The sequence below is a fragment of the Pseudomonas sp. IT-P12 genome (assembly GCF_949767465.1).
GTDB lineage: Bacteria > Pseudomonadota > Gammaproteobacteria > Pseudomonadales > Pseudomonadaceae > Aquipseudomonas.
On the sequence record NZ_CATKPY010000025.1, the window covers coordinates 335,146 to 383,948 of the forward strand.

Genomic DNA, 48,803 nt, shown 5'->3' on the forward strand with positions numbered 1-48,803 from the left:
CCAGTTGGGCGGCGGTCGCGGCAAACTGCACGAGTTGCCGAACCAGAGCGCGCTGTGCGCCGGTGTCGCCGCCTTCTCCCATACCCTGATGTCCGCGTCCGAGCTGCCGGGCGTTCTGGCCCGGGCCTTCGCCCTGTTCCAGGCCGGTCGTCCGCGCCCGGTGCACATCGAAATTCCATTGGACGTGCTGGTCGAGGAGGCCGACGAGCTGCTCGCCTGCGTGCCGGTCAATATCGACCGTGCCGGCGCTTCGCCGAGTGCGATCAGCCGCATGACCGAGTTGCTCGCCAGCGCCAGGCGTCCGTTGATTCTTGCCGGGGGCGGTGCCATCGACGCCGCGGGCGAGTTGACCGCGCTGGCCGAACTGCTGGACGCGCCGGTCGCGCTGACCATCAACGCCAAGGGCATGCTCGAATCGGCTCACCCATTGCTGATCGGCTCGACCCAGAGCCTGGTGGCGACCCGGGCACTGGTGGCCGAGGCCGATGTCGTGCTGGCCATCGGCACCGAACTGGCGGAAACCGACTACGACATCACCTTCGCGGGTGGTTTCGAGATTCCCGGCAAGCTGCTGCGTGTCGACATCGACCCGGACCAGACCGTGCGCAATTATCCGCCACACCTCGCCCTGGTTGCCGATTCGCGCAACGCCGCGCAGGCCTTGCTCAGTGCCCTGTCGCACAAGTCCCTGCCCGAGCGCCGCAACGACTGGGGTCAGGTACGCGCCGCCCGTCTGCGCGAAGAACTGGCCGCCAACTGGGATGCGCCGACCCTGGCTCAGACCCGTTTCCTGGAAACCGTGCTGCACGAATTGCCGGACGCGGTGTTCGTCGGCGATTCGACGCAACCGGTGTACACCGGCAACCTGACGTTCAACCCGGAACGCCCACGTCGCTGGTTCAACTCTTCTACCGGCTACGGCACCCTCGGTTATGCGTTGCCGGCGGCCATCGGTGCCTGGCTCGGCGGCAGTTCAACCAACGGCACCCGCCCCCCGGTGGTGTGCCTGATCGGCGACGGCGGCCTGCAATTCACCCTGCCGGAACTGGCCAGTGCCGTGGAAGCGCGCACCCCGGTGATCGTGCTGCTGTGGAATAACCAGGGCTACGAAGAGATCAAGAAATACATGGTCAACCGTGCCATCGAACCGGTGGGCGTCGACATCTATACCCCGGATTTCATCGGTGTGGCCAAGGCCCTGGGCTGCGCCGCCGAAGCGGTCAGCGACGTCGAGAAACTGCGCAGCGCCCTGCGTGCAGCCACCGATCGCCAGGGCCCGACCCTGATTGAGATCGACCAGACCCTGTGGACCCGGGCGGTGTCGAAATGAGCTTCCCGACGACACTGGATGGGCTGTACATCGACGGTAAATGGTCCGCCGGCAGCGAGCATCTGCGGGTGATCAATCCGGCCACCGAAGCCTTGCTGACCACCGTCGTCGGTGGTGATGAGCAGGCGGTGGATCAAGCGGTCAGCGCTGCCACGCGCGCCTTCGCCGACTGGTCGAAGACCACCGGCGTCGAGCGCGGCGCGATCCTGCGCAAGATCGCCGCCGGCGTGCAGGCCGGTCGCGAGCAGTTGATGCAGTTACAGTCGAGCAACAACGGCAAGCCCTTGTTCGAAGCGGCCATCGACGTCGATGACGTGATCGCCACCTTCGAGTACTACGCCGGTCTGGCCGAAGGCCTGGATACGAAGCAGGACAGCAACGTCGAGTTGCCCACCGACGATTTCAACGCACGCCTGCGCCGAGAACCCTGCGGCGTGGTCGGCCTGATCGTGCCGTGGAATTTCCCGATGGTCACCACCGCCTGGAAACTCGCCCCGGCCCTGGCCGCCGGTTGCTGCGTGGTGCTCAAGCCTTCCGAAGTCACGCCACTGCCGGAGCTGGAACTGGCGGCGATCATCGCTGAAGCCGGGTTGCCGGCGGGGGTGTTCAACCTGGTCTGTGGCACGGGCCTGGCCGTGGGAGCGCCGTTGTCGGCGGACCCGCGCGTGGCGAAAATTTCCTTCACCGGCAGCAATGCGGTCGGCGTGCAGGTGATGCAACGCGCTGCCGAAACCGTGAAGGGCGTCAGCCTGGAGCTGGGGGGTAAATCCTCGCTGTTGGTACTGGCCGATGCCGACCTTGACCTGGCGGTGGACGTGGCGTGTGGCGGCGGTTTCTTCAACGCCGGGCAGATGTGCTCCGCCACCAGCCGCGTGCTGGTCGCCGATGTGCTGTTCGATGACTTCCTCGCTCGTCTGAAGGCCCGCGCCGAAGCCATTCGCGTGGCCGACCCGTTCGATCCGAACGTGGAAATGGGCGCGCTGGTCAATCAGGCGCAATACCAGCGCGTGCTCGGTCACCTCGATCGTGGCCTGAGCGCCGGGGCCAAGCTGATTTGCGGCGGCAACCGTCCTGCTGATCTGCCGCGCGGCTATTTTTTGCAGCCGACGGTATTCACCGACGTGCCCCTGGACAGTGCACTGTGGTGTGAAGAGATTTTCGGCCCGGTGATTTGCGTGCGCCGTTTCACCACCGAAGCCGAGGCGATTGCCTTGGCCAACGACAGTCAGTTTGGCCTGGTGGCCAGCGTGGTGACGCGCAATGCCGACGCCGCCGACCGCGTCGCCAACGCCTTGCAGGCGGGGCTGGTGTGGATCAACGCGCCGCAGGTGATCTTCCCACAGACCGCCTGGGGTGGTTACAAGCAGAGCAGTATCGGCCGCGAATTGGGGCCGTGGGGCTTGCAGGCTTTCCAGGAAATCAAACACGTGATTCGGGCCGTCTGACGGCTCGAAAATGGTGAGCGCATGCCTCCTGAAGAGGCATGCGTGGGCGTCATGGCTTCGATGAGTTTTTATCGATAGTCAGGGGTTTTGCACCACCTCAGGATGAACTCGCTGGCTCAGCCAAACCCCCGAAGATACGGGGGCGAAAGGCTGAATCCGCCGCGCGGATGCAACAGTTTCGACCTGCCTTATACCTACAAAAACAAAGGGAGTCCGTCATGGGCGAACATGATCTGAACAGGCGTCAATTCATCAAGACCGTGGGTGTTGCCTCGGTGGCTGCGGCGGCCATGAGCATGCCGTTCATCAAGGCCAGCGCCAGCGACACGCGCTTTCAGGGCAAGACCCTGCGCCTGCTGACCTGGTCCGATGACACGGGCCTGGCCGCACTGCGCAACATCGCCGCGACGTTCGAGGACAAGTACGGTGTCAAGGTCATCGCCGACCGCACCGGCAGCACCTCGGAAATGGTCGCCAAACTCAAGGCCGGCGGTGACCGTGCGCAGTACGACATCATCACCCTGGCCGGGGTCGGCGCCGAAGGCCTGGCCGCCGCCGACCTGCTGGAAAAACCCGACCTCAACCGCATTCCCAACCTGGTCGACGTCCCGGAGAAATACCGCACCGGCGCCAATGGCCACGGCATCGGTTATCTGCTGTGGTGCAACAGCCTGGTCTACAGCACGCGGACCATCAAGCAGGCACCGGACAGTTATGCCGCCCTGTGGGACGCCGAGCTGTCGCCGAACATCTTCCTGCCGCCGCCGAACTGGACCGAGGCCATGGACCTGATCATCATCGCCGCCAAGCTGGCCGGTGGTGACGAGCACAACATCGAGCCGGGCTTCAAGAAGCTCGCCGAGCTCAAGGACCGCGTGGTGACCCTGGGCGAAAACCCCAACCAGATCGCCGAGCTGTTCCGCACCGGCTCCCTGGACATGGGCGGCCTGTACGCGCCGGCCTTTTTCCCCAAGCAGATCCGTGATCCGAACTACGGGTTGGGCGCCACCTTCGGCATGAAGGAAGGTTTCTACACGGACCTCATGCTCTCGGTGATGCCGAAGAACCGTCCGGGCGATACCGACCTGGCCTACGCCTTCATCAACCACTCCCTGGACCCGCTGGTGCAGGGCAAGATGGCCGAAGACATCTACAACGGCCCGGTCAACGCCAAGGCGATCATCTCTGCCGAAGCCCGCAAGAGCCCGTACATCCTCACGCCGGAGCAGATCTCCGAGAAGGCGATCATGCACGACAACGCCTTCCTGGCCACCGTACATGACCAATGGATTCGTCGTTACACGGAAATCTTTTCTTCCTGATCGAGTGGCGAATACAGGCTCTTCTGAACACCGCAAAACCCATGTGGGAGCGGGCTTGCTCGCGAATGCGCCGACACATCCAGCATCGATGTGACTGACACACCGCTTTCGCGAGCAAGCCCGCTCCCACAGGGGATACGGTGACTTGAGGATTGTGTTCGTCAGCTGCTTTCCATTGACGAGACCCTTGCTATGGAACATCAACCTCTGACCCACCCGGTGAGTGTCGCCCCCGTGCGCGCCCGTCGCGGTGTTTCGCCGACGGCCCGCGCCTGGTTTTTCCTCTCGCCGTCGATGCTGTTTCTCGGCGTGCTGATCGCCGCGAGCCTGCTGGTGCTGCGCATGAGCGTGGGCACCAAGGGGGCGGAGTGGTCCGGCTTCAGCCTGGCCAGCTATGCCCAGTTGCTCGAACCCTACTATCTCAAATCCTTGCTGCTGACCCTGCGCCTGGCATTGATCAGCGCCGTGATCGCCGTGGTGCTGGCGATCCCGGTGGCCTACACCATGTCGCGGCTGACGTCGCCGTTCGTACGGCGGATTTTCCTTGCGGCGGTGCTGTTGCCGTTGCTGGTCAACCTGCTGCTGCAAAGCTATGGCTGGCTGGTGATCCTGGGGCCGGGTGGCATGCTCAACCAGACCCTGATGGGCCTGGGCCTGATCAAGCGTCCGATCATGCTGCTGTACAACCAGAACGGCGTATTGATGGGCCTGGTGCAGACCGCCTTCCCGCTGGCGGTGTTGCCGATTGCCAGCGCCATGCGCGGCGTCGCCCGCAGTTATGAGGAAGCCGCGGCCACCCTCGGCGCCAGTCGCCTGCAGGTGTTCCGCCAGGTGGTACTGCCGATGAGCCTGCCGGGGATCATCACCGGCGCGACCCTGGTGTTCGCCTACAACGCCAGCAGCTTCGTGGTCCCGCTGCTGCTGGGTGGCCGGCGCGTGCCGATGCTGGCGGTGATGGTGCATGACCAGATCGCCCCGCTGATGAACTGGCCCGCCGCATCCGCCGCCGGCGTGGTGTTGATCGTCACCACTCTGGCGATCATGACCCTGTCCGAATACATCACTGGCCGTCGTCGGCGCCTGCTGGAGGCTTCGCAATGAGTGCCCTGACCAAGAAGCGTCATTCACTGCTGCCGGGTGATACCGGCAAGTTCGCCGGGATCCTCTCGGGCTTTATCCTGCTGCTGGCGGTGTTGCCGATCCTGACCATGATCGTCATGTCCTTCAGTGGCGCGTCGAACCTCGACTTCCCGCCCGAGAGCTACAGCTTGCAGTGGTACAAGGCGGCCTGGCACACCTTTGTCTCGCCGGACGCCAGCGATGTGCTGAGCCTCGGCCAGGCCATGGCCACCAGCCTGTTGGTGGCGTGCCTGACCATGGTCTTCGCGACGCTGATTGCGGTGCCGGCGGCCTACGCACTGACCCGGTGCGAGTTCCGTGGCAAGGCCGTGGCGCTGCAATTGATGTCGTTGCCGCTGGTGTTTCCGATGGTGGTGCTCGGGCTGGCGTTGCTGCTGGTGTTCGACAGCCTGCCGTTCCACATGACCACCTCGCGACTGGTGATCGCCCATGTGATCCTCGCCTTGCCGTTCGTGGTGAAGAACTGCACCGCCGCCATGCTTTCCATTGGCAGCGAAGTGGAGGAAGCCGCGCAAATGCTGGGGGCTTCGCCGTTGCGGGCGATTGTCGACGTGGTGGTGCCGTTGATGAAGTCGGGAATTCTGGCGGGCATGCTGCTGGCGTTCATCGTCTCGTTCAACGAGTTCACCGTGACCTATTTCCTCTACACCATCGATGTCATGACCGTGCCGATCTGGATGTACAGCCGCACCGTGTCCTCGCTCGATCCCACCGTTTTCTCGTTTGCCGTGCTGATTGTGTTGATCGACTTCGTCCTGATCTGGGCGCTCGAAAAACTCGTCGGTGAAGGTGGCGTTTCGTTCTGATTGCCTGAGGTGCTTGTTATGTCTGGTCTGATTCTGGAAAACGTCGAGAAACACTACGGCTCGGCCTGCGCGGTCACCGATGTCAACCTGCATTTGCCCGAAGGCAAACTGGTGTGCTTCCTCGGGCCTTCAGGGTGTGGCAAAACCACGTTGTTGCGCATGATCGCCGGCCTCGAAACCCTGACCGGCGGCGAGATCCGCCTGGACGGTGAAGACATCGGCCACACCCCGGCGCACCTGCGCAATTTCGGCATGGTCTTTCAATCCCTGGCGCTGTTTCCGCACATGACGGTCGGGGAGAACATCGCCTACCCGCTGAAACTGCGCGGGGTTGGCAAGGCCGAGCAACAGGCGCGAGTGGTGGAGTTGCTGGAGCTGATCCAGCTGCAACCGATGATCGATCGCCCGGTGGCCAAGCTCTCCGGCGGGCAGCGACAGCGCGTGGCGATTGCGCGGGCAATCGCTTCGCACCCGAAAATCCTGTTGCTCGATGAACCGCTGTCGGCGCTGGACGCCAAGTTGCGTGAGTCGATGCAGGTGGAGATCCGTCAGCTGCAACAACGCCTGAACATCACCACCATCCTGGTCACCCACGATCAGCGTGAGGCCATGACCATGGCCGATATCGTCGTGGTATTGGGCGAACATCGGGTGCAGCAGGTCGGCACCCCGATCGAGATCTATCGGCATCCGGCCAACGAGTTTGTCGCCGACTTCATCGGTTCGGGCAACATCTTCCCGGCCACGGCGCTGGGCAATGGCCAAGTCAGCTTGCCGGGTGGCGACGCGCTGCAGGTGCCGATCTGCAGCAGCATCGGGGCCGGTGAGAAGGTCAAGATGTTGATCCGTCCCGAGGACCTGCAGCTGTCCGCCCCGCAGGCGACGGCGGGTAACCGCTTGCTGGGCAAGGTGACGTTCGTGCGCGACATCGGCGCGACCATCGAGACCACCGTGGAGTGTTCCGGGGTGTCGTTTACCGCGTTGAGCACGCCGTGCCAGGGGATGGGGCTGAGCATCGGCCACCCCGTTTCAGTGACGCTGCCGGCCGAGGCCTGTCGCGTACTCGGCTGAAGCCGGGCTGACTGTGCCGGTCTCTTCGCGGGCTCGCCCGCGAAGGGCCCTCAGGCAAACCGCCGAGGCTGGATCAAACCGACAGCCGCAACCGCGCCAGATCCCGGAGCGGTGGCGCGCCGAACAATCGGCTGTACTCGCGGCTGAACTGCGAAGGGCTTTCATACCCGACGCGATAGCCCGCCGCCGACGCCTCCAGTCCTTCGGCCAGCATCAGCCGCCGGGCCTCCTGCAAGCGCAGTTGTTTCTGATACTGCAGCGGACTCATCGCCGTCATGGCCTTGAACCGGTGATGCAGGGTCGACACGCTCAGGTTCACTTCCCGGGCCAGGTCATCAATGCGCAAGGGCTGCTCGAAATTGCCGTTGAGCCACTTGATGGCCTGGCTGATGCGGTGGCTCTGGCTGTTGGCGATGGCGATTTCGTACAGCCGATGGCCCTGCGGGCTGCGCAGCAGCCGATAGAAAATTTCCCGGCGGATCAGCGGCGCGAGCATGGCGATGTCTTTCGGCGTATCGAGCAACCGGGCCAGGCGCAGCACGGCGTCGAGCATGGCCGCGTCGATCCGCTCGACATACAGGCCGCGTCCGGTCGGGCGGGTCGGTACGCCCAGGGGGCCGGCGTCGGCGATCAGCGCATTGATTTCGCTGGGGTCGATGTCCAGGCGTATGGCAAGGATCGGTTCCTGCGACGTGACGTTCACCACCCGACCGCTCAGTGGCATCGAGACCGACACCACCAGGTAATTCAACGGGTCGTAATTGAAGTACTCATCGGACAGCCTGACCTCTTTGCGCCCCTGCGCCATGATGCACAGGGCCGGTTGCGCCAGCACCGGGGCAAAGTCATGGGACTTGCTGTACCTGGACATGAACAGCGAATCGACGGCAGTCGCATAATTGCCATCGTCCATCGTATAGCGACTGATGATGGCCGCCAGTTCCGTGCGCTGTTTCTCCATCTCGGTATCCAGCGGGGCTTGAAAGTGATCGAGCGACGACATGCGAGGCATCCTCGGAGCAGCGGTGGGAATGAGCTGAGCTTAAGTTTGTGCAAGACGCAGCGGTAGACACATCCTGCGAAAAGCTTGCCTGATTCTGCACGGCGTGCAAGGGAACAGCGCTTTTGACCACCCTGCACCTGGAATACTTGCTTGAAAGTCGTGTTTCAGCCCTGTGACACGTTTTACACATTGTTACAGGTGGCCAAGACAGCTTCGCAGGAATGTGCAACAAGCCGGCAGGAATCGACTAACGGAACGGCGCCCGGGCGCTTAACCTTTGATCCTGTCGCAGCCCGTCCCATGGCTGCCACCCGAGTACCTGGGAGGGTTGAACATGTCTACGCAGATCCCCGTCAGTCACATGGCTTTTGTCCGCGCTCGCGCCGGACGCTCCACGGAACTGGGGGCGCGCCTCAGTGCCCTGATCGAACCGACGCGCATCGCCCCTGGCTGCCTGAGTTTTTCCCTGCAACATTCGCAATGCGATCCGCAGCTGTGGCTGGTGTCCGGTTTCTGGACGCATCAGCAGGCCATGACCGCGTACTTCAGCACGCCGGCCATGCAGATTTTTGCCGAGCTGGTGCAGGAGCTGGTGGTCGATAGCCTGGATTTTCATACCTTTAAAGAAGTGTCCGCCGCCCAGGCATTGGGCCAGACCCAGTCCTGGGTACACAAAATGGCGGGTTGAGGGTTTAATGACTCGACTTTTCCTCAGCCAGGATCCGCGACATGGCACGCAAAGCCTTTGACCACTTCGAAGCCGTCTCCGCCGTCGTTCCCCGTGAGGGCGGCTACTACGCGGCGATCGCCACCAAACAGATCGGTGGCGCGGGCGCGCCGCGCTTCAACAAATTGCTGGAAGACCAGACCTTCAAGACCGCCATGGAAGCGGACGCCGCCGCTGCCGTGGAGCTGACCCGCCTCAAGGGCGTCGGTGAAGAAGGCGAGCTGATCTGGTAGCTCGAAGGGTCGCTACCTGACCGCCCCCGGGCGGACCATCTTGAACAAGGCCTCAGGCCCCAGCTGGAAGTAATCGGCCGGACCGCCCCCGCGCAGGATCGGTTCTGCCGCGGCGGTGTCGTACACCCCGTCCTTGAGCAGCCACCTGGCGATGTGCACGGCCACCACCTCACCGAGGATCAGCCAGCTCGGCACCACGTTGCCGTCGGCCCGCTGCAGCTGGATGATCTGTGTGACCTTGCACTCGAAGGACACCGGGCTTTCGGCCACACGCGGCACCTGGATGATTTTCGAGGCCACGGGCGTCAGCCCGGACAATGCGAACTCATCGACCTCGGGGCCAACCATTGCACAGCTCTGGTTCATCTGCTCGGCCAGCGGCCGGGTCGCCAGGTTCCAGGCGAACTCGCCGGTCTGTTCGATGTTGTTCAGGCTGTCTTTGCGCCCGACGCTGGAGAAGCCGATGATCGGCGGAATGTAGTTGAAGGCGTTGAAGAAACTGTAGGGCGCCAGGTTCAGGCGACCACTGCCATCCCGGGAAGAAATCCAGCCGATGGGGCGCGGGCCGACGATGGCGTTGAACGGATCGTGCGGCAGGCCGTGGCCGTTGGCGGGTTCGTAATAGTGGATGTCATCGGACATGGAGGGATTTCCAGGCTGGGTTCGGGACGTCCATAGTGCAAGGACGATCCCCTGATTTCCAGCCCGCGTTCAACGGCGGGAGCGTGCCAATGAAAAAGGGGCAGCCCCGTCAAGGTCTGCCCCTTTTTTGTCGCGTGTTGCCGCTTAGTCGGTGACGATCCGCGAATGTTTGCGGGTGTCTTTCATGGTGATGTACACCAGCAGCGATACGGCAATGCACGCGGTGACGTACCAGTAGTAGCCGGTTTCCATGCCGATGCTCTTGAACCACAGCGCGACGTATTCGGCGGTGCCGCCGAAGATCGATACGGTCAGTGCGTACGGCAGGCCGACGCCCAGGGCGCGGATTTCGGTTGGAAACAGCTCAGCCTTCACTACGGCGTTGATTGAGGTATAGCCGCTGACGATGATCAGCGCCGCCATGATCAGGAAGAATGCGCCCCACCAGGTCTGGATGGTGTGCAGGGTCATCAGGATCGGCACGGTGAAAATCGTCCCGAGCACGCCGAAGGCGATCAGGATCGGACGTCGGCCGATCTTGTCCGACAGGCCGCCGATGACCGGTTGCAGGCACATGAACAGGAACAGTGTGGCGGCGGAAATGGTGGTGGAGTCGGAGATGCTCATGCCGACGGTGTTCACCAGGTATTTCTGCATGTAGGTGGTGTAAGTGTAGAACGCCAGGGTGCCGCCCATGGTCAGGCCGACCACGGTCAGCAGTTCCTTCGGATGGCGCAGCAAGGTGCGCATCGCGCTTTCCTTGCTCTTCTCTTTCTTGGTGAACGATTCGGTCTCTTCCATGCCGCGACGCAGGTACAGCGCGACGACGGCACACAGGGCACCGATGGCGAACGGAATGCGCCAGCCCCAGGCATACAGCTGCTCGGTGGTCAGGAAGTTCTGCAACACGATCAGCACGCCCAGTGCGATGAGCTGCCCGGAGATCAGGGTCACGTACTGGAAGCTGGAGAAGAAGCCGCGACGCTCCTTGGTCGCCATCTCGCTCAGGTAAGTGGCCGAGGTGCCGTATTCGCCACCCACCGACAGGCCCTGCAGCAGACGGGCGAACACCAGCAGGATCGGCGCGCCGATGCCGATGACTTCATAACCGGGGCTGAGGGCGATCAGCAACGAACCGAAGCACATCAGGTACACCGAGGCCATCAGCGCCTTCTTGCGTCCGACCTTGTCGGCGTAGAGGCCCATCAGCCAGCCACCGATCGGGCGCATCAGGAAGCCCACGGCGAAAATCGCGGCGGTGTTCAGCAATTGTGCAGTGGTGTCGCCTTTGGGGAAAAAGGTCTTGGCGAAGTACAGGGAGAAGGCGGCATAGACGTACCAGTCGTACCACTCGACCATGTTGCCGACCGAGCCGCTGAAGATCGATTTGATCCGGCTGGAGGTGGTTCGTGGTTGAGCGGCCACGGCAGCCGACCCAAGGGGCAGGGTGTTGGAGTTATCCATTGAAGGATCCTTCGTTTAATTGTTTTTAGTGGGGCGTGTTTAAACGCAGCCTGCGGGAGCTATAGCAGGAGCTGTGCCAAGGGGCGGAGGGCCGGTTTAGAGGGGGTGCGAGCAATTTATGAGCGGAAATCCGCTTATTGAAGGTTGGTGGTGAGCGGAAAATTGCTTATCTGGCCCGGAGTATAAGTTGTCCTTGCTGACCCCATCGCGGGCAAGCCCGCTCCCACAGGGATCGATGGTGTTCACATTACCTGTGGCTACACGCGGGCCACCTGTGGGAGCGGGCTTGCTCGCGATGGGGCCAGTGCAGGCGCTAGAGAAACATCTCTCTGGCAAGCCCATGCCGCTGCATCTTTTCATTGAAGGTCCGGCGCGGCAGTTGCAGTTCCTCGAGCACCGCCTTCACGTCGCCCTTGTGCCGGGTCAGCGCCGCGCGCAGGCATTGCGCTTCGAACGCTTCCTGCTGCGCCGCCAGCGATTGCCCCGGCTCGACGCCCACCGGTTCCGGCTCGCCCAACCCCAGCACCTGCCGCTCGGCGACGTTCGCCAGTTCGCGAACATTGCCCGGCCAGTCGTGGCTGAGCAGTCGGCTCAACTGCGCGCCGCTCAGCGGGGCAACGCTGCGGCCCAGGCGCTCGGCGGCGTGGCGGGCGAACGATTCGTACAACAGGGGAATGTCCTCGCGGCGCTCGCGCAACGGTGGCAGCCTCAGCTCGGCCACGTTCAGCCGATAGGCCAGGTCTTCGCGAAAACGCCCGGCCCGTGCTTCGTCGAGCAGGTCGGGTTTGGTCGCGGCGATGATGCGCAGGTCCACACGGATGCTCTGGTTCGAACCCAGGCGCTCCAGCTTCTGCTCCTGCAACACCCGCAGCAGTTTCACCTGCTGGGCCAGGGGCATGCTTTCGATTTCGTCGAGGAACAAGGTGCCGCCATCGGCATATTCGAGCTTGCCGATGCGCTTGCCCTGGGCGCCGGTGAACGCGCCGCTTTCGTGGCCGAACAGTTCGGCCTCGAACAACTGCTCGGGGATCGCTGCGCAATTGAGCGCAACAAACGGCCGCTCGGCGCGGGGGCCGAAATCATGCAGGCAACGGGCGACCAGCTCCTTGCCGCTGCCGGTTTCGCCGCGGATCAACACGTTCACCGGCAGCGTCGCCAGGTCCAGCACCTGCTGGCGCAAGGTCTGCAAGCCACGGGACACGCCCAGCAATGTCACGTCGAGCCTGGCGCGGTTGTCCGCCTGCTCGTGCAGTGCGCGGTTTTCCAGGACCAGGCGCCGCTTGTCCAGGGTGCGACGCAGGCTGCCGAGCAGGGTTTCGGGGCTGAAGGGCTTTTCCAGGAAATCGTAGGCGCCATCGCGCATCGCATCGACCGCCATCGGCACATCGCCGTGGCCCGTCAGCAGGATCACCGGCAAATCGGCATCGCGGCGCTGGACTTCGGCCAGCAACTCCAGGCCGCTCATGCCGGGCATGCGCACATCGCTGAGGATCACGCCGGGGTAATGCCGGGGCAATTGTGCCAGGCATTCTTCGGCGCGGCTGAACAGCTGAACCTCGAACCCGGACAGGCTCAGCCATTGTTCGACGGCGCTGCGGATGCTGCTCTCGTCGTCTACCACCATCACTGAATTGAGCATGGGCCAGGCGCCTCCGGATCGATGGGCAGGGTGAGGGCAAAGACCGCGCCGTTGGCATGATTATCGGCGCTCAGGCGGCCGCCCGATTCGTGCACGATGGCGAAGGATACGGCCAGGCCGATGCCCAGGCCATCGCCCACCGGTTTGGTGGTAAAAAACGGGTCGAAGACTTTCGCCAGATTTTCCTCGGCGATGCCGCTGCCGTTGTCGATCACACTCAGGCGCCACAGATGATCGTCGGCTTCGAGGCGGATTTCCAGACGCTTGCAGGGGACGTCCTGCATCGCGTCCAGGGCGTTGCGCAGCAGGTTGATCAGCACCTGTTCCAGACGGATTGCATCGCCGCGCACCCACGCCGGCCGGGTCAGGTGCAGCACGGTGCTGACCTGCTCGTCGCGCAGGCGGGTGTCGAGCAATTGCAGGGATTGGTCGACCACTGCGGCCAGGTCCAGGCGTTCGCGCAGGCCGCTGGGGCTCTTGCGGGCGAAGGTTTTCAGGTGGCCGGTCAGGGCGGCCATGCGCGTCAGCATCTCGTCCACCGGTTTCAACGCCTTGTAGGCGTCGTCCACGCGGCCGTGATCGAGCAGCAGGCGCAAGGTTGCCAACTGCATGCGTTGTGCGGTCAGCGGCTGGTTGATTTCATGGGCCAGCGCCGCCGACATCTGCCCCAGCGCCGCGAGCTTGGCCGATTGCACCAGGCCGTCCTGGGCAGTGCGCAGGTCGCGGGTACGTTCTTCCACCAGGCGTTCGAGTTCCTCGCGGCTGCGCTGGCGCATTTTCGCCAGGCGCCAGCGCTGGGAGAGAAACAGCAGCAGGAACACCAGGGTCAGCCACACACCGGCGGCGGCGAGTGCGGCGTTGCGCGTGTCTTCGAAGGCGACCTGCGGACGGCGCAGCAGGTGCAGGGTCCAGCCCTCGGCACTCAACGGCAGGGATTCCCACAGGTAGTCGGTCTTGCCATCCGGGCCGTCGACCCGTGCCAGTTGACTGTTGTCGTCGAAACGGCGCAACGACTGATACTCGAGCCCGGTCAGCGGCTGCTTGTCGTACTGGCGCGTAGTCTTGAGTTCGGCGTGATCGCTGTCGCTCAACGGGTTCAGCAGGCGATAACGCCAGCCCGGCTGGTTGGCGATGAACACGATCCCGCGGGCATCGCTGACCAGCAAGGTATCGCTGCCCTGGCGCCACTCGCGCTCAAGTTCGGGAAATTCGAGCTTGACCACCATCGCCCCGAGAAACTGGCCATCGTCACCGGTGACCGCACTGGACAGGAAGTAACCCGGAATCCCGCTGGTCACCCCCACAGCATAAAAGCGCCCGGTGCCCTGGGTGCGGGTCTGGTTGAAGTACGGACGGAAACCGTAGTTGTGGCCGACGTAGCTGCTGGGCAGACGCCAGTTGCTGGCCGCCACGGCGAGCCCGGTGTGGTCGAGCAATTCGAGAGTCGAAGATTGCGCCGCGCCGTTGATTTGTTCCAGCTTGCGGTTCAGCGCGTCCTGCTGTTCGCCCGTGACCGGCCCCTTGAGCGCCGAACGCAACTCCGGGTCCAGCGCCAGCACGGCGGGCAGGGCGCGGTAACGTTCGATCAGGGTGTGCAGGGAGGTGGCGTACAAGCCCAATTGCTGGCTGGCCCGGGCAGCATCTTCCACCAGCGCCTGACGCTCGGCGTGACGCATGGCCTGGGTGGCGGCGATCACGGTGCCGGCGAGGATCAGCAGGGTGTAGACCGTCAAGCGCAGGGCACGGTAGATCGGAATCATGGGACGCGAGTCGAGCCGGGTAATGGGAGGCGCAAGATAGCATGTGGGCTATCTGGCGCCAGTGGTCATTGTCCGGTTCGCTCACTCGGGTCGTATTGACCTGGTTTAATGTCGCGTACAGGGGGGGCGCCGCGCTGTGGATCCCAGAGCAAAAAAAACCGCCCCGTCGTTGCCGGCGGGGCGGTTTTCAGGGGTGTTTCAGTGCAACTTACTGCACTTCCACCGCCAGGTTTTCACTGATCTTTTTCTGCCAGATGGCAGGGCCGGTGATGTGCACCGATTCGCCCTTGCTGTCGACCGCAACGGTGACCGGCATGTCCTTGACCTCGAACTCGTAGATCGCTTCCATGCCCAGTTCGGCGAAGGCCACCACGTGGGATTTCTTGATCGCTTGCGCCACCAGGTAAGCCGCACCGCCCACCGCCATCAGGTAGACGGCCTTGTGGTCCTTGATCGCATCGATGGCGGTCGGGCCGCGCTCGGACTTGCCGATCATGCCCAGCAGGCCAGTCTGCTCGAGGATCTGACGGGTGAACTTGTCCATTCGCGTCGCAGTGGTCGGGCCTGCCGGGCCAACCACTTCTTCGCGCACCGGATCGACCGGGCCGACGTAATAGATGAAGCGACCCTTGAGGTCCACCGGCAGGCTTTCGCCCTTGTTCAGCATCTCGACCATGCGCTTGTGCGCTGCGTCGCGACCGGTGAGCATCTTGCCGTTGAGCAGGATGGTTTCACCCGGCTTCCAGCTCTGCACGTCTTCCGGGGTCAGCGTGTCGAGGTTGACGCGTCGGGCCGACGGGCCGGCTTCCCAGACGATTTCCGGGTAGGCATCCAGCGGTGGCGCTTCCAGCGAGGCCGGGCCGGAGCCGTCAAGCACGAAGTGGGCGTGACGGGTGGCGGCGCAGTTGGGGATCATGCACACCGGCAACGAAGCGGCGTGGGTCGGGTAGTCCATGATCTTCACGTCGAGCACGGTGGTCAGGCCGCCCAGGCCCTGGGCGCCGATGCCCAGCTGGTTGACCTTCTCGAACAGTTCCAGGCGCATTTCTTCGATGCGGTTCTGTGGGCCACGGGCCTTCAGCTCGTGAATGTCGATGGATTCCATCAACACTTCCTTGGCCATCACCGCGGCTTTCTCGGCGGTACCGCCAATGCCGATGCCGAGCATGCCCGGTGGGCACCAGCCGGCACCCATGGTCGGAACGGTCTTCAGGACCCAGTCGACGATCGAGTCGGACGGGTTGAGCATGGCCATTTTCGACTTGTTCTCGGAACCGCCGCCCTTGGCCGCCACGTCCACTTCCACGGTGTTACCCGGAACGATGGAGTAGTGGATCACGGCAGGGGTGTTGTCCTTGGTGTTTTTACGAGCGCCTGCCGGGTCGGCGAGGATCGAGGCACGCAGGACGTTTTCCGGCAGGTTGTAGGCGCGACGCACGCCTTCGTTGATCATGTCGTCCAGGCCCATGGTGGCGCCATCCCAGCGCACGTCCATGCCGACGCGGACAAACACCGTCACGATGCCGGTGTCCTGGCAGATCGGGCGGTGGCCGGTGGCGCACATGCGCGAGTTGATCAGGATTTGCGCCATCGAATCACGGGCAGCCGGCGATTCTTCGCGCAGGTAGGCCTCGTGCATCGCCTGGATGAAATCCACGGGGTGGTAGTAGGAAATGAATTGCAGGGCGTCGGCAACGCTCTGAATCAGGTCGTCTTGCTTGATCACGGTCATGAGTCGCGCTCCTCTAAAAGACGGGAACATTCAATAAGGTGCTGGCAGTTTGGGTGCATCGGTCGACTGTCAGCACCTTTCAAGGCACGCCGGGGCTGCTGGCGCGACGCTAAAAAGGCGCGGCAGTATACCGCGCCTCGAGGGGCGGTACACGTCTGGGCGGCTATTCATTGGTCGCATGAGCGGGCGGTCTGGCAGGAATGCTCGGGGGGAGCGGGCTGGCTCGCGAATGCGCTGGAACATTCAGCAGGGTATTGACTGACACCGCGCTTTCGTCGGTATGCCACCCAGACCAGGCCCGCTCCCACCGGGTATCTGTTCACCGCTGCGGTGTCAAAAATTGAATGGTCATTTATCCGGCTCGCCACTAAAGTGGCAGCTGGTCTTTGGAGCAGGACACTCGCTCAGCCTCCTTTCCCACGGTGAGTCAACGATTGACCCATAACGCCATCCAGCGCCTGTTGCTCAAACGTTTTGCCCTCGCAGCCGGCACCTATGCCCTGGCCCTGATGTTGCTGTGGCTGGCTTTTTTTACCGGGCACTACCCTCATTCCCTGACGAACGTCGCGGTCGGCAGTGCCCTGGTGGTCATCTGTCAGGCGACCTTGTTCGCCGTGTTCTACAGTGGCTGGAACCTGCGCTTTGCCGACCCCAGCCTGACCGAGGCGCAGGTACTGCTGGGGCTGGGCTGGCAATCCTGGCTGATCGCTCACCTGGATGAGGCCCGTGGCGCGTTCCTGGTGTTCTATGTGCTGATCCTGCTGTTCGGTTTGTTTCACCTGTCGCGCCGGGCCTTTGCACGGTGTGCGCTGCTGGTGTTTTTCAGTTTCAGCGCGATCACGCTCTGGGAGGCCTACCACTTCCAGTTGGCCGATCCGGCGCTGGCGGTGTTGCAGGTGTGCGTGCTGTTCATCGTGCTGGTCTGGCTCGAGCTGTATGCGCGCCATGTCCAGGCCTCTCGCCAGCGGATGCGCCAGCGCCGTTTCGCCCTGCAGGCGCATCAGGACACCCTGCGCGGCATGATGCGCCAACTCGAAGACCTGGTGGCCACCGACGAATTGACCGGCCTGTTCAATCGCCGGCATTTCCTGCGCCTGGCGTCCCGTGAGCTCGACACCATGGAGCCGGACGTCGTCCACGGCCTGGCGCTGATCGACCTCGACCATTTCAAGCGCATCAACGACGTGCATGGCCACGCGGCCGGCGACCAGGTGCTGCAAGCCTTTGCCGGCGTGGCCAGCGCCTGCCTGCGCGAAGGCGATGTGCTGGCGCGCTACGGCGGCGAAGAGTTCGTGGTGCTGCTGCCCGATTGCAGCCCGGAACGCCTGACCGCCTGTTGCGAGCGACTGCGAATCGCCTTTACCGACGTCCAGTTGATTGGCCTGACGGTGGGTAACCTCAGCCTGTCGGGCGGCATGACCCTGTTGATGCCGGGCGACGATCTGGACGACGCCCTGCAACGGGCCGATCAGGCGCTGTATCGCGCCAAGCGCGACGGCCGCAACCGTTGCGCGGCGGCGTGGGAGAACGTCGATGCCTGAGTTGCGGGTCGGCGATCGTCAATGGACGGTGGCACCGGGCAGTAACCTGCTCGACGCCTTGAATCGAAACGGCGTGCCGGTTCCCTACAGTTGCCGCGCCGGCAGTTGCCATGCGTGTCTGGTGCAATGCACCCAGGGATTGCCGGACGACAGTCGGCCCGATGCGCTGAGCGTTGAACAGCGTCAGCAGGGCTGGCGCCTGGCCTGCCAGTGCCAAGTGGTCGAGGACTTGCAGGTGCACGCCTTCGATCCGCTCGAGGACGGCCGCCCGGCCGAAGTGGCCGCCGTCGATTGGTTGAGCCGCGACGTGTTGCGCCTGCGCCTGACGCCGCAACGCCCGTTGCGCTACAGCGCCGGCCAGCACCTGGTGTTGTGGGCCGGTCAGGTGGCGCGTCCGTATTCGCTGGCCAGCCTGCCCGAGGAAGACCGCTTTCTGGAGTTCCACCTCGATTGTCGCCAACCCGGCGAATTCAGCGATGCTGCGCGGCGGCTGCACATCGGCGATGGGATGCGCCTGGGCGAGTTGCGTGGCGGGGCCTTGCATTACGACCCCGACTGGCACACCCGGCCGCTTTGGCTGTTGGCGGCCGGGACCGGGCTCGGCCCGTTGTTCGGGGTCTTGCGCGAGGCCCTGCGCCAGGATCACCAGGGCGACATCCGGGTGATTCACCTGGCCCATGACGCCGAGGCGCACTACCTGGCCAAACCCCTGCAGGCCATGGCCGCCAGCCGCTCGAACCTGCACGTCGAGTTGTGGACAGCGACCGAGTTGCCGGCGGCTTTGGCGCAACTGCGGCTTGTTTCCCGGCAAACCCAGGCCTTACTCTGCGGTTCTCCCGACAGCGTCGACGCCTTCGCCCGGCGCCTTTACCTGGCGGGACTGCCGCGCAACCAACTGCTGGCCGACGTCTTCCTGCCCCGCGGTTGAGCGCTGACTTCTCAGACGCGAGACCTTCCATGACCGATGCCATCCAGATCGAACACGAACGCGGCCTGCTGACCCTGCGCCTGAACCGCCCCGACAAGAAAAACGCCCTGACCCGCGCCATGTACAGCCAGTTGGGCGAGGCGCTGAAACAGGCGGACGCCGACCCGCAGGTCAATGCCGTACTGATCACCGGCTCCAGTGAGTGCTTCACCGCCGGCAACGACATTGCCGACTTCCTCGAGCAACCCCCGAGTGCCCTCGACAGCCCGGTGTTCCGCTTCATGCTGGCCCTGCTCGATTGTCGCAAGCCGGTGGTGGCTGCCGTGGCCGGGGCCGCCGTGGGCATCGGCACGACGCTATTGCTGCATTGCGACCTGGTGTACGTCAGCCGAGATGCGCGATTGCGCATGCCGTTCGTCAACCTCGGTCTGTGCCCGGAGTTCGGCTCCAGCCTGATCCTGCCGCGCCTGCTTGGGCATGCCAGGGCAGCCGAGTTATTGCTGCTGGGCGAAGGTTTCAATGGTGAGCAGGCGGCGGCCTGGGGCCTTGCGTCCGAAGCCTTGGGCAGCGGCGAAGAGGCGCTGGCCAAGGCCCGGGAGGTGGCACTGCGCTTCGAGGCGTTGCCGCCGGAAGCCGTGCGCATCAGTAAACAACTGATGAAGGGGCCTGATCGCGAGTCGTTGCGCCGGGCGATAGAAGAGGAGGGGGCGTTGTTCATCCAGCGGCTGCGCTCGCCGGAAGCGTTGGCGGCGTTGTCGGGGTTTATCAACCGACGCTGATGCTGCAGTAGTCGGGCGTCACCTGTTCTGGATCAGACACGCAAAGCCCCGCCATTCAAGGACGGGGCTATTTTTATCAACACCTAGTCACTGTTCAGAAGGCGGGCGACGATCGCCGCTTTGCTGAACACTGAGCCCAAATCGTTAGCGACCAGCAGGATTTTTTTGTCGGCCTGCAAGCTCATCCCGTTTGCGAGTGCGGTGTATCCCGGTATTTCGGTAATGGCATAGCCCTGGCCGCTCCCATAACTCGTGTCGCGCTCCCCATCGTTCAGGTACTTCGCGGTCACGAATTTCGGCGTCAAACCGGCGAAATATCTGCCTGAGACGAGGATCTTGTCGTCGGTGGCCTCCACGTTCAAAAACATGACTTGCTGAGGGGGATCAAATCCTTCCTCGATATGGGCGCCGTTATTGAATGTTCGGTCAATCAAACCGTTGGCTGCATACACCGCCAGCAAACCTCTACGCTGGGGATATCCAAAGCCGGTCGCCACGGTCCGGCCATCGGGAAGGATGGCAACAGCCTGGAATTGGAAGCTCGGTCCCGCGAGGAGTATGTAACCGATACCCGCAAAACTGGGGTCGACACCCCCGTCCAGATTGAAGCGCGCGATCAACGCGCCACCGCCGGCCCATCCACATACGGTAATGGTTCCATTGTTCACGGCAATACCGTTGAACGAGTTGCGGGTGCCGAGCACTCCAGAAAGGGTTGCATGCCCGTTTTTACCAAATGTCGGGTCTACGTTTCCGTCGAAATTGAAGCGCGACACCACACCCACAATGTAGCCAAGGGCCGGATCAAGACCGCTGGTGATGAGATAGATCATGCCGTCGATCAAGCAGACTTTGTTACTGGAAGGTGTAGCGAACTTTTCGGTGTCGGCCGGTACCGGCTGACGGACGTCTGCGTCGAAGGGTGATTCCAACACCATAAATCCCTCAACCCCGAACCGCTTGTCCAGCACACCGTTACCGGTCAGTCGAATCAGCACTTCAGCTTGCGTTATCGTCCCTTGTCCCACGGGGTTGTAACCCACGGAAACCAGCATTAGGTCTTCTTCCTGGTCTCTCACAAAAAAGAGTTGGATGGGCGATGTGGACAGATCTTCATTGGGTAACTTGATGTGCGCGGTGCCGTGGGTCCCGAAACCGAAATCGAACGTTCCATCAGGCAACAGGCGAGTAATGCTTATATGTTCGGCGGCCTGGCTGTTTTGATGCCAACTGCCACCGAGTACGTAGATTTTCCCTTGAGGACCTTCTGCAATACTTTGCCCGTTAACGACGGAAAAACCGGGATAGGTAAGAACCAGTATTCCGGCATTCGCAAAACTTGAATCAAGATCGCCTGCGGCGAGCCGTGGGTATAGGGTCATTTTCAAGTTCCTTCAGTTAGACAACGGTTGAGCTCCCAGGCGTAGTGGATGAATGACCGCTCCAGCCAACGACGGCACGCCTTGATGACTGACACTCGGAGGCCAACGGTATTAAGCGAAGGACGCACAGACCTGTCTACTGTCAGATTTGACAGGTGACTACTTAAGAAATTGATTTGCATACGAAAAAAAACCCGCCAGTGCTATGGCGGGTTTCTTGTCTTTCAGCAACCGGTCACTCAGACCATCGGGTCGCCCACGTGCAGGATCTTCATGCCGTTGGTGCCGCCGGTGGTGTGGTAGCTGTCGCCCTTGGTCAGGATGACCCAGTCGCCTTTTTCCACCACGCCACGCTTGACCAGCTCGTCGATTGCCTTCTGGCTCACTTCGTTCGGCGCGAGCGAAGCCGGGTCGAACGGAATGGTGTACACGCCACGGAACATCGCAGCGCGTGCCTGGGCTTCGCGGTGCGGGGTGAACGCGTAGATTGGCACCGACGAACGGATACGCGACATGATCAGTGGGGTATAGCCGCTTTCGGTCAGAGCGATGATCGCCTTCACGCCCGGGAAGTGGTTGGCGGTGTACATGGTGGCCAGTGCGATGCTTTCGTCACAACGCGTGAACTCTTTGCCGATACGGTGGCTGGAGGTCTTGCTGGTCGGGTGCTTTTCCGCGCCGACGCAGATGCGCGCCATGGCCTGCACGGCTTCCAGCGGGTACAGACCGGCAGCACTTTCGGCCGAAAGCATCACGGCGTCGGTGTAGTCGAGCACGGCGTTGGCCACGTCGGACACTTCGGCACGGGTCGGCATCGGGTTCTGGATCATCGACTCCATCATCTGGGTCGCCACGATCACCGCCTTGTTGTGGCGACGTGCGTGCAGAATGATTTTCTTCTGGATGCCCACCAGCTCGGCGTCACCGATTTCCACACCCAGGTCACCACGGGCCACCATCACCGCGTCGGATGCCTTGATCAGGCCGTCGAGGGTTTCGTCGTCGGCCACGGCTTCGGCGCGTTCGATCTTCGCCACCAGCCAGGCGGTGCCGCCGGCCTCGTCGCGCAGTTGACGGGCATATTCCATGTCGGCAGCGTCACGCGGGAAAGACACGGCGAGGTAGTCGACTTCCATTTCCGCGGCGAGCTTGATGTCGGCCTTGTCCTTTTCGGTCAGGGCCGGGGCGGTCAGGCCACCGCCGCGACGGTTGATGCCCTTGTGGTCCGACAGCGGGCCACCAATGGTCACGACGCAATTGAGTTCGGTGGCGCTGGCGGTTTCGACGCGCATCACCACACGGCCGTCGTCGAGCAGCAACTCGTCACCCACGCCGCAATCCTTGACCAGGTCCGGGTAGTCGATGCCGACCACTTGCTGGTTGCCTTCGGTCAACGGATGGCTGGTGGAGAAGGTGAACCGGTCACCGATCTTCAGCTCGATCTTCTTGTTGGCGAATTTGGCGATACGGATCTTCGGGCCTTGCAGGTCACCCAGCAGGGCGACGAAGCGGCCGTGCTTGGCGGCGAGGTCACGCACCAGCTTCGCGCGAGCCTTGTGCTCGTCGGGCGTGCCGTGGGAAAAGTTCAGGCGGGCGACGTCCAGGCCAGCGAGGATCAGCTGTTCGAGAACTTCCGGCGAGTTACTGGCCGGGCCAAGGGTGGCGACGATTTTGGTACGACGAACGGACATGCAAAGACTCCTGAGTTCTAGCGCTGAGTGAGGCTACTATGCTCTTGGGGTGTAGTCATTGTTCATGTGCACTACTTATTGGTTTGTTTATTGGACCGAACATTTTTGCTGACCGGCAGCCTGAAGATTTCCGTCATCGGGCCGATAAAGAGCACAAGACAGGAGAACCCTCATGCGATTCGTGCCCATTGCCGCCCTTGCCCTCGCCGTTGTCAGCGTCACGGGCTGCACCCGTTGGTCGATGAACCACCATTTGAATAATGCCTACAGCGCCTATGACCGTGGCAACTGCGAACAGGTGACGCTCGAATTGTCCAAGGTCGAACGCGCCAGCCGTGCCCGGTCTTACGTGTGGCCGGAAGTCTCGATGTTGCGTGGTTTGTGCCTGGAACGGCAAAAACTGTTTGTCGATGCGGGGCAAACCTACCAGTTCATCATCGCCTCCTACCCGCAAAGCGAGTACGCCTACCGTGCCCGGGCTCGCCTGGAAACCCTGCAATCGCTGGGTCATTACCCGTTGCGCAGCGCCGCTGTGGTGCGTCCGACCCGGTTCTGATCACGTTGGTCATTCAAGGGTGGCCCAGCGGCGACGGTGAGCTATAGTCGAATAAACCGGTTGTGGAACGGGTTTCCCTACCGAGGCAACACCTGTGATCGGCAGAAGTAAGCGGCAGCGACGTATGGACTGCCGCACCGGGATCGGGGAGAGCGCGCCGAGGCCTTTGCAGGCCGGCCCGTTCCGAAGCATGGGTGCGGCCCTGTCGAAGGGCCCTGCATAGCGAATTCAGCATGTTCACTGACCGCCGGATCGAGCGGCATCAACTGCCGTATTTTCTGAAAGTGTTCAACAGCGTTACCGACAAGCCGATCGGGTTCCTGGGCAACGTCTCCGAAGACGGGCTGATGCTCATCAGTCAGTTGCCGATGATGATTGGTGCCGATTTCGAGCTGCGCCTGAAAATCCCCATGGCTGATGGCTGCCAGCAGGTCATCGACTTCAGGGCCTGTTGCCTGTGGTGCCACGAGGACGCGACTCCCCGGCACTACGACGCGGGGTTCAGCCTGCAACGCGCACCGCCGGAGTTCGGCGACCTGGTGCAAGCGTTGAAACGCTATTTCAGTTTTCAGCCGATGCCTGCTTCGGCCTGAGTTCACCGCTCATATCATCGAATACGAAGCCCCGCAGGTGTTGAACGCACCTGCGGTTTGCGTGTGCGTGCACCATTTGTCTGAACTGTCATTTTTCACAGGTGGCACTGATTGGAGGCTGGCATTAACTTTGGGGGACGCGACTGCCGTCAGTCGGCCAACAGGAGCTTGAATCATGAGTGCTGAAAAAGAAAATGAGGACGCGCAGATATCCAAGCAAATAGACGAACTAAGAGCCGGTGGTGCTGAGCCTGAAGTCATCAATCTGAATGACGTCGACAAGGAGCATGTCCACTTGTTCGCTAAGGCAGATGACTATACCGCGTATTTGTCAGTGTATGGTTTTGTCGAAGGCTCCACCTTTGTCGTCGATGTTGAGAAGTACTGGACAGGGTTTGACAACGGTAGAAGTGAAGGGAATATTCACCTTGGCGCCAGTTCGGGACCCAACTCTTTTGAAAGAGAGTTGACCACGAGGGCTATACAGGACGGAAAGGAGCATTCGCTGCTGTTCCGCGGAAGAATCAATATTGGACCGGGCCTGCGTAGTGCCACGGTAGTCTTTGTCTTTGAATTTGACCAGTTCGGTGGTGATCCCAAGGGAACGGGGTTTTATGAGTTTCGGTGGTGAGAGAGCGGCTAGGTTTTGAAAGTTGTGGCGTTTGATCTGAAGCCTTTGCGGGCAGATTTGCTCCCACACAGGGTTGGTGGTGGATATGCATTTTTGTTCATCACCGATCCCATGTGGGAGCGAGCCGGCTCCGGACGGCGCTCCAACCACTAAACCGCGCCGTTCGCCTGCTGGTTCTCCAGCGATTTCTCCACCAGCATCAAGCCAAACTCACTCATCTGGTGAATCATCACGGCCATGCGCCGCGCCTTGTCGTCGAGGCTGTCGGCCAGGTCGAGCAGCAGGTCGTTGACCGAGCAAAAGGTTTCGAACGCCTGGATGGTGATGGAGCGGGGATCGGCGTTGGGGTCGACGGTGAGCATCGACAGGCCGTGTTCTGAAGAATTGACTGTGTGCTTGGGCATATCCATTACCTCTAATGAAGCTGTCACCGACTCGCGACTAATCGAGGGTGGCGGCTGAACGCAGGTTAGTCGACCGGGGGATATGGAAAACCGGCGCGCCCGAAGGCGCCCTGCGCACAGCCGCCATAATGGTCAGGGATGGGGAGTACCTGACTTCATGACATTTGTGCACATCCTTAACCCTCGGGCGACTAAACCCGGCCGCTGGAAATCAGCGACGCGGATCAAGTTACGTGGCGACCCCTCAGCGCACAAGCCGGCGGATTCTGGTAGATCTGTAGGCAAAACCGCAACCCCTGTAGGAGCGAGCATGCTCGCGATGAAGGTCCTTACACGGCGGGAATTCAGACACCCCGCGTTAACCACCATCGCGAGCCAGCTCGCTCTACAGGATTGTGGTGTTAGAGGACGCCGGCCTTTTTCCACTCCAGGTACCGCGTCACCAGCGCCGCATCCAATTCCCGGGGGCTGGCATCCAGCACCGGCACGCCATAGGCGTTGAGCCGGTCGTACAGCTCGGCCCGTGCGTTCAGGTAGTCCACCGTCCCGCAGTAGGTCAAGGCTTCCGACAAGGTTTGCACCGGCGTCTGACGCAAAGGATCGAGCATGTCTTCGCGCAGGCTCGCCACCAGCACCCGGTGCTGCTGGCCGAGCCGTTGGACCGCGCTGAGCAGTTCGTCGTCGTCTTCATCGCGCAAGTTGGTCACCAGCACCACCAGCGAGCGGCGTTTTTGCCGGGCCAGCAGTTGCGTCACGGCGGCTTGATAGTCGGCGCTGCGCTGACTGCTGCTCAGGTCATACACGCTGTTGAGCAAGACGTTGAGTTGCCCGGCGCCTTTCACCGGCGCCAGGTAGCGCGGTTGCTCGGTGGCAAAGGTGCCGAGCCCCACCGCATCACCCTGGCGCAGGGCGACATAACTGAGCAACAGGCAGGCATTGAGCGCGTGATCGAAGTGCGCCAGCTCACCGTCCTGGCTGCGCATGCGCCGGCCGCAGTCGAGCAGGAACACGATCTGCTGGTCGCGTTCGTCCTGGTATTCGCGGGCAATCGGCGTGCGCTGGCGGGCCGTGGCTTTCCAGTCGATCTGGCGCAGGCTGTCGCCTTCGCGGAATTCGCGCAACTGATGAAACTCCAGCCCCAGCCCGCGCCGCGGACGCTGACGCACGCCGAGCTGGCTCAGCCAGTTGTCCACGGCCAGCAACTGGCCACCGTACAGGCGGGCAAAATCGGGGTAGACGCGGGTGGCGTCCGGCATGCCGGGCAAGCGCCGGTCGTGCCACAGACCCATCGGGCTGGGCAGGCTGATTTCACAGCGCTCGAAGATGAAGTGGCCGCGATTGAGCGGCCGCACGCGGTAGCTCGCCTGGCTGTGCTGGCCGGGTAGCAGCTCGACGGTGAGTGGCAGGTGTTCAAAGCTCAAGCCGTCGGGAACGTGGTCGAACAGTTGAATGCTCAACGCCTGCGCGAAGTCATGCTCGACGTCGATCCGCACGTCGCTCCAGCGTCCGAGCGCCAGGCTGCCGGGCAGTTGTCGTTTGATGCGTGGCGAGGGCAGGCGCTTGACCCGTACCGCGTCGAGCATCGCCAACACCAGCAGCGCCAGCAGCAAACCCCAATGAATCGACAGCAGCGTGGCAGGAACGGCGATGTCCAGCGCCCGCAAGGTGCCGAGCACGATGGCGATGGCCAACAGCAGCGCCACCCAGGCCAGCAGCAGGCGCGACGGTTTCACAGGCGCGGTGCCGGCACTTGGTCGAGCAGTTGGCGCAACACTTGATCGACTTGCAGCCCTTCGATGTCCAGCTCCGGGGCAATGCGCACCCGGTGGCGCAACACCGCCAGCGCGCAACCCTTGATGTCGTCGGGGATCACGAACTCACCGCCGCGCAACAAGGCCCGTGCCCGTGCGCAACGCACCAGAGCGATGGAGGCCCGGGGCCCCGCACCGAGGGTCAGCCCTGGCCAGGTGCGGGTGGCGCGGGCCAGCCGTACGGCGTAGTCGAGAACCTGCTCGTCCAGCGGCAAATCACTGGCGATGCGTTGCAGCGCCAGCACGTCCTTGGCTTGCAACACGGTGCGCAGCGGCTGCACGTCGAGCATGTCGGCCCGGGTCGAACGGCTGACCTGGCGCACCATGGCCAGTTCCTGCTCGGCGTCGGGGTAATCCATGCGCACTTTGAGCATGAAGCGATCCAGCTCGGCTTCCGGCAGCGGATAGGTGCCTTCCTGTTCGATCGGGTTCTGTGTGGCGAGCACCATGAACGGTTGCGCGATGGGCAGGGCCCGACCTTCGAGGGTGACCTGGCGTTCCTGCATGGCTTCGAGCAGCGCGGCCTGGGTTTTCGCCGGGGCACGGTTGATTTCGTCGGCCAGCAGCAGGTGGGTGAACAACGGCCCTTTGCGCAGTTTGAACTGCTCGGTCTGCAAGTCGTACACCGCGTGCCCGGTGACATCGCTGGGCATCAGGTCCGGGGTGAACTGGATGCGTGCAAACTCACCGCCGAAGCAGCGGGCGAGGGCGCGCACCAGCAAGGTCTTGCCCAGCCCCGGCACGCCTTCGAGCAGCACATGGCCGCCGGCGATCAAGGCGGTGAGCACGTCGTCGATCACGCTGTCCTGGCCGATCACGGCTTTCTGCAGTTCCGCCCGGATCGCCTGGGCCAGCTGGATGGCGCGCTGGCGCTGTTGTTCGGCGTGGCTCGGAGCGCCGGGCTCGTGCTGTTCGCTCATAAGGTGTTCCTCAAGGTTTGCAGGTGGGCGACCTGGCGGCTGAATTCAACGGCAGACAGCCGTTGTTTCGGTCGCGGGCCCATGGCCTGGCTGATGGCGCGTGTGGGTTGGCCGCTCAGACGTGCGAGCACCAGCCATTGTTCGGCGACGCCGAGTTGGTCGAAACCGGGGTGACGCCGTCGCACCCGGCGCAGGATGTCGTACTGCAAGGCTTGCAGCAGGCTGGCCTGGTCGGCGCGACGCCAGATGAAGTCGGCGCTGGCGCGCAGGTGTTCGTGCAGTTGCCGACGGGCGTTCGGCACCGGCTCGATCAACGGTCCCTGGCGCACGCCAACGTGCCAGAAACCCAGCAGGACAAGGGCGATCAAGGCCACCAGTGCCTGTGGGAAATAGCGCAGCAACAAGGTCGGCAGGTTGTCGTGATCGGTGTTGAACAGCAGGGTCACGCGGGTGTCGGCGGTCAGGTACCAGAGCAGCCAGGCGTTGTCGTACTGGTCGATGTTCGGGGTTTTCCACAGGTCGGCGTCGGTGACGACGATGATCGAGCCGAGCCCGTGGTTCAGTTGCATCATGTGCGTGGCCCGGGCGCTGTTGGCCCAGGCTTGCGCCAGGTTGTGCGGGTCTTCGAGATGGAATGCGGTGTCGAACGTGGCGTAGGCCGGCGCGTCCTCGTCCTCGAGATAGAGTTTGGTCAGCTTGGGCTGAGGGTCCTTTTCGACATCGGGGGGCGGGTCCTTGAGGTCCCGGGTCAGCAACTGGTGCACCTGTACCCGGTCAAGCAGCAGGTCACGGCTCTGCCCGAGTTTTTCGTCCCAGATGGATTCGGCGACGAACAGCAGGCGCCCACCGGCGCGGGTCCAGTTCAGCACCTGGTCGATCTGGCGCGGGGTCATGCCCGAGCGGTCGCCGAACAGCAAGAGGCTGTGTTGCCGGGGTTCCAGGGTGGGCAGGGCGTCGAGGCCGTTGGCATGGCTGACGCTCAGACCCTGTTTGCGCAGAAAGTGTTCGGCGGCGAGGTAGGGATTGGCTCGGGCTTCGGGGTAGGGGCCGTGGTCGATGATTTCCTGATACGGGACGGCCCGGGCGTACAGGTACGCCCCCAGCGCGATCAGCAGCAGCGCAGCGCAAGCGCCGGCCAGGAGCGCGAGGCGCCGGTTCAACGCGCCGCCCCTGCGTCGAATACACTGCGCCAGCCTTCACACAATTGCTGCTGCACCGCTGCGCTCGGCAGACGATGCCCATAGGCCATGTTCTGCCAGTGGCGGGTGAGGTTGCGGCTGAAGGCCAGCAGCTCGGGTTGTTGCAGGTGTTCGACATACGCCAGCACCTGGCCTTCGGTGTCGGCGGGTTTGAGTGGCACGCGGTAATCGTGCAGCAAATGACTGAGCAGGGCACGGTAGAGCAAGCCGAGCGCTTCGCGTGGGTTGGTTTGCCAGAGGCTTTCGACGCTGGCGGCGATGTCGGCGGGCAGGGTTTCGCGGTTCAGGTCCAGACCGAAAGCCTGTGGCGGCAAAGGTCGCGTCAGCTGGCGCGACAACCGGGGGCGGCGGCTGACGAACGCCTGCAGCCAGTCGCGATAACGCCAGACCAGCCAGCCGAGCGCGCCGATGACGGTGCTCCACAACAGCACCTCGATCACGCTCGCCAGGGCGCCGAAGCGTTGTTGGTCCAGCAGCCTGAGCAGCGCTTTCAACCACGAGGGGCCTTCGTCGTCGCTCGTCGGTTTCGCCGGCTGTTCTTCGCCAAAACGATAGCGGGTGACCGTTTCCTTGTTCTTGAACGGCGGTTGATCGAGGATCGCCCGGACGCTGTCGCGGGAGGCCTGGCTGGTCAGGGGCTGGTTCAGCAGGCGCGGCGCGTCGGGGGCAATCGACGGTTCATCGGCCCGCACGTCGGCGGTCGTTGGCACCAGCAGGAAGGCCGCCAGCAGCAGGCCCGCGGCGGTGCTGCCCAGGCGCTGGCGCAGGCGGCGGAACACCAGTTCGATGTCCCAGGCCTCCAGCACCGTGCGCCGGTTCAAATACAGGCTGAAGCCACAGGCCACGTAAATCGGTTCCCACACCACCAGCACCAAGACATAGAAGCCATTGGTCAGGTGTTCCAGCCAGCGCCAGTCCTGTGTCGCGACGGACAGCAGCGTCTGCCAGCCCCAGTCGAGTTCGACCTGTTGCGGCAACAGCAGATAGAACAGCACCATCAGGCCGACCCACAACCCGCACTCCAGGTGCACGCCGATGATCGTCAGCCACCGCGCCGCGCCGCCGTCGCGCTGCAACAACACCTGCAGGCGCTGCTGCCGTTCCAGGCCGCCGAGGCCTTCGAGTTGCACCACCGGCAGCAGGAAACTGCGGCTCAGGCTCAGGCGGCGCCAGGTCAGGCTCGCCAGCAGTTGTGGCTTGAGCAGCCGTGGCCATTGGCGCAACGCCTGTTTCAGCGTCGGCGTTTCACCGAACAGGGCTTTGGACAGGATATACAGCGGCAGGCGTTCGAACGCCGGTTTCAGCCACCAGAAGAGGATCACCGCCAGCGACGGGGAATCCCACAGCAGCACCGTGAGCAGTGCAAACACCGGCAGGGTGACGATGGCCCAACTGGTGAGCAGCAGGCGCTGGTGCCGCTGGCTCAGCAGCACGCCCAGGTCCATGGCTTCCCAGGTGGAACGCGGACGGATCACCACGGTGGCGTCACTCAGGCGCATGGCGAGTCCGTCCGGCCAGCAGCAGGTACAGGGCCACCAACACCCAGAGCGCTGCACCAACCAGGTATTTGGTGATCGGCGCAGGTCCGGTCATCGATGACCAGTAGGCTTCGATGAACGCAGCGATCAGCAGAAACAGCATGACCCCGCAGATCAGCAGCACGCTTTTGCGCGCCGCCACGCGCAAGGCCTCGGCGCGGCGCAGGCGCCCCGGCGCGACCAGCGCCCAGCCCAGTTGCAGGCCGGCGGCCCCGGCCAGGGCGATGGCGCTGAGTTCGAAGGCACCGTGACCGATGACGAACGACCAGAAGGTCTGTCCGTAGCCAATCTGCGTCAGGTGCCCGGCCACCGCGCCGATCATCAAGCCATTGAAGAACAGGAAAAACGCGCTGCCCAGGCCAAACAGCAAGCCGCTGGCGAAGGTCTGAAAAGCGATGCCGATGTTGTGCATGATGTAGAAACCGAACATCACCCAGTCTTCACTGGCCGCCCGTTCCGCCGAGCGCCCGAGATGACCGGCCACCGGGTCGTACATGCCTTGCATCTGGCTCACCTGTTCGGCCGGGATCAGGTTGTAGATCAGGTCCGGGAACAGGTACACCAGACATGCAAAACCGATCAGGCTGCCAAAGAACATCAGACTGGCGGCGAGCACGAAGCGCCACTGTTCGCGCACCAGGCGCGGGAAGTCCGCCAGGATGAACGCCGCGATCCTCGGCCCCAGTCGGCTGCGATGCCGATACAACTGCTGGTGCCCGCGCAGGACTTGTTGCTGCAACGAGTCGACCAGGAAACTGCTGTAGCCGCGCTCCCGGGCCAGCGCCAGGTGTTGGCAGAGCCGGCGATACTCCCGGGGGAAACCGTCGAGCCGTGAAGTGCCCTTGCCCCGTTCGAGCCGGTCGAGCATCAGGGCGAACTGCGTCCATTGCGCTTTGTGTCGATTCTCGAAATGGCTCTGTTTCATGAGGGGCCCAACAGGCCGCGGGCGATGCCGTTGAGGTGCGTCACGGCCTGGGGCGCCGGGACTTGCAAGGGCTGCGCAAGGATCGACGCAACCTCCAGGGCCCGCGCTTCGGAGAGTTCGTGCTGACGCTCGGCAAAGCCGAGGATGGCGCGTTGCTCAGGCAGGGTCAGGGGGAACGTCGCGCGCTGCGGTTCGGCCTCCGGCAACTGCGGCCGGGCGAGCGGTCGTTCGCGGTAGATCACCAACGTGCCGGCCGCCAGGTCGCCCAGGCGCTTGAAGTTGGGGTGCAGCAGGCAACTGAGGGCGCCGAGGCAATAACCGAACGGCAGCAGGTCGACCACGCGCAGCAGGTTGCGCAACAGCGAGGCGGACCAGCTGATTGGCGTCCCGTCGTCCTGCACGACCCGCAGGCCCATCCATTGTTTGCCCGGCGAACGGCCCTGGTTGAGCACTTCGAACAGCACCATGTACCACCAGCTCACCCCGAACAGCAGGATCGAACCCAGCCCGGCGCCGAGCTTGCCGAGGAAGGCCAGGACGATAAACAGCAGGCCCAGGATCAGCCCGCGCAGGCCCAGGTCGATGGCGAACGCCAGCGCACGAACCATCAACCCGGCCGGGCGCAGAGGCAAGTCGATGCCTTCCGGCGTTTCAACCTGGAACCGCGTATCCAGTGGTGGGGACAGCGTCGCTTTCCTTGGCAGTGCTGTGCTCTCGAGCATGGGCAACCTGATGTCGTGGCCTGATCGGGATTCTGTGGCCAGCCGATGCTAGCAGCCTCTTGGGGGGAAACGACATCCCTATGTATTGCACGCGGTGAAGGCGGACGTGACTGGATGCAAGATCGCTGGCCGGGGCGGGACGCAAACGCCTAGACTTCGCTGATCTTCAGTTCAGGAACAGCCCGTGACCTCGATCTTCTGGTACGACTATGAAACCACTGGCATCAACCCGCGATGCGACCGGCCGCTGCAAGTGGCGGGGCTGCGTACCGATTTCGATCTGAATGTCATAGACGAACCGGTCAACCTGTATTGCCGGCCTGCCGATGACATCCTGCCGCATCCGGCGGCCTGTGCGATCACGGGCATCACGCCGGGGCAATTGACCGAACACGGTTTGAGCGAAGCCGACTTCATGACCCGGGTGCACGCCGAACTGGCCGCGCCCGGCACCTGCGGCGCCGGCTACAACACCTTGCGTTTCGACGACGAAATGACCCGCTACAGCCTGTACCGCAACTTTTTCGACCCCTACGCCCGCGAATGGCAGGGTGGAAACAGTCGCTGGGACCTGATCGATGTGGTCCGCGCGGCGTACGCCTTGCGCCCGGATGGCCTGGCCTGGCCCACGGATGAGGAGGGGCGGGTGACGCTCAAGCTCGAGCGCCTGACCGAGGCCAACGGCATCGATCACGGCAACGCCCACGAAGCGCTGTCCGACGTTCGCGCCACCATCGCCCTGGCGCGCTTGATCCGCGAGAAACAGCCCAGGCTGTACGACTGGCTGTTCCAGTTGCGCAGCAAACAGAAGGTCATGGATCAGATTCGACTGCTGCAGCCGATGGTGCACATTTCCGGACGATTCTCCGCCGCCCGCAGTTATGTTGGCGTGGTGTTGCCGCTGGCCTGGCATCCTCGCAACAAGAACGCGTTGATTGTCTGCGACCTGCACCTGGATCCCCAGGGTTTGCTCGACCTGGACGCCGAAACCCTGCGTCAGCGCCTGTATACCCGTCGCGAGGACCTGGCCGAGGGCGAGTTGCCGGTGCCGCTCAAGCTCATCCACATCAACAAATGCCCGGTGGTAGCGCCGATGTCGGTGCTGCGTCCCGACGATCAGCAGCGCCTGGGGCTCGACATGGCGTTGTATCAGGCACGGGCCTTGCGACTTAACGACGCACGGCAAGTCTGGCAAGACAAGATCCAGGCTATTTATGCCCGCGAAGATTTCACTCAGAGCCAGGACCCGGAGCAACAGTTATATGACGGGTTTATCGGTGACAGGGACCGGCGTCTTTGTGAGCAAGTCCGGGCGGCCGACCCGGCACAATTAGCGCAGGGACACTGGCCTTTCGATGATGAACGTTTACCGGAACTATTGTTTCGATATCGAGCCCGTAACTTTTTCGATACCTTGAGTTTCGAAGAGCAGGAACGTTGGCGAATATTCTGTCAGCAACGTTTGTCAGACCCTCAATGGGGAGCGCCGAATACCCTGGCAACTTTCCTGGAGACCGCGGCCCAGTTGAATATTACTGCCACGCCATTTCAGCAACAGGTGCTCGGTGAGTGGGGTAATTATGTCCAGGTATTGCGCAGACGTTTGAAGCTTTGAAAATGAAAATGCCCGGTGCTGAAATACCGGGCATAAAAAACGCCAGCCCGTGGCTGGCGTTCTTGCGTAACGGTTTGTAGCGCAGAGGCTTAGCCCAGCAGGGTTGCCCAGCCTTCAACCACGTCGCCGCCCCACTTGGCTTTCCACTCTTTCAGCGTTTTGTGGTTGCCACCTTTGGTTTCGATGACTTCGCCGTTGTGCGGGTTTTTGTATTGTTTAACTTTGCGAGCACGCTTGGTGCCGGTAGTTTTGACTGCGCCGCTGCGCGGTGCCTTGGTTTTGGATTCTGGATCCAGCAGCGCGATGATGTCACGCAGCGACTTGGAATATTCAGCCATCAGGGCGCGCAATTTGCCTTCGAATTCCAGCTCGGTTTGCAGTTTGTCGTCTTGGGACAGATTCTTCAAACGGGCTTGCAGCTCTTTGATAGCTTCTTCGGTGGCGCGATATTCGTTGATCAAGGACATGGGGACTACCTTATGTTGTGACGCAGATTGTCAGGGGACAGTGGCGCAATAATAGTCAGGCTGTTTCATCAAGTAAACATTGTGCCGGGCTTTATTTATTTAGTTGTGATGAATAGCCCATACATTGACGGTGCATTTAAATAGTGACGCCGATATTCACCTTAGGGGCTATTGAAGCGGCCTGACGCCGGCGCGGCGGCACTCAAGCGTTGGATTCAAGGCTTGCACGGGCGCCGCCCTGCGACACGAGATGTCATCAATACTGCAGTTTTGCCGCGCAGCCGCTAGAATGGCGACCTTTGCGAAGTTCTGGAGTTTCCCCCCCATGCGCACTTTTCGGCTGGTGATTTCTTGCCCGGACCGCGTCGGTATCGTTGCTAAAGTCAGTAACTTTCTGGCGTCACACAACGGCTGGATCACTGAAGCGAGCCACCACTCGGACAATCTCAGTGGCTGGTTCTTCATGCGTCACGAAATTCGGGCCGACTCGCTGCCCTTCGGCATCGAGGCCTTTCGCGAGGCCTTTGCGCCGATTGCCGAAGAGTTCTCGATGGACTGGCGCATCACCGATACCGCGCAGAAAAAACGCGTGGTGCTGATGGCCAGCCGCGAATCCCACTGCCTCGCCGACCTGCTGCACCGTTGGCACAGCGATGAGCTGGACTGTGAAATCTCCTGCGTGATTTCCAACCACGATGACTTGCGCAGCATGGTCGAGTGGCACGGGATTCCTTACTACCATGTGCCGGTCAATCCCCAGGATAAAGAGCCGGCCTTCGCCGAGGTCTCGCGCCTGGTCAAGCAACACGATGCCGAAGTGGTGGTGCTGGCTCGTTACATGCAGATCCTGCCCCCGGCGCTGTGCAGCGAATACGCGCACAAGGTGATCAACATTCACCACAGCTTCCTGCCGTCGTTCGTCGGTGCCAAGCCATATCATCAGGCTTCCCTGCGCGGGGTGAAACTGATCGGTGCGACCTGTCACTACGTGACCGAGGAGCTGGACGCCGGCCCGATCATCGAGCAGGACGTGGTCCGTGTCAGCCACAGCGACAGTATCGAAGACATGGTGCGTTTCGGCCGTGACGTCGAGAAAATGGTGCTGGCCCGTGGTCTGCGCTATCACCTGGAAGATCGGGTACTGGTGCACGGCAACAAGACCGTGGTGTTCTGACCGCACGACGGCAGGGTTGAAATTCGAAGGGCCTGGGCGTTCAATCGCTCCAGGCCCTTCGCCGTTTCTGCACTGAGGACATGACCATGGCTGATCCGCTGGATAAAGCTGTTTCCAAAGCCCCCGCGACGTTGGGGGAGGGGTGTCTGAGCCGCTATGACCCGGATGACCTGAGCCCGGAAGATGGCACGGAGTTTCCGGGGGCAGAGGCGTTGTGGGGGGAACTGCATCCGGATGCCGGGGAGGATCCGGTGAAATCCGATTGATGGGCGTTCGCCCGCTGCAGGCGCTGGCTTGCCAGCGATGGCTGTCTGGCGCAGGCGGCCGTTACTGCAATAACGGATAAACACGCAACCCAAACCCAAACCCGCCTAAACCTGCTTCACCCTCATCAACTTCTTCAGCAACGGCCGCCCCAGCATCAACAAAAATACCGGCCCGCCCACCACCAGATAAAAGTAATAGGTCACCGTCCGCCAGATCAGGATCGCCGCCGCTGCGGTGGATTTCCCGACCATGGGCGCCAACAACGCCGCCGAGGTCAATTCCGCGGCGCCGGCGCCTCCGGGCAGCAGGCTGAATTGTCCCGCCGTCAGCGAGAGCATCTGGATCAGAAAGCTCCAGGCCCATTGCAAGTCCGCACCCAGTCCGCGCAGTGCCAGGTACAGCACGCTGTAGCGCAGCAGCCAATGCACACAGGTCAAGGCGAACACCGTGATCAGCGTATTGAAGGGCAACTTCAGGGTGTCGGTGAACGCCGCCAGGAAGTGCAGGAGTTTGCGCGCCCAGCGCAGGCGGGTGGTGCCTTTGACATTGAGGCGCACCAGCAGCCGTCCGCTGAGGCGGATCAGCCAACGATGGTAGCGTGCGATCACCGCGCAACTGAGCAACCCGCCGAACAGGGACATGGCGCTGACCATCAGCAACCACTCCATGCGTTCGCTGAGGTGCTGGAACAGCGCATAGATCAGGATCCCCACCAGCGCGCAGAGGAAGAACAGCAGGTCGCTCAGTTGATCCATGGCAAACACCGCGCTGCCCCGTGCCGGCCGGACGCCGTTGCGTGCCAGCAGCGCCATGATGGTCAGCGGCCCACCGCTGCCGCCGGGGGTGGCGCAATAGGCGAATTCGGCCGCCATCACCACGCCGAGGCTTTTGACCGGGCTGACCCTGTCCCGCTGATCCCCCAGCAACAGGCGCAGGCGCTGGGTGTTCACCAGCCAGCACGCCAGGATCATGCCGAACATGATCAGCAGCCAGTTCAAGGGAAAACCCTGCAATCGCGCCCAGGTCTGGTTACCGCCGAGCAACAGGGGAATGAGCAAAGCCGCAATCAGCGCAACCAGCAGCAGGATACCCCGGCTCACGCGGCACGACCGCAACGCTGAGGGTGCGAGGCCAGCCAGCCGGCCTTGGTCATCGGCACGCGGCCCTCGTCCAGCAGGCGCTCGAGGGTGTGCAGCCAGTAATCGCGGGAAAAGCCATGACGCATGTCCACCGGGTGCACGCCCAGGCGAATCACCGGCGCCTGGCGCCAGCGCTGTTCGCGCTGGTCGCTGAGCCATTTCGAGACGCCGCGCCGCCAGGCGCTGCGGGCGCTCCACACCAGCCCGGGCGCCTCGACCCGGGTGAAATCCGGCAGCCGATACAGGTGCTGCGGGTCGCTGGTATAGCTCAGGGGGAGTTGGCCCAGGGCCTGGCGTGTCCCTTCGCTCATCAGCCAGGCCGGGGCGACAAAGCCCTGCAACGGCCAGTGATAGCGATGGAACAGCGCGATGCCGGCCCGCAGCCGGGCGAGGGCGGCTTCCCGGGACAGGCTGTAGAACTCGCCTTCGTGGGTGTAGATGCGGCGCATGAACCAGTCTCGCGGTGTGGTGGGCGAGGGGCTTTCATCACAATGAAAGTAGCCGTGCAACGCCAATTCGTCACCCCGGGCCACGCGCTGGCTGAGCAGGTCGCGGAATGACGGATGGGCATCCAGGTCGTTGTGCCGGTGGAAGTCCGGCACCACCAGCCAGGTCATCGGGATGTCGCCCAGGGCATCGACCGCTTCGACGAAAGGTTGGTAGTCGACCCAGGTCTGCGGTGCGACGTCGTGCAACACCAGTAACAGGCTGGAGGTGTTCATCGCGTCAGCCATTGACGATCAGCGGCCATTGGCTGCCGAGGACGGCGTGATAATGACCCAGCAGGCTGTTGACCACGGTATCCCAGGCGTAATGCCGCTCGACATGCCGGCGGGCCTGCCGGCCCAGCTCGGCATTGCCCGAGCCGAACAGCTCGCGTACCGCATGGGCCATCGCCAGGGGGGCGTTCGGGGTGCACAGCAGGCCGCAGTCGCGGGTGACGATCTCTGGAAACGCCCCGGCGGCCACGGCGACCACCGGAATGCCGCAGGCCATGGCTTCGAGTGTGACCAGGCCGAAGGTTTCCTGATCGCCGGCATGCACCAGCGCATCGGCACTGGCCATCAGCCTCGCCACTTGCGCCGCCGGGCGGAAGCCATCGACCACCGTCACGTTGTTCGGCACCGCCGCCGGCATGGACGATCCCACCAGCAGCAGGTGATAACGCCGACCCAGGTGTTTCATGCAATCGAGCAGCACCGGCAGGTTTTTTTCCTTGGAGCCGCGCCCGGCGAAAATCAGCAGGTGCGTCTGTTCATCGATGCCCAGCTCTGCGCGCAGGCCCGGATCGCGGGCGTCGGGGTGGAAGGTGTGCAGGTCAACCCCCAGGGGCTGTACGTAGACATTGCGCACCCCCAGGCCGATCAGTTTGTCGGCCATGATCCGGCTCGGCGCGAGCACCCGGTCGAAGTTGCCGTAGAGCTTGCTGACATAGGCCTCGACATTGGGGGTCACCCAGTTCCCCATGCGGTTGCTGACCAGCAGCGGCAAGTCCGAGTGATAGAAGCCGATCACCGGCACGTCGAGTTGGCGCCGGGCATCCAGTGCCGCCCAGGCCGTGAGGTACGGATCGCCGACTTCGATCAGGTCCGGTTGCAGATCCTGCAGCACATTGCGCCAGGGGGCGAGACGGAGGGGGAAACGATAACCCTTGCCGAACGGCAGGGCAGGGGCCGGGACGGTGTAGACACCATCCGCTTCACTCAAGTGCGAACCGGGAATCAGCAAGCTGTGGCGAATGCCCGACTTGACCCCCAGGCGACGATGTTTGGCATCCAGATAAGTGCGCACGCCACCGCTGGCAGGGGCGTAGAACATGGTTATGTCCGCGATATGCACGAGTACATCCCTCCGGTCCGTGGTGCTCCCTTGGTTGACCTTTATGAAGGATAGATGTTCGGTCGGGGTTTGGGTTGAGACCGTCAGGCCTGTGTTGTCAGGGCGGGCCCCATCGCGGGTACGCCCACTCCCACAGGTCTGGTGAGAGCGGGCGCCCGCGAAGAAGCCGGCGCAGACGCTAGATACGGAAACTGCCCACCAGTTGCTGGAGCCGCGCCGCCTGCTGTTCAAGGTCGCCACAGGCGCGCAACGTTGCCTGCAGGTTCTCGACACCCGCCTGGTTCAGCGTGTTGATTTCAGTCATGTCCTCGTTGATCGCCTCCACCACCGCGGTCTGTTCCTCGGTCGCCGTGGCCACCGACTGGTTCATCCCGTCGATCTCGCCGATGCGCAGGGTCACGCTGTTCAGGCGCTCGCCCGCCAGGTTGGCGATACCCACGCTGTCCTGGCTGTGCCGCTGGCTGTCGTTCATGGTGCTGACGGATTCGCGGGCGCCGACCTGCAGCTCTTCGATCATCCTCTGCACCTGCTCCGCCGATTGCTGGGTGCGGTGTGCCAGGTTGCGCACTTCATCGGCCACCACGGCAAACCCGCGCCCGGCCTCACCGGCACGGGCCGCCTCGATGGCCGCGTTGAGCGCCAGCAGATTGGTTTGCTGGGAGATGCTGCTGATCACGTCGAGAATTTGCTCGATGTTCACGGTTTTGTCGCTCAGCGATTCGATGTGGCGACTCGACGCGCTGAGCACGCTCGACAGCTGATTGATCGCGACAATGTTGCGCTCCACCACGTGCTGGCCGTCCTCGGCCAGGTGGCGGGCTTCGCTGGCCTGGCTCGACGCCTGGGCGGCGTTGCGCGCGATTTCCTGGGCCGTGGCACCGAGCTGGTTGATGGCGGCGACAACACTGCTGGTGCGCGAAGCCTGCTGGTCACAATTGGACATCGACGAGTTGGAGGCCGCGACCACCCGCAGCGCCACTTCGTTGACCTGCCCGGTGGCGGAGCACACTTCACGGATCGAACCGTGAATGCGTTCCACGAAACGGTTGAACGCCGTGCCCAGCAGGCCGAATTCATCGTTGCCCTGAATGGCCAGGCGTCTGGTCAGGTCGCCTTCACCGTCGGCAATGTCTTCCATGGCGCGGGTCATGACGTGCAGCGGCTGGATCAGCAGGCGGATCAACAGGCCCAGCAGGGCGATGATGGCCACGACGGCGATCACGGTGGCCACCACCGCCGAAGCACGGAATTCGCTGAGCATCGAGTAGGCCATGTCCTTGTCCACCGACAGACCGATGTACCAGTTCACCGACGACAGGCCCTCGATCGGCGTGAAGGTGACGATGCGGGTCCTGCCTTCGACCTCGACTTCCGAGAGGTCGCGGCTGATGCGCGGGGTGTTGACCGGGAACACCTGGGCCAGGGACTTGCCCACCCGTGCCGGGTTGGGGTGCACCAGGATCTTGCCGTCGGCGTTGATCAGGTACGCACGACCCATGCCGTTGAAGTTCAGTGCGTTGAGGCTGTCGATGATCATCTGCAGGCTCAGGTCACCGCCGACCACGGCGAGCGGTTGCCCGTTGCTGACCACGCCCTGAACGATGGAAATGACCTGTTTGCCGGTGGATACATCCGTGTAGGGTTCGGTCAGTACCGGCCCGTCGCTGCACAGCCCGTTCTTGTACCAATCCCGCGCGCGGGGGTCGAAGCCTTCCGGCATCCTGTTGTCCGGGCGAATGGTAAAGGCGCCATCACTGCTGCCGAGAAAACTGGCCACGAATGCGTTGCCTATCGCCTGTTGTTCAAGCAGCAGAGTGGTGTGGCTCGGGTCCGGGCTCAGCGCGATGTTTTGTGCCAGGTTTTCGATCAACAGGCTGCGACCGGTCAGCCAGGTCTGAATGTTGTTGGCCGTCGCGCTGCCCATTTTCTGCAGGTAGTCAGTGAGGTCGTTGTGGATCGCCTGGCGTTGCATGGCGTCGTTGTAAAGCGTGAAGGCTGCGAAGGCGAGGGTGACGACGAGGGCCGCGACCAGCAGGATCTTATGGCTGAAGCGCATACTTTTTTTCATGGCTTGGAGGTTCCAATAAGGTCTTAATGCCCGCAGCGTGCTTTTATAAAGAGACGCAACACGGGCGACGTTGAGGTCAGGTCGATGCATCCGTCCTCGCCCTAGCGGATCACCAACCCTGTTCAATCATCGATATCGGCCGTGATCGAGCAGAGATTAACCAGAGGCGGGCAAAATGCACGATTCATCGAAACTATTGATTGGTTCCGATCTCACAGGGCAACCTATCGATCAGTCCATGCGTCTGGCGAACCGACACGGTCTGATCGCGGGTGCGACCGGGACCGGCAAGACCGTGACCCTGCAACGCCTGGCCGAAGCGTTCAGCGACGCCGGCGTGGCGGTGTTCGCCGCCGACATCAAAGGAGACCTGTGCGGTCTTGGCGCGGCGGGCAATCCACAGGGCAAGGTGGCCGAGCGGATCGCCGGCATGCCCTGGCTGAATCACACGCCCCAGGCCTACCCGGTCGCGCTGTGGGACATTCATGGTCAATCCGGCCATCCGTTGCGCACCACCCTGAGCGAAATGGGCCCGTTGCTGATCGGCGCCCTGCTGGAATTGAGCGACAGCCAGCAGTCGGCGCTCTACGCGGCGTTCAAGGTGGCTGACCGTGAAGGCTTGCTACTGCTGGACCTGAAAGACCTGAAGGCGCTGCTTAATCACCTGCGCGACCATCCCGAACTGCTGGGGGACGACGCGGCGTTGATGACCACGGGCTCCAGTCAGGCGCTGCTGCGGCGGCTGGCGACCCTGGAACAACAGGGCGCCGATGCCTTGTTCGGCGAGCCGGCGCTGCAACTCGAAGACATTCTGCAGCCTGCCGCCGACGGTCGCGGGCGTATTCATCTGCTCGATGCCAGTCGTCTGGTCCACGAGGCGCCGAAGGTCTACGCGACGTTCCTGCTGTGGCTGCTGGCCGAGCTGTTCGAGCAACTGCCGGAACGCGGCGATGCCGACAAACCGCTGCTGGCGCTGTTTTTCGACGAGGCCCACTTATTGTTTGCCGATACCCCCAGGGCGCTGCAGGAGCGTCTGGAGCAAGTGGTGCGGCTGATTCGCTCGAAAGGCGTGGGCGTGTATTTCGTCACTCAGTCGCCGGGCGACCTGCCGGATGACGTCCTCGCGCAGCTCGGCCTGCGCATCCAGCATGGCCTGCGCGCCTTTACCGCCAAGGAGCAGAAGTCCCTGCGCGCGGTAGCCGACGGTTTTCGCCCGAACCCGGCGTTCGATGCCCTGTCGGTGCTGACCGAGCTGGGGATTGGCGAGGCGCTGGTGGGGACGCTGCAGGACAAGGGCACGCCGGAAATGGTGCAGCGGGTGCTGGTTGCACCGCCACAATCGCGGATCGGGCCGTTGAGCGACACGGAGCGAACCGTGCTGATCGCCGGTTCGCCATTCAAGGGACGCTATGACAAACCGATCGATCGTGAATCGGCCTATGAGGTGCTGATGGGGCGCAAGGACCTGGCCCCGAAACCGGAGGCGGTGCCCGGCAAGGCAGCGCCACAGGAACCCAGCTTCACCGAGCAGGCCGGGGAGTTTCTCGGAACGGCGGCGGGCCAGGCACTGAAATCGGCGATGCGCCAGGCGGCCAATCAGTTGGGGCGGCAGTTGGTGCGCGGTTTGATGGGGTCGTTGCTGGGGGGCAGTAAACGCCGCTGACCGGCAGACACTCCCACCGGGGTCTGCCTCAGGATTTGGGCTTGGCGTGCGCCGCCAATCGCTCCAGGGCGGCCCGCAGGTTGGGGTCGGAGATCCCGTCGGCGGTGGCCTGAATGGTCGCGGCGGCGTTGTTCGACAGGTCCATCACGTGCCCGGCCGCGCCTCGTTGCACGGTCGGCGGCTGGACCTTGAACTGAATGCGGGTCAGGCCGGCGAACTCATCGAACATCTGCAACTGGCGTTGCAGGCGCTTTTGTTGATAGCGCAGGCGGGTTGCCCAATGACCATCGGTGACAATCAGCAACAAACTGCCTTCGCGCCATGAAGCCACATGACAATGCTCGCGAGCGGCCGGCTGCAACTGGCTGTCGAGCAGGCGCTGTAAATGACCCAGGCGTTGCGCATGGCCCAGAATGGCTTTGAGCGGTTTGGCTTCGCGAAGCAGAACGGCGGGTGCTCTGGCCGTGAGAGGGCGAAATGCCATGATCAGACACCTGAAGTAACAGAGCCGCCATGGTAGCAGAAAGCGCCGGATGCACCCGACCCATTGATTTGCGCGCGCTTTACCCATTAAATCAACGAATGACTTCTGCCGTCAGTGGCTTGAAGTTCAGTAAAATGCCCTTATTTTAAGTGAGCCCCGTCATAGCGCAGTGCATGCATCGTGGAATAACGCCACTATCCTCACCATCGTTTCCGGGTAGAATGCTCGTTCGCATGCGGCCATGAGGGCTGCACGGGCGACTCACGGGGCCGCCCTCCATCCCTTTAGTGTGGAAGATCCTGCCGATATGTTTGCGCCTTTGTTAAAGAAACTTTTTGGAAGCAAGAACGAGCGTGAAGTCAAACGCATGCTCAAGACGGTACAAGTCGTCAATGCCTTCGAAGAGCAAATGGTGGCCCTTTCGGACGATCAATTGCGTGCCAAGACGGAAGAGTTCAAGGCCCGCATCGCCAAAGGGGAAACCCTCGACCAACTGCTGCCAGAAGCCTTTGCGGTCGCCCGCGAAGCCGGTAAGCGCGTCATGGGCATGCGCCACTTCGACGTCCAGCTGATCGGCGGCATGACCTTGCATGAAGGTCGGATTGCCGAAATGCGTACCGGTGAAGGCAAGACCCTGGTGGGTACACTGGGCGTTTACCTCAACGCGCTGTCCGGCAAGGGCGTGCACGTGGTCACGGTGAACGACTACCTGGCCCGTCGTGACGCCAACTGGATGCGCCCGCTCTATGAATTCCTCGGCCTGACGGTCGGCGTGGTCACGCCGTTCCAGCCGCCGGAAGAAAAGCGCGCCGCCTACGCCGCCGACATCACCTACGGCACCAACAACGAATTCGGTTTCGACTACCTGCGCGACAACATGGCGTTCAGCATGGAAGAAAAATTCCAGCGTGAACTCAATTTTGCCGTGATCGACGAAGTCGACTCCATCCTCATCGACGAAGCCCGTACCCCGCTGATCATTTCCGGTCAGGCCGAGGACAGCTCCAAGCTGTACATGGAGATCAACAAACTGATCCCGCAGCTGGAACTGCACGTCGAAGAGGTCGAAGGCGAAGTCACCAAGGCCGGCCACTACACCGTCGACGAGAAGACCCGCCAGGTCGAACTCAACGAAGCCGGTCACCAGTTCGTCGAAGAGGCGCTGACCCGTACCGGCCTGCTGGCTGAAGGCGAGAGCCTGTACTCGGCCCACAACCTGAGCCTGCTGACTCACGTCTACGCCGGCCTGCGTGCGCACAAGCTGTTCCATCGCAACGTCGAGTACATCGTCCAGGAAGGCCAGGTCGTCCTGGTCGACGAGCACACCGGCCGTACCATGCCGGGCCGTCGTTTGTCCGAAGGTCTGCACCAGGCCATCGAAGCCAAGGAAAACCTGAACATCCAGGCCGAAAGCCAGACCCTGGCCTCGACCACGTTCCAGAACTACTTCCGTCTGTACGAAAAACTGTCCGGGATGACCGGTACGGCCGACACCGAAGCCTTCGAATTCCATCAGATCTATGGCCTGCCGGTCATCGTCATCCCGACGAACAAGCCGCTGGCCCGTAAGGACTACAACGACCTGGTGTTCCTGACCGCCGAAGAGAAGTACGCGGCCATCGTCAATGACATCAAGGAAAGCATGGCCGCGGGTCGCCCGGTGCTGGTGGGCACCGCGACCATCGAAACCTCCGAGCACATGTCCGCGCTGCTCGTGAAGGAAGGCATCGAACACAAGGTCCTGAACGCCAAGTTCCACGAGAAGGAAGCCGAAATCATCGCCCAGGCCGGTCGTCCGGGGGCGCTGACCATCGCCACCAACATGGCCGGTCGTGGTACCGACATCCTGCTGGGCGGTAACTGGGAAGTGGAAGTGGCCTCCCTGGAAAATCCGACCCCTGAGCAGATTGCCCAGATCAAGGCTGACTGGCAGAAGCGTCACCAGCAAGTGCTCGAGTCGGGCGGCTTGCAGGTGATTGCGTCCGAGCGTCACGAATCGCGCCGTATCGACAACCAGTTGCGCGGTCGTGCCGGTCGTCAGGGTGACGCCGGCTCCAGCCGCTTCTACCTGTCGCTGGAAGACAGCCTGATGCGTATCTTCGCCTCTGACCGGGTGAAGAACTTCATGAAGGCTCTGGGCATGCAGCCCGGCGAAGCGATCGAGCATCGCATGGTGACCAACGCCATCGAAAAGGCCCAGCGCAAGGTCGAAGGCCGCAACTTCGACATCCGCAAGCAACTGCTGGAGTTCGACGACGTCAACAACGAACAGCGTAAAGTGATTTATCACATGCGCAACACGTTGCTGGCCGCCGACAACATCGGTGAAACCATCGCCGATTTCCGCCAGGACGTGCTCAACGCGACTGTCAGCGCCCACATCCCACCGCAATCGCTGCCTGAGCAGTGGGATGTGGCCGGTCTGGAAGCAGCCCTGCAGAGCGATTTCGGCGTGGCCTTGCCGATCCAGCAATGGCTCGACGAAGACGATCACCTGTACGAGGAAACCCTGCGCGAGAAACTGATGCAGGAACTGATGGCCGCGTACAACGAGAAGGAAGACCAGGCGGGCGCCGAAGCGCTGCGCACCTTCGAGAAGCAAATCGTTCTGCGCGTGCTGGACGACCTGTGGAAAGACCACCTGTCGACCATGGACCACCTGCGTCACGGTATCCACCTGCGTGGTTACGCTCAGAAAAACCCGAAGCAGGAATACAAGCGCGAGTCGTTCACGCTGTTTTCCGAGCTGCTGGATTCGATCAAGCGCGACTCGATCCGTGTGTTGTCGCACGTTCAGGTGCGCCGCGAAGATCCGGCCGAGGAAGAGGCGCGCCTGCGCCAGGAAGCCGAGGCCCTGGCCGCCCGCATGCAGTTCCAGCACGACGAAGCCCCGGGCCTCGAGCAAGTGGAGCAACTGGGTGAGGAGGTCGATGTCGCCCTCGCCACCGCCCCGGTTCGCAACGAGCAGAAGCTGGGCCGCAACGAGCTGTGCTACTGCGGTTCGGGCAAGAAATTCAAGCATTGCCACGGGCAGATCCAGTAAAACCCGTTACCTACGCTGAAATACCCGCGCCGCGACCGGCCCATGCCGTCGCGGCGTTTTGCCATTTACACCACCGCTCCTGCCGGGCGGTGCAGACATCATCTAGTTGAGGAGCGCATTCATGGCTGTTGGTCTTGGTCCTTTGCCAACGTTGCACCCGGTTGCCGGTTTTGAACTCGGTATCGCTTCGGCCGGCATCAAGCGCCCCGGGCGCAAGGATGTCGTGGTCATGCGCTGTGCCGAAGGTTCCACGGTGGCCGGTGTGTTCACCCTGAACGCTTTCTGTGCAGCCCCGGTGATCCTGGCCAAGCAGCGTGTGCAAGGCCCGGTGCGTTACCTGCTGACCAATACCGGTAATGCCAACGCCGGCACCGGTGAACCTGGTCTGGCCGCTGCCGAGCGCACCTGCGCGAAACTCGCCGAACTGACCGGTGTCGATGCCAACCTGGTGCTGCCGTACTCCACCGGCGTGATCGGTGAGCCGCTGCCGGTGGAGAAAATCGAAGGCGCGTTGCAGGCAGCGCTCGACGACCTGTCGGTCAACAACTGGGAAGCCGCCGCCACCGGCATCATGACCACCGACACCTTGCCCAAGGGCGCAAGCCGGCAGTTCCAGCATGACGGCGTGACCATCACCGTCACCGGGATCAGCAAGGGTGCAGGCATGATCCGTCCGAACATGGCGACCATGCTCGGCTACATCGCCACCGACGCGAAAGTCGCCCGCGACGTGCTGCAAAACCTGCTGCTCGATGGCGCCAACAAGTCGTTCAACCGCATCACCATCGACGGCGATACCTCGACCAACGACTGCTGCATGCTGATCGCGACCGGCCAGGCAGCCTTGCCGGAAATCACCCGCGCCGAGGGCGAGTTGTTCGCCAAGCTCAAGCAGGCGGTGTTCGAGGTGTGCATGGACGTGGCCCAGGCCATCGTTCGCGATGGCGAAGGCGCGACCAAGTTCGTGACCGTCGAAGTCAATGGCGGCGCCAACCACCAGGAATGCCTGGACGTGGGCTACACCGTGGCGCACTCGCCGTTGATCAAGACTGCGCTGTTCGCCTCCGACCCGAACTGGGGCCGCATCCTTGCCGCTGTCGGCCGTGCCGGCGTGCCGGACCTGGATGTGAGCAAGATCGACGTGTTCCTCGGCGAGGTGTGCATCGCCAGCCGTGGCGCCCGCGCAGCCACCTACACCGAAGCCCAGGGGGCGGCGGTGATGCAGCAGGAAGAGATCACCATCCGTATCGAACTGGGCCGGGGCGACTGCAGCGAAACCATCTGGACCACCGACCTGTCCCACGAGTACGTGAAGATCAACGCTGAGTACCGTACGTAAGACCGGGTGATCCCGATCGCGAGCAGGCTCGCTCCCACAACGGAGGGTGACCCCTGTGGGAGTGAGCCTGCTCGCGATGGCCGTTGATCGGCCTTCCACCCGACTTGCTCGTCTCTCTCTTCAAAGGTCCCGAACATGAGCCTGCACCTGATCATCGGCGACAAACTGTATTCCTCCTGGTCCCTGCGCGCCGCTCTGGCGCTTGAGCTGACCGGTGCCCCCTATACCGAAGCACTGATCAAGCTGAACCAGCCGGACACCCGTGAACGCATTCTCGAGCATTCGCCGACCGGCAAGGTCCCGCTGCTGAAAACCGCACACGGCACCGTCGCCGATTCGCTGGCGATCGGCGAATACCTGGCTGAGCAATTTCCCGACGCCGGGCTCTGGCCCAAGGACACGGCGGCCCGCGCCCAGGCACGTTCGGCGTGTGCGCAGATGCATGCCGGGTTTTTCGCCATGCGCGGCAACATGCCGTTCGACCTGAGCCGCGACGCCCCCTTGTCGCCGGTCCCGGCTGACGTGCAGGCAGACGTCGAACGCATGCTGGCGTTGTGGGCCGAATGTCGCGCCGTCGCGACGGACGCCGGCCCTTTCCTGTTTGGCCGCGCGACCCTGGCCGATGCCTACTTCGCCCCGATTGCCGTGCGCCTGCGCACCTATCAGGTGAAGTTGCCGGTGGCCGATGAAGCGTACGTTGAAACGATCTACCAGTGGCCAGCCTTCAAGGCCTGGCAGAAGGCGGGTCTGGAGGAGGTTGGGCAGTGAAACGTGTTCATGTCGCCGCAGCGGTCATTCGTGACCCGAACGGCAAGATCCTGATTGCCCGCCGTGCCGATACGCAGCACCAGGGCGGTCTGTGGGAATTTCCCGGTGGCAAGGTCGAGGCCGACGAGTCCGTCGAGCGCGCCCTGGCCCGTGAGCTGCATGAGGAGTTGGGGATACTGGTGGTCACCGCGCGACCGCTGATCAAGATCCAACACGATTACCCTGACAAGCACGTGTTACTGGATGTCTGGGAAGTCTCGGACTTCACCGGCGAGCCCCATGGCGCCGAAGGTCAGCCGCTGGAGTGGGTGGCGCCGCGGGACCTGCCGAACTATGAATTTCCGGCGGCCAATCAACCGATCGTAGCCGCTGCGCGGTTACCGGCGCAGTACCTGATTACCCCGGAAGACCTGGAACCACCGGCGTTGCTGCGCGGTATGCAGAAAGCCATTGCCGGCGGCATCAAGCTGATCCAGTTGCGGGCGCCCAACGGCTACGATCCGAAATACCGCGACCTGGCGGTGGACGCGGCGGGGCTGTGTGCCGGGAAGGCGCAGTTGATGATCAAGGGGCCGTTCGAGTGGCTGGGGGATTTCCCGTCGGCCGGTTGGCACATCACCTCGGCCCAGTTGCGCAAATACGCAGCGGCTGGCCGACCGCTGCCGGCGTCGCGCTGGCTGGCGGCGTCCTGCCACAACGCTGAAGAGCTGGCATTGGCCGAGCAGATGGGGGTGGACTTCGTGACGCTGTCGCCGGTTCAGCCGACTCTGACCCATCCCGGGGCCGAGCCGCTGGGTTGGGAGCAGGCGTCGAGCTTGATCCAGGGCTTCAGCAAGCCGGTGTTCCTGCTGGGTGGCGTTGGTCCGGCGCAGCAGCAGAAGGCTTGGGAAACCGGGGCTCAGGGCGTGGCGGGGATTCGGGCGTTCTGGCCGGATTCACAGGGATAGCGGCCGGTCTCATCGCGAGCGGGCTCGCTCCCACAATGGAGTTTTAAACACCGTGG

At 62.8% G+C, this 48,803-nt stretch carries 43 protein-coding genes and 1 pseudogene (1 of these 44 running past the window's edge); 22 read left to right on the forward strand and 22 right to left on the reverse strand.

What is annotated here, in order from left to right; genetic code table 11:
• The 6 genes from ACM6IM_RS25000 to ACM6IM_RS25025 form a co-directional block, all read left to right on the forward strand.
• A protein-coding gene (locus ACM6IM_RS25000) for a 5-guanidino-2-oxopentanoate decarboxylase (RefSeq protein WP_414866581.1) crosses the window boundary here: on the forward strand, positions 1 to 1,330 show its 3' portion. Its footprint begins 308 nt before the window's first position; 1,330 of the gene's 1,638 nt are visible here — the last part of the coding sequence; its start codon lies off the left edge, out of view; the stop codon is at positions 1,328 to 1,330.
• Positions 1,327 to 2,775: an aldehyde dehydrogenase family protein gene (locus tag ACM6IM_RS25005; protein ID WP_414866582.1), complete on the forward strand. Its 1,449-nt coding sequence runs from the start codon at positions 1,327 to 1,329 to the stop codon at positions 2,773 to 2,775. Before ACM6IM_RS25000 ends, ACM6IM_RS25005 begins: the two co-directional genes overlap by 4 nt.
• A 218-nt stretch (positions 2,776 to 2,993) precedes the next feature.
• Entirely contained in the window at positions 2,994 to 4,097 is a 1,104-nt protein-coding gene (locus tag ACM6IM_RS25010; protein WP_414866583.1) for an extracellular solute-binding protein, read from the forward strand.
• 192 nt (positions 4,098 to 4,289) lie between these two features.
• Positions 4,290 to 5,198, forward strand: coding sequence for an ABC transporter permease (locus tag ACM6IM_RS25015; protein ID WP_192305441.1), 909 nt, complete (start codon positions 4,290 to 4,292; stop codon positions 5,196 to 5,198).
• Complete coding sequence (locus tag ACM6IM_RS25020) at positions 5,195 to 6,043, forward strand: ABC transporter permease (RefSeq protein WP_414866584.1); 849 nt, start codon at positions 5,195 to 5,197, stop codon at positions 6,041 to 6,043. Before ACM6IM_RS25015 ends, ACM6IM_RS25020 begins: the two co-directional genes overlap by 4 nt.
• Before the next feature lie 18 nt (positions 6,044 to 6,061).
• Positions 6,062 to 7,114, forward strand: a complete 1,053-nt coding sequence (locus tag ACM6IM_RS25025) for an ABC transporter ATP-binding protein (RefSeq protein ID WP_414866585.1) — start codon at positions 6,062 to 6,064, stop codon at positions 7,112 to 7,114.
• 73 nt (positions 7,115 to 7,187) lie between these two features.
• Here ACM6IM_RS25025 and ACM6IM_RS25030 read toward each other — a convergent pair whose 3' ends face one another.
• Entirely contained in the window at positions 7,188 to 8,117 is a 930-nt protein-coding gene (locus ACM6IM_RS25030; protein WP_192305448.1) for an AraC family transcriptional regulator, read from the reverse strand.
• Positions 8,118 to 8,451: 334 nt separating this feature from the next.
• Between ACM6IM_RS25030 and ACM6IM_RS25035 the strand changes: the two genes are divergently transcribed.
• Both ACM6IM_RS25035 and ACM6IM_RS25040 read left to right on the forward strand, forming a co-directional pair.
• The gene (locus ACM6IM_RS25035; protein ID WP_414866586.1) at positions 8,452 to 8,805 is read left to right on the forward strand and encodes a putative quinol monooxygenase; all 354 of its coding nucleotides are present in this window, start codon (positions 8,452 to 8,454) and stop codon (positions 8,803 to 8,805) included.
• A gap of 41 nt (positions 8,806 to 8,846) precedes the next feature.
• Positions 8,847 to 9,077 (forward strand): hypothetical protein, encoded by a 231-nt coding sequence (locus ACM6IM_RS25040; RefSeq protein WP_192305452.1) that lies wholly within the window; start codon positions 8,847 to 8,849, stop codon positions 9,075 to 9,077.
• A 12-nt stretch (positions 9,078 to 9,089) separates the two neighbouring features.
• Here ACM6IM_RS25040 and ACM6IM_RS25045 read toward each other — a convergent pair whose 3' ends face one another.
• From ACM6IM_RS25045 to ACM6IM_RS25065, 5 genes are all read right to left on the reverse strand, one after another.
• Complete coding sequence (locus ACM6IM_RS25045; RefSeq protein ID WP_414866587.1) at positions 9,090 to 9,719, reverse strand: flavin reductase family protein; 630 nt, start codon at positions 9,717 to 9,719, stop codon at positions 9,090 to 9,092.
• Positions 9,720 to 9,863: 144 nt separating this feature from the next.
• The gene (locus ACM6IM_RS25050) at positions 9,864 to 11,183 is read right to left on the reverse strand and encodes an MFS transporter (RefSeq protein WP_201194026.1); all 1,320 of its coding nucleotides are present in this window, start codon (positions 11,181 to 11,183) and stop codon (positions 9,864 to 9,866) included.
• A gap of 313 nt (positions 11,184 to 11,496) precedes the next feature.
• Positions 11,497 to 12,822: a sigma-54-dependent transcriptional regulator gene (locus ACM6IM_RS25055; RefSeq protein ID WP_414866588.1), complete on the reverse strand. Its 1,326-nt coding sequence runs from the start codon at positions 12,820 to 12,822 to the stop codon at positions 11,497 to 11,499.
• A complete protein-coding gene (locus ACM6IM_RS25060; RefSeq protein WP_414866589.1) occupies positions 12,807 to 14,582 on the reverse strand; it encodes a sensor histidine kinase in 1,776 nt (591 codons plus the stop codon). The genes ACM6IM_RS25055 and ACM6IM_RS25060 overlap by 16 nt, the downstream gene beginning before the upstream one ends.
• Positions 14,583 to 14,790: 208 nt before the next feature.
• Entirely contained in the window at positions 14,791 to 16,314 is a 1,524-nt protein-coding gene (locus tag ACM6IM_RS25065) for a fumarate hydratase (protein WP_192305464.1), read from the reverse strand.
• A 434-nt stretch (positions 16,315 to 16,748) separates the two neighbouring features.
• On the opposite strand from ACM6IM_RS25065, the gene ACM6IM_RS25070 reads away from it, so the two are divergent.
• From ACM6IM_RS25070 to ACM6IM_RS25080, 3 genes are read left to right on the forward strand one after another with little or no spacing between them, the layout of a single operon-like run.
• A complete protein-coding gene (locus ACM6IM_RS25070) occupies positions 16,749 to 17,855 on the forward strand; it encodes a diguanylate cyclase domain-containing protein (protein ID WP_414866590.1) in 1,107 nt (368 codons plus the stop codon).
• A complete protein-coding gene (locus ACM6IM_RS25075; RefSeq protein WP_201194020.1) occupies positions 17,848 to 18,783 on the forward strand; it encodes an iron-sulfur-binding ferredoxin reductase in 936 nt (311 codons plus the stop codon). The genes ACM6IM_RS25070 and ACM6IM_RS25075 overlap by 8 nt, the downstream gene beginning before the upstream one ends.
• Before the next feature lie 29 nt (positions 18,784 to 18,812).
• Positions 18,813 to 19,562: an enoyl-CoA hydratase-related protein gene (locus ACM6IM_RS25080; protein ID WP_414866591.1), complete on the forward strand. Its 750-nt coding sequence runs from the start codon at positions 18,813 to 18,815 to the stop codon at positions 19,560 to 19,562.
• A gap of 83 nt (positions 19,563 to 19,645) precedes the next feature.
• Here ACM6IM_RS25080 and ACM6IM_RS25085 read toward each other — a convergent pair whose 3' ends face one another.
• Both ACM6IM_RS25085 and pyk read right to left on the reverse strand, forming a co-directional pair.
• Positions 19,646 to 20,944, reverse strand: a complete 1,299-nt coding sequence (locus ACM6IM_RS25085; protein WP_414866592.1) for a hypothetical protein — start codon at positions 20,942 to 20,944, stop codon at positions 19,646 to 19,648.
• A 239-nt stretch (positions 20,945 to 21,183) separates the two neighbouring features.
• Positions 21,184 to 22,635, reverse strand: a complete 1,452-nt coding sequence (pyk, locus tag ACM6IM_RS25090; protein WP_201194012.1) for a pyruvate kinase — start codon at positions 22,633 to 22,635, stop codon at positions 21,184 to 21,186.
• Positions 22,636 to 22,807: 172 nt separating this feature from the next.
• Here pyk and ACM6IM_RS25095 point away from each other — a divergent pair, with 172 nt between their 5' ends.
• From ACM6IM_RS25095 to ACM6IM_RS25105, 3 genes are all read left to right on the forward strand, one after another.
• Positions 22,808 to 23,191, forward strand: a complete 384-nt coding sequence (locus tag ACM6IM_RS25095) for a tetratricopeptide repeat protein (RefSeq protein WP_201194010.1) — start codon at positions 22,808 to 22,810, stop codon at positions 23,189 to 23,191.
• Positions 23,192 to 23,424: 233 nt separating this feature from the next.
• Complete coding sequence (locus ACM6IM_RS25100; protein ID WP_192305481.1) at positions 23,425 to 23,784, forward strand: PilZ domain-containing protein; 360 nt, start codon at positions 23,425 to 23,427, stop codon at positions 23,782 to 23,784.
• Between the two features lie 175 nt (positions 23,785 to 23,959).
• Complete coding sequence (locus ACM6IM_RS25105) at positions 23,960 to 24,415, forward strand: hypothetical protein (protein ID WP_414866593.1); 456 nt, start codon at positions 23,960 to 23,962, stop codon at positions 24,413 to 24,415.
• 149 nt (positions 24,416 to 24,564) lie between these two features.
• Here ACM6IM_RS25105 and ACM6IM_RS25110 read toward each other — a convergent pair whose 3' ends face one another.
• From ACM6IM_RS25110 to ACM6IM_RS25140, 7 genes are all read right to left on the reverse strand, one after another.
• The gene (locus ACM6IM_RS25110; RefSeq protein WP_192305489.1) at positions 24,565 to 24,819 is read right to left on the reverse strand and encodes a DUF6124 family protein; all 255 of its coding nucleotides are present in this window, start codon (positions 24,817 to 24,819) and stop codon (positions 24,565 to 24,567) included.
• 401 nt (positions 24,820 to 25,220) lie between these two features.
• Positions 25,221 to 26,552, reverse strand: coding sequence for a DUF58 domain-containing protein (locus ACM6IM_RS25115; protein WP_414866594.1), 1,332 nt, complete (start codon positions 26,550 to 26,552; stop codon positions 25,221 to 25,223).
• Positions 26,549 to 27,550, reverse strand: coding sequence for an AAA family ATPase (locus ACM6IM_RS25120; protein ID WP_201194002.1), 1,002 nt, complete (start codon positions 27,548 to 27,550; stop codon positions 26,549 to 26,551). Before ACM6IM_RS25120 ends, ACM6IM_RS25115 begins: the two co-directional genes overlap by 4 nt.
• A complete protein-coding gene (locus ACM6IM_RS25125; RefSeq protein ID WP_414866595.1) occupies positions 27,547 to 28,710 on the reverse strand; it encodes a DUF4350 domain-containing protein in 1,164 nt (387 codons plus the stop codon). Before ACM6IM_RS25125 ends, ACM6IM_RS25120 begins: the two co-directional genes overlap by 4 nt.
• Positions 28,707 to 30,248 (reverse strand): DUF4129 domain-containing protein, encoded by a 1,542-nt coding sequence (locus tag ACM6IM_RS25130; RefSeq protein ID WP_414866596.1) that lies wholly within the window; start codon positions 30,246 to 30,248, stop codon positions 28,707 to 28,709. The genes ACM6IM_RS25125 and ACM6IM_RS25130 overlap by 4 nt, the downstream gene beginning before the upstream one ends.
• Complete coding sequence (locus tag ACM6IM_RS25135) at positions 30,235 to 31,212, reverse strand: stage II sporulation protein M (protein WP_414866597.1); 978 nt, start codon at positions 31,210 to 31,212, stop codon at positions 30,235 to 30,237. The genes ACM6IM_RS25130 and ACM6IM_RS25135 overlap by 14 nt, the downstream gene beginning before the upstream one ends.
• The gene (locus ACM6IM_RS25140) at positions 31,209 to 31,934 is read right to left on the reverse strand and encodes an RDD family protein (RefSeq protein WP_414866598.1); all 726 of its coding nucleotides are present in this window, start codon (positions 31,932 to 31,934) and stop codon (positions 31,209 to 31,211) included. The genes ACM6IM_RS25135 and ACM6IM_RS25140 overlap by 4 nt, the downstream gene beginning before the upstream one ends.
• A gap of 184 nt (positions 31,935 to 32,118) precedes the next feature.
• Between ACM6IM_RS25140 and sbcB the strand changes: the two genes are divergently transcribed.
• The gene (gene sbcB, locus ACM6IM_RS25145) at positions 32,119 to 33,549 is read left to right on the forward strand and encodes an exodeoxyribonuclease I (RefSeq protein WP_414866599.1); all 1,431 of its coding nucleotides are present in this window, start codon (positions 32,119 to 32,121) and stop codon (positions 33,547 to 33,549) included.
• An 89-nt stretch (positions 33,550 to 33,638) separates the two neighbouring features.
• Here the strand turns inward: sbcB and mvaT are convergent, their stop codons facing one another.
• Positions 33,639 to 34,016 carry a histone-like nucleoid-structuring protein MvaT gene (gene mvaT, locus ACM6IM_RS25150; RefSeq protein WP_192305505.1) on the reverse strand — a complete coding sequence of 126 codons (378 nt, stop codon included), beginning with the start codon at positions 34,014 to 34,016 and terminating at the stop codon, positions 33,639 to 33,641.
• Between the two features lie 325 nt (positions 34,017 to 34,341).
• On the opposite strand from mvaT, the gene purU reads away from it, so the two are divergent.
• A complete protein-coding gene (gene purU / locus ACM6IM_RS25155) occupies positions 34,342 to 35,190 on the forward strand; it encodes a formyltetrahydrofolate deformylase (protein ID WP_192305507.1) in 849 nt (282 codons plus the stop codon).
• Positions 35,191 to 35,276: 86 nt separating this feature from the next.
• Positions 35,277 to 35,456, forward strand: a complete 180-nt coding sequence (locus ACM6IM_RS25160) for a hypothetical protein (protein ID WP_414866600.1) — start codon at positions 35,277 to 35,279, stop codon at positions 35,454 to 35,456.
• 105 nt (positions 35,457 to 35,561) lie between these two features.
• Here ACM6IM_RS25160 and ACM6IM_RS25165 read toward each other — a convergent pair whose 3' ends face one another.
• From ACM6IM_RS25165 to ACM6IM_RS25185, 5 genes and pseudogenes are all read right to left on the reverse strand, one after another.
• Positions 35,562 to 36,557 (reverse strand): lysylphosphatidylglycerol synthase transmembrane domain-containing protein, encoded by a 996-nt coding sequence (locus tag ACM6IM_RS25165; protein WP_192305511.1) that lies wholly within the window; start codon positions 36,555 to 36,557, stop codon positions 35,562 to 35,564.
• Positions 36,554 to 37,330 (reverse strand): DUF2334 domain-containing protein, encoded by a 777-nt coding sequence (locus ACM6IM_RS25170; RefSeq protein WP_414866601.1) that lies wholly within the window; start codon positions 37,328 to 37,330, stop codon positions 36,554 to 36,556. Before ACM6IM_RS25170 ends, ACM6IM_RS25165 begins: the two co-directional genes overlap by 4 nt.
• Positions 37,323 to 38,435, reverse strand: a complete 1,113-nt coding sequence (locus tag ACM6IM_RS25175) for a glycosyltransferase family 4 protein (RefSeq protein WP_414866602.1) — start codon at positions 38,433 to 38,435, stop codon at positions 37,323 to 37,325. The genes ACM6IM_RS25170 and ACM6IM_RS25175 overlap by 8 nt, the downstream gene beginning before the upstream one ends.
• A 178-nt stretch (positions 38,436 to 38,613) precedes the next feature.
• Positions 38,614 to 39,378, reverse strand: coding sequence for a methyl-accepting chemotaxis protein (locus ACM6IM_RS25180; protein WP_414866612.1), 765 nt, complete (start codon positions 39,376 to 39,378; stop codon positions 38,614 to 38,616).
• 93 nt (positions 39,379 to 39,471) lie between these two features.
• Positions 39,472 to 40,593 (reverse strand): annotated as a pseudogene (locus ACM6IM_RS25185) (cache domain-containing protein); the annotation flags it as partial.
• 85 nt (positions 40,594 to 40,678) lie between these two features.
• On the opposite strand from ACM6IM_RS25185, the gene ACM6IM_RS25190 reads away from it, so the two are divergent.
• Positions 40,679 to 42,166: a helicase HerA-like domain-containing protein gene (locus tag ACM6IM_RS25190; protein WP_192305520.1), complete on the forward strand. Its 1,488-nt coding sequence runs from the start codon at positions 40,679 to 40,681 to the stop codon at positions 42,164 to 42,166.
• A 28-nt stretch (positions 42,167 to 42,194) separates the two neighbouring features.
• Here ACM6IM_RS25190 and ACM6IM_RS25195 read toward each other — a convergent pair whose 3' ends face one another.
• Positions 42,195 to 42,650: a DUF721 domain-containing protein gene (locus tag ACM6IM_RS25195; RefSeq protein ID WP_201193490.1), complete on the reverse strand. Its 456-nt coding sequence runs from the start codon at positions 42,648 to 42,650 to the stop codon at positions 42,195 to 42,197.
• A gap of 307 nt (positions 42,651 to 42,957) precedes the next feature.
• On the opposite strand from ACM6IM_RS25195, the gene secA reads away from it, so the two are divergent.
• From secA to ACM6IM_RS25215, 4 genes are all read left to right on the forward strand, one after another.
• On the forward strand, positions 42,958 to 45,693 hold the full coding sequence (gene secA, locus ACM6IM_RS25200) for a preprotein translocase subunit SecA (protein WP_192305524.1): 2,736 nt from the start codon (positions 42,958 to 42,960) through the stop codon (positions 45,691 to 45,693).
• Between the two features lie 121 nt (positions 45,694 to 45,814).
• On the forward strand, positions 45,815 to 47,032 hold the full coding sequence (gene argJ / locus ACM6IM_RS25205) for a bifunctional glutamate N-acetyltransferase/amino-acid acetyltransferase ArgJ (protein WP_201193486.1): 1,218 nt from the start codon (positions 45,815 to 45,817) through the stop codon (positions 47,030 to 47,032).
• Between the two features lie 135 nt (positions 47,033 to 47,167).
• Positions 47,168 to 47,800 carry a glutathione S-transferase family protein gene (locus ACM6IM_RS25210; RefSeq protein WP_414866603.1) on the forward strand — a complete coding sequence of 211 codons (633 nt, stop codon included), beginning with the start codon at positions 47,168 to 47,170 and terminating at the stop codon, positions 47,798 to 47,800.
• Positions 47,797 to 48,747 (forward strand): Nudix family hydrolase, encoded by a 951-nt coding sequence (locus tag ACM6IM_RS25215; RefSeq protein ID WP_414866604.1) that lies wholly within the window; start codon positions 47,797 to 47,799, stop codon positions 48,745 to 48,747. Before ACM6IM_RS25210 ends, ACM6IM_RS25215 begins: the two co-directional genes overlap by 4 nt.
• The last annotated feature ends 56 nt before the right edge of the window (positions 48,748 to 48,803 follow it).

Bases quoted from the DNA above. Each gene is read 5' to 3' on its own strand.
- ACM6IM_RS25005 (WP_414866582.1), top strand. From the start codon at position 1,327: ATGAGCTTCCCGACGACACTGGATGGGCTGTACATCGACGGTAAATGG.
- ACM6IM_RS25010 (WP_414866583.1), top strand. From the start codon at position 2,994: ATGGGCGAACATGATCTGAACAGGCGTCAATTCATCAAGACCGTGGGT.
- ACM6IM_RS25015 (WP_192305441.1), top strand. From the start codon at position 4,290: ATGGAACATCAACCTCTGACCCACCCGGTGAGTGTCGCCCCCGTGCGC.
- ACM6IM_RS25020 (WP_414866584.1), top strand. From the start codon at position 5,195: ATGAGTGCCCTGACCAAGAAGCGTCATTCACTGCTGCCGGGTGATACC.
- ACM6IM_RS25025 (WP_414866585.1), top strand. From the start codon at position 6,062: ATGTCTGGTCTGATTCTGGAAAACGTCGAGAAACACTACGGCTCGGCC.
- ACM6IM_RS25030 (WP_192305448.1), bottom strand. From the start codon at position 8,117: ATGTCGTCGCTCGATCACTTTCAAGCCCCGCTGGATACCGAGATGGAG.
- ACM6IM_RS25035 (WP_414866586.1), top strand. From the start codon at position 8,452: ATGTCTACGCAGATCCCCGTCAGTCACATGGCTTTTGTCCGCGCTCGC.
- ACM6IM_RS25040 (WP_192305452.1), top strand. From the start codon at position 8,847: ATGGCACGCAAAGCCTTTGACCACTTCGAAGCCGTCTCCGCCGTCGTT.
- ACM6IM_RS25045 (WP_414866587.1), bottom strand. From the start codon at position 9,719: ATGTCCGATGACATCCACTATTACGAACCCGCCAACGGCCACGGCCTG.
- ACM6IM_RS25050 (WP_201194026.1), bottom strand. From the start codon at position 11,183: ATGGATAACTCCAACACCCTGCCCCTTGGGTCGGCTGCCGTGGCCGCT.
- ACM6IM_RS25055 (WP_414866588.1), bottom strand. From the start codon at position 12,822: ATGCTCAATTCAGTGATGGTGGTAGACGACGAGAGCAGCATCCGCAGC.
- ACM6IM_RS25060 (WP_414866589.1), bottom strand. From the start codon at position 14,582: ATGATTCCGATCTACCGTGCCCTGCGCTTGACGGTCTACACCCTGCTG.
- ACM6IM_RS25065 (WP_192305464.1), bottom strand. From the start codon at position 16,314: ATGACCGTGATCAAGCAAGACGACCTGATTCAGAGCGTTGCCGACGCC.
- ACM6IM_RS25075 (WP_201194020.1), top strand. From the start codon at position 17,848: ATGCCTGAGTTGCGGGTCGGCGATCGTCAATGGACGGTGGCACCGGGC.
- ACM6IM_RS25080 (WP_414866591.1), top strand. From the start codon at position 18,813: ATGACCGATGCCATCCAGATCGAACACGAACGCGGCCTGCTGACCCTG.
- ACM6IM_RS25085 (WP_414866592.1), bottom strand. From the start codon at position 20,944: ATGACCCTATACCCACGGCTCGCCGCAGGCGATCTTGATTCAAGTTTT.
- pyk (WP_201194012.1), bottom strand. From the start codon at position 22,635: ATGTCCGTTCGTCGTACCAAAATCGTCGCCACCCTTGGCCCGGCCAGT.
- ACM6IM_RS25095 (WP_201194010.1), top strand. From the start codon at position 22,808: ATGCGATTCGTGCCCATTGCCGCCCTTGCCCTCGCCGTTGTCAGCGTC.
- ACM6IM_RS25100 (WP_192305481.1), top strand. From the start codon at position 23,425: ATGTTCACTGACCGCCGGATCGAGCGGCATCAACTGCCGTATTTTCTG.
- ACM6IM_RS25105 (WP_414866593.1), top strand. From the start codon at position 23,960: ATGAGTGCTGAAAAAGAAAATGAGGACGCGCAGATATCCAAGCAAATA.
- ACM6IM_RS25110 (WP_192305489.1), bottom strand. From the start codon at position 24,819: ATGCCCAAGCACACAGTCAATTCTTCAGAACACGGCCTGTCGATGCTC.
- ACM6IM_RS25120 (WP_201194002.1), bottom strand. From the start codon at position 27,550: ATGAGCGAACAGCACGAGCCCGGCGCTCCGAGCCACGCCGAACAACAG.
- ACM6IM_RS25130 (WP_414866596.1), bottom strand. From the start codon at position 30,248: ATGCGCCTGAGTGACGCCACCGTGGTGATCCGTCCGCGTTCCACCTGG.
- ACM6IM_RS25135 (WP_414866597.1), bottom strand. From the start codon at position 31,212: ATGAAACAGAGCCATTTCGAGAATCGACACAAAGCGCAATGGACGCAG.
- ACM6IM_RS25140 (WP_414866598.1), bottom strand. From the start codon at position 31,934: ATGCTCGAGAGCACAGCACTGCCAAGGAAAGCGACGCTGTCCCCACCA.
- mvaT (WP_192305505.1), bottom strand. From the start codon at position 34,016: ATGTCCTTGATCAACGAATATCGCGCCACCGAAGAAGCTATCAAAGAG.
- purU (WP_192305507.1), top strand. From the start codon at position 34,342: ATGCGCACTTTTCGGCTGGTGATTTCTTGCCCGGACCGCGTCGGTATC.
- ACM6IM_RS25160 (WP_414866600.1), top strand. From the start codon at position 35,277: ATGGCTGATCCGCTGGATAAAGCTGTTTCCAAAGCCCCCGCGACGTTG.
- ACM6IM_RS25170 (WP_414866601.1), bottom strand. From the start codon at position 37,330: ATGGCTGACGCGATGAACACCTCCAGCCTGTTACTGGTGTTGCACGAC.
- ACM6IM_RS25180 (WP_414866612.1), bottom strand. From the start codon at position 39,378: ATGTCCAATTGTGACCAGCAGGCTTCGCGCACCAGCAGTGTTGTCGCC.
- ACM6IM_RS25190 (WP_192305520.1), top strand. From the start codon at position 40,679: ATGCACGATTCATCGAAACTATTGATTGGTTCCGATCTCACAGGGCAA.
- ACM6IM_RS25195 (WP_201193490.1), bottom strand. From the start codon at position 42,650: ATGGCATTTCGCCCTCTCACGGCCAGAGCACCCGCCGTTCTGCTTCGC.
- secA (WP_192305524.1), top strand. From the start codon at position 42,958: ATGTTTGCGCCTTTGTTAAAGAAACTTTTTGGAAGCAAGAACGAGCGT.
- argJ (WP_201193486.1), top strand. From the start codon at position 45,815: ATGGCTGTTGGTCTTGGTCCTTTGCCAACGTTGCACCCGGTTGCCGGT.
- ACM6IM_RS25210 (WP_414866603.1), top strand. From the start codon at position 47,168: ATGAGCCTGCACCTGATCATCGGCGACAAACTGTATTCCTCCTGGTCC.